The following is a 57,014-nucleotide window of genomic DNA, read 5'->3' on the forward strand; positions in this document are numbered from 1 at the left end:
TAGAAGATTCTTTAGAATCAGTGAGTGAATGTGGTGCAAATGGGAGACCCGTTCGGTGGGCCTTTAAGGCCGAGGCCGGTAACAAAGGCTTTCAGCCGCAGAGCAAACCACCAGTTCACACTGGTGGTTTTGATTATTCTAATTCTATTTTACACCATTATTTATTAGTGTTTGTCGTACGTATGTGATTAAAAAGTGAGGGGAGTAAATTAATAAAGTAATCCTATTTCTAAATATCCTTTGAAGGATTACCTCCGCCATTAACCAAAAGGACATTTTACAGTTCTGACCGACCTAGAGTGTGGGAAAACAAAGAGAAAATTGAACAAATTTGTTCCTTTTCATTTATAAATGATAGAATTACATTAATCAAATGTGTAGTCATTATGGAAAGGGGCTAAAGTCATGAGTTCGATTTATTCGGAGAATTTAATTAAGGAAGTTATTGATAACTCTGAAAGTGATTTTTGGAACAGCGCTGTACTAGAGTGGGACATAGATGATGTAATAGAAGATCAAGACAATGATTCTTCTTGTATATGCGGGAAAGAAAATATTAGATACTTATTCACAATAAAAAACTTCCAAAATGGTAATACTCTCTTCCCTATTGGAAGTTCATGTATCAAAAAATTTAATCGTGTTGATTTGAATGAAATTACTTCTATCAATGAAACGCTATTCAAATTATTTCATGCAGTTAAAGAGAATGAATTCATATCTTTAAATAGTAACTATTTTTCTAGAAAGTTATTAAAATATCTTCTTGAACAAGGTGGATTTAAACCTAATAAATATAATAATTATAATGCAGAAAATGATTACAGATTCATGTTGGACATGTTTAATAAAAGAAAAGAATCCAGTGATAAACAAAAAAGTAAGATTAGAGCCATTATAGTTACTTCAATAAGGCCATTTCTTGAGGGACAACTCAGTGATAAAGTAGTGGGTGAAAAGGATTGAAGGTAAAAACAAATTGAATAATATGTTCGATGTTTTTGACTGATACCTTCTTGAATATTAAATGATAGGCCATCAGTGGTTAATAATATTTATGTATTATTTTATTGTCTGATAAAAATTGATGGATTTAAGAGATAGTATTTTATCAAATTACAAAAAATATGATTTTTAAAAAAGATAATATATGTACAATTTCTGTATCTGATTAACTTCGATTTTCTCTATATAAAAGATAATTTTAAAATTCAATATTCATTTTGTTAGATACTGAAAATATAGAATGTATGATTTACACTTAATAACCATTAATATTGTAACAAAATATTAGGTAATTATATTATGGAATGGATGGGAAATAAGTGAAAATTTCAAATTTAATTATTAAGAACTTTCGTAATATCAAAGATATAAATATTAGATTAACTAATATTGTATCCCTTATTGGAGAAAATAATAGTGGAAAAAGCAATATATTGAGAGCGATTACACTCCCTTTTTTATCCAATGAACTAGGTTATAATAATAAAAATCTTTCTTGGTTTGATATAAACAACGAAGCTAAAGATCTATATTATCAATTCATATTAGAAAATCAAGAAGCTATAGTAAATGAAACTTTAGATATTGACAGATTTTCAGAAGTTATACCTAATGTTACGGTTGAAGTTTATTTTGAAGTGAAGGATATTGAGATTTATTTCGTAAAAGATTTAACAAGTAGAGTTGATCAAAATGGTAATATTAATTATGGAATGCGTTATGATTTTTCTCCCAAAAATGTAAAAGAAGTATTAAATAGGGTTAAAGAAATCCTTATTTCCTATGAAAAAGGTTCTAGAATCGATGAATATTCTATCGACACAATAAAGATGAATTTACTCCCTATCGATTTATATTCGCATACAATAAAAGTACCGGAGAAAAATCAAAGTATATCTTATGATTTATTAAAACTATTTAAGTATACCTCTCTTGTTGCTGAACGAGATGATTTTTCCAAAACATCAGAAAGATTAGGTTCTAGATCCTTAGTAAAACTGTTAGAAATGAAATTGGATACTTCTTCAAAAATTACCGTTGAAAAAGAGTACACTAAATTTTTTGAAAAGCTTAAAAGCTTAAGTGATATGGAAAGCATAATTAATTGGCAGGAAAATTCAAAAATTTCCAACGCAAAAGATTTTTTTGAAAAGATATCAATACTCCCTAATATGCCAAATATGAGCTCTTTGCTAAATAGTGTTAAATTAGGCTATTCAGGAGAACACTTAGCTTCTCAAGGGTTAGGATATAGAAATTTAATTTTACTTTTTGTTCTACTCAATTCGTTTATTGAAAAGAAATCAGATATTGCATTTTCAATAATTACTTTAGAGGAACCAGAAGCTCATTTATGCTCAAACAATCAAAAACTTATGGCAAGTTATATGAATTATTTCTCTACTAAAGACAATTCTGTACAATTATTTTATTCAACGCATAGTACCGAATTTGTTAATAAGTTGGATTTTGATAGTATAGTAATAGTGAATAATGGCAAGGCATTCTCTCTTTCTACTGAATTGAGCAAAGGTAATAAAGATTATCTATCTAAGAATCCCAACTTAGATTTGTATAAGTTGTTTTTTTCTAAAAAGTGTATTTTGGTTGAAGGATTGACAGAAGAACTATTTATACGTTCCTATTTTAATAGTAAAGAAGAGCTTAATGACATTGAAGTAATTTCGTTCCATAAAGGATTTAAAAATATAATGGACATATGGTTACAAATAAATCAAGGAACATCCAATAAATTGGGAATTGTTCGTGATTATGATAATCAACCAAATGCTAAAAAGGAACATCATGAATACAATGATTATAAAAACATTCTTGTCACAACTACAAAGGAATATACTCTTGAACCAGAAATTCTAGATACCGAAAATAACTTTGATTTATTACAAGTTTATTTTAATGAATTATATGACTGGAATTGCACAAATAAAAAGGAACTCTCTGATAAATGGGTAAATGCTAAATCATCAGTCATGCTTAGACTGTGTAAGGATATTTCAAATAAGGAACTTACAGAATTGAAAATGCCAAAACATATACAAGACATAATAGACTTTTTATATGAAAACAAAGGCGATGATAGTGCTAGTGAGCTTGAGGTAATCGCAAATGAAAATTAATATAGCAGGCGCGGGTTCAGGCAAAACAACAAAGATGGCAGAAAAAATTATTGATAGATATGAAAGACTTCCGGCTCATGAAAATATATATTGTATTACATTTACAAATAATGCTGTTGAGAGTATAGAAACTAAACTCATTGATTACTTTGGAAATATTCCCGACAACATTAGATTAAGTACTATTCATTCATTTTTATATCAAGAAGTTATTAAACCGTATTATTATATATTATATAATAAACAATACACACAAATATCAAGTATTCAGTTAAGTCCTGAGCCTAAGTATAAGAGAAGTAAAATCACTCAACTTGAAGAAGCAAATATTTTACATGTTAGTGTTTTTTCAGAGCGCGCAAAATGGGTTATTCACAAAAAGTCTAGTGATAGAAAAAAGGAAAAAGAGGTTCGTGCTTTAATATTAGAAAAATTTAAAAAATATTGTACTCATATATTTGTTGATGAGGCTCAAGACATTGATAAACATCTAGTGGAAATATTGAAGAAAATTGATGAAATATCTATTGAAATAGAGCTGATTGGAGATCCGAAACAAGACCTTAACGGTACTAATTCTTTAAGAATGTTACTGGAGGAATATGAAGAAAACGTGGAATATATTACAATATGTCATAGGTCTCCTCAAAACCATTTGGATATTTCAAATTCCTTATTTCCAAAGGATGAATGGCAACATTCTGAAAAGGAATATGGAACAATTTCTGTGCTTTTCGAAACAGATATCAATATTTTAATCTTTTTTAATTCAACTGCATTTGATTTAAAATACATTTCTGAAAAAAATGATAGGTACTCAACAGCACAGAATACTGATATAGATATAAGGTTTAGAACATTGTTTCATGAGATTACTGATATGCTTAATCAAAGTTTAGATGAAATCGATGAACTGAGAATAAAACAAATAGCGTACTATTTAGCCAGAAAATTAATATCGAAATATGAACAAACTAACAATGAAAGGGAAGCTATGAAAATAATTAATAAATACATTGGTTATGATAAAAAAACATATGCCAAAGTAATAAATGCATTAAAAATCAATACTAATGTGGATGTTAAACGAATACCGTTATCCTCTATAGATAGTATAAAAGGACAGGAAGGTGATAATTGTCTGTTTGTATTAACTACCGATTTAGCACCGTTTCTCTTTTTAGAGAAAACAATTAATAATAAAACTAAAAATAGGCTTTATGTTGCGCTAACAAGATCTTTAGATAAACTAACAATTCTTGTTACTAAAGAAGTAGAGGAAAAATACAGTAAGGAATTTATAAAAGATTTTTTAAAAAAGTACACCTTGTAATGCAAATATAAATATTACAGTTAAGAATACAACTTATAAATAGGAATTAAGAAATCACCGGAAGAAGTGTTGATGAAATGGAAACCATTTGTCCAACGTGGAGTGGGAATGAAACGAGCAACAAAGCTAGTAGAAGCCGGCAAAAAGAGTGTTAGCATAAAGATTGGAATTCAGTTTTCCAAGCGTGAATTGGATTATCTATTAGACCAATATGAGCTCTATAAAGGGCAATTAGAACAGTTAGACAAGGAACTAGAAGATCTTGTAGAGACACTTCCGGGATCCAAACAAATGATGAAGATATCAGGATTAGGATCTACTACCATCGCTCTATTCTTCTCGGAGGTAGGTGACATTACAACGTATAGTCACCCCCAGCAATTAGTTAATTTAGCTGGTCTCTCATTACGAGAACACAGCTCTGGTAAATTCAAGGGTCAAACACGGATTACAAAGAGAGGGCGAAGCCGATTACGACGAGCCTTATACTTGTCTATTCGTCCGCTAGTCGCCCATAACCCGACATTTAAGGCCTTGCATCAATACTATACAACGCGATCTAAAAAGCCATTGAAAAAGCAACAGTCACTCATTGCCTTGTGTTGTAAGTTACTACGTGTATTGTTTGTCATTGGACAAAAGCAATGTGAGTTTGATGGTTCAAAACTGTTAAGAGGATTACCTCAAATCCAGGCATTACAGGCTGCTTAAAGTTTTAGGAAAACACGCTAAATACCAATTGTTTCTTATACAAACACCAATAGTGTAGAGTTGGAGCTTATTTTCACCATTCGGGCTTTAGACCCAGCAAAGGAGCATTTCCAACCTCCACCTCATGGATACGCAGGACGAAGGAAAGTATGGATACGATCCGGAGAGATATGGGAGGGTTAGCGACCGTGATTTGTGTGGAGATTTCCTAGCACGGTTATACACTTATTTTCCAAACTCATCCAGTTTGGACGATAGGATGGCCCCTACCTTGTAAATCATTTATAGAAATTCAAATGATATCCAGTAATCTTAGTGAGTGAACTATATGATGTTTATGAAATATTGAGAATACATGAGTATTTGGTAGAAAAATTAACTTTATTGAGGGAGGTAAAAGAATGGGTCAACAAAAAGAAGAACTGCTAAACCAAGTTCAAGAGTTTAAGGACACATTTAATGAATACTTCGAAGCGTTCATGGAGTATTTAAACGGAGGTATAATTAAAGATAGTGAATATACATTTGGTCATCCTACATTATTCACACTTTCAAATAAACTTCAAGTAGCATATTTACAATTGCCAGAATATCTACAAAAGAGACTGCTGGACTTAGAGTTTAATGTATTTTTACATTGTAATAATATAGTCGATTTTTTTTCATTAAGGATTTTCTTAATAGAAAAGCAGCGTTTTCATGGAACATCTACTATTGCCGTAAGAGTAGATTCCGAACTTAATCTAGCAAAAATGCTTATTGAAAAAGATATTTGGGAGGAATATTCTAAGCTTCCTAAAAGGAATTTTCATTTTTATAGAGGGCAATTACAACCTAAGATAATGGATGAACTAAAATTGCAGTTTGAAAAAGACTTACAAAATAAACAACAAGAAGAAAAAGCTATTTCTGAATCTGAGAATAGTTCAGGTGAAAATAAAGAATTAACTAACGAAGGAAATGGTTTTTTTAATGATACAGTAGGAAAAATTGAGAAAACAGAAGCAATGATTGGTTCAGCAGATAGTATAGTTGGAAAAACACTTAACCTTATTAAAACATTAACTAGCATAGGGAAGTATCTATGATAATGAGGTAATTATTTTTACATACTTAAGTCCGTAAATTAGTGAAGTAGAATAAAGTTGTAAAACACCCATTCACCTGTATAGAGCATTCTAAGCAAGAATTGGAAAAATATATTCATTACTATAACCACAAAAGAATCAAAGCAAAACTAAAAGGTCTGAGCCCGGTACAACAGTAATTCAGACCTTAAAAACTGCTTAAAAGAATAATCTGTCTAACTTTATGGGTCTCCAACACTGGTGGTTTTGATTTAAAAATTATACATTCTAAAATTCATTAAAATATCAAAATATATTTTTTGGATTTACTGAATAAAGTAGTAAAATTTATAAATTGTGACAAAACGAGACTAAAATGTCCTATTTGATATAATAATTTTATTATTGTATGTAGATGATGAAAAATGCGGAATGAAGCTAGAACGAATTTATGGTATACGATTTACTAAAAGCCAATATTGATTTAGATCCATAAGGGAGTTCAAATAAATCAATAAATGAGCTTTTAAAGACTGCTTCTAAAAAAGCACAGGAAATGTAGGTTTTTCGTGAATAAATGAGCGTGGGTCAAAGACTTTGCTATCGTTACTAAAAATAATGCATGCACCTCAAACCACGAAAAAAGAACTGAAGAGCTACGGATCCTATTTTGATTACAAATTATGCTGCTAATGATGCGTTATTTTATGGTAAACATATTATAATGGAGATTATACCTTAACATGACAGGTTAGGTATTATATAAGATCAAAACAACTTAGGATTAGAGGTAATAATTAATGACCAGCTATAAAGATTACTTGGATTTACTATCGAAAACTTATGAAGGAGCAGTTGATTTTTTACTTCAGAAATACGGCCCTGCACAAGATGATTATTATAGAGAAAATCATATCATAGGTTTATGAACGGGAAAAATATCAAGAACAAATGAAGGTTTATATTGTCATCATATAGAAGAAATCAAGTGGTTAAAGATATCAGATAAGTATTTTGTGAAAAAATTTAATATTCCGTTTGATCACCAAAGATAGGTTAGTTTATTGTTATTTGATAGAGCACAGTATTTTACAACTTTTGATTACAATAGAAACTTCCTTTAACTTTGGTTACCAGGATACGATTCATTTTTAAAATCAATTATTAAAGATTGGTATCTTAAAAAAAAATACCTGAACCAGTGTGGATGGAAAATTGTTACAATAAATCATTTTTAGGGCCTCAAGAAGTATTCAATATAATAAAAGATATGCAAAAAAATAGGGAAAAGTTATTTTAGTTCTTTGTTGGTTTATAATGAAGAAATGGAGAAAAATGAAAATAGAGTCATAATTTGAAGAATACGATAGTAAAATGAAGAATTATACGAAAGAAAAAATATTGAGAGAACTTTTGATATAATAGAAAGTTTATCAGAACTCACTGATGAAGAAGTAACAAAAAAATAAGTTGTTAGAAGTTGTTCAATTTTTATTTTATAGATAGAATGAGAGGTTATTACTGATAAAGAAACAATAAAATTAAGTATACTCTACTATTTAATTGAGGGGTGCTATAACACAACAAGGATTTTGACAATCGAGAGTTTGAAGTTATTATTTTTAAATTAATGGAAACAGCAAATCGAGTATCAAGTCATTGCGTAATTAAACTTCATTCATATTAACGGTTTCTGCAGCATTTACTGTTGAATGGGAAATAGTCGTAGGAGAGCTAGAAACCTTTGTCTAACAAGGGTTTTTGGCTCTTTATATTTTATGGCACATTTTGAAAAGTGGTATTTATCTATTGGTTGCTGCTGGAATGTTCAATTTATGTATCGTTGCTTGTCTTTAGATTAATAATGTTGCTTAGTTTGAGTATAGGCCTTTATGCAATTTCTTAGTTAGGGTAATATTTATGAATCTTTTTTTGCTGTGTCATTTAAGAAACCTTTTTAGTTGGAAAAGCAATGGATACATGGGTACTTATTTTATTGCAGTGTAATTTGCTGTAAGACTTCCACCTCAAGAAATAAGGAAACACTACATTTCTAAGTGAGAGATTTAACAGCCGGTAACAGCCCGATTGGTTCACAGACCTTTAGGTCATGCCCTTGTGATCCTAACATACAGTGGGGGATGGAAAAACTCACTGAATGAAGTTTCATTTTATACTTAAACACCTATAGCAATTAAGGGAGTCATGAAAATTTCATCAGTTCCCGAATGGTTTATTGAAATTAGTCCAAAGTCCTGCTATTCGATATTTGCTCGAACCTACCCAGCTACTTAAAATGGTCATTTCCAGTACTTCTTATTTAGGATTAGGTATGCATGTTATATTAGAACATTTCCATAATGTGGAAAAAGGAAGCATAAAATTATGCTTCCTTGAATTACTAATTAGCAACAATTATTATTATTTTTCTCTTTTTTAGCTTCTGATTCATGCTCGTTTTCTTTACTGTCTTCAATTTGCACAGAGCAACATTCTTGTTGTTTCGGCTTTAATTTAGAGATTGCTTTTTTAAAGCTGCTTTTTTCCAATCTTATCACCTCCTTCTAAAGAGATTAACAATTACAAGTGGATGCACAACATTCATCATCATTGCTGATGTGGTGTTCATCTCCCTCTATAAAATCAAAAAGTTGTGAGTATGGTTCCTTTTTCAATATATTAAAAGCTTTTTCACATACATAAGTTCTTTCACCTCTTTGATAAATGTGATCATCGTCATCTTCGATATGTTTAAATGGCCCTTTATAAATGACAGATTGCCCCTTATCAAGACAAGCTCCGTCTTTTCCTTTGTATGCTGTAACTGTCATGCTTCTAAAATCTATGTCTTTAATTGTTGTCCATGTTTCCATGCGTTTATCAATGGTAATACCATAAAACCCTGCATTTTCGAATGCAGTTATAAATTTCTTTTCTTCCATTGCTCCCGAATAGCAAGCACTCCATAGATTTTCATCATCTCTCAATTCCTGTGGAACTTCCGTATTTGAAACAATATCCGATATGACAGCTTTGCCACCTTTCTTTAAAACTCTATATATTTCATTAAATAATTGCTCTTTTTCTTTAGTTGAAACAAGGTTTAACACACAATTGGAAATAACAACATCTATGCTATTATCTTTAATCATTGGAAAGCTTTCTTCTAAATGAAAGATGTAATCGTTAATTGAATTAAAACCAGTTAGACTAGCTACTGGATTTTCTTTTATATACTCATCTACCTTATTTAAGTCTAATTTCAAGTTTTGAATCTTCCCTTTATGAAAAATGACATTGTCATAACCTAGAGTATCAATTATTTCCCGTTGATATTTTTTAGCAAGGGAAAGCATATCATCATTCATATCTACACCAATGACTTTTCCAGTTTCCCCAACAATTTGAGATACGATATAAGGAACTTTTCCACCTCCACTACCTAAATCTAAAACGGTGTCTCCTTCTTTAATTTTCCCTAAAGGATCTCCACAACCATAATCTTTTTCTATAATTTCCTCTGGTATAATCTTGAGGTACTTCGTATCGTATTCTACAGGACAACAAAGATTTTGTTCATGATTAATAGCAGCATTACCATAGCGCTTTATAACTGAAAATTCCATACTCATATACTGATCACCTCTCCTTTAAAAAATTAGATTTACGATGAGACCAGTTGCCATAGCTACAATTAAAATAGCTGCTATAAATGCAACTAATAGTTTCTTTTTAAATAACTTAGATAATAAGGCAACTTCTGGGATGCTAGCCCCTGCTCCTCCAATAACTAAAGCAATAACTGTACCCATTGACATTCCTTTTGAAACAAGAGCTTCTGCTATAGGTAACATCGTTTCTGGTCTGATATACATTGGTATGCCAATAAGCGAGGCGATGAAAACAGAGAAAATGCCGTCACCACTTGCATACTTCGTAATGAACTCAGTTGGTATGAACCCATAAATAAAGGCACCTATGAAAACACCAATGAATAGATAAGGAAGCATTGGGTAAAGAAATGCCCATGCGTCATTTAATGCTTGCTTTATTCTAGATCCTTGTTTATTACTAAAGAACCCATCACCTTTTACTGTTACTCCTTTATATGAATCTAATAAATGTAATTTTGAAAATATAAATCCAGTTAATATGCTAAAAATACTTAGAACAACAATATACACAATTGTGATTTGCCATCCTATAAGACCCCATAACATAAATACAACTACTGGATTCATTAAAGGGGACGCGATAAGGAAACTCATAGCAGGCCCAAATGGAACGCTTGCATTTAATAATCCTGCCAAAATAGGTATCGTTGAACATGAACAAAATGGTGTTATTGCACCAAAGAATGTTCCTAACACATAATTAACGGCATTGTTTGGACGATTTAATAATCTTTTTATTTTTTCTTCTGATACTACTTGTTGGATTAAACTAACAATAAAACTGACAGCTATAAACAACGCAAGCAATTCAAAGAATAGCATGAAAAATGTTTGGATAAACTCTAAAATTGTATCTGACATTCGTATAACTCCTCACTTTTATAAATCAAATAATTTTGATTAATAAATCAATAAAATTTGATTTATTGAGTAGATAAGTAAGACACTTGTTAAAAGATCTTACAACAAGTATCTTCGGTTAAAACAAGCTGTATTTGTTCTTCATTAATTCTATAATAATTCCATGTTCCATGCTTTTCTGAAATCAGTATATTGGCATTTACTAATTTTTTTAGGTGATAAGAAAGTTTAGATTGTTTTAAATCTAATTTTTCTTCTAAATCACAAACACATAAGTTTTTATGAGGACTTTTATTAATTTCGTTTAAAATCTTAAGTCTTATTCGATCAGCTAAGGCGTTAAACATATTCTCATAAAAGTCGAGAGCTTCATCATTGCTTAATTCTTTTACATTTTTAATTCGTTCCATAATTTTCACCTCGCTTATAAATCAATTTTTTTTGATGTATAAAATGTAAATCAAACTTACAAATTTGTCAATACTTAATCCTTAAAGTATTCCTAAAGCTAGTACAAGATTAGCTTTAGGAGGGGAGATTAGAGATGAAAAGACAAGAGTTAACGAAAATCATAGATTATAAATTATACTTTACATCCAACAGCAAGTAAGTCAGACATGGAGAGCTTTTTGCAACCAAACGGTTAATGGGACATCAGTTGTAATTTGGAGAGCAGCATTTCCATGGAAGCTTTAAATGTATACGGTACGTTATTGAGGATTTACGCTATGAGAATATACCAAGGCCTGTAATTGAGAAAGATGATGAAGTCATCATTCAAGTAAGTTAACGGGGAAGAGCTAGGGAGTGAAAAAGGGCTATAAACCTTTGTTTTATAAAGATTTATAGCCTTTTATTAGTAAATGTATAGAGCAATAATATATCTTTCTAAATTCTCTTGTTACTTAAATATGCGTTTTTTTGTCCAATTTAATAGGAGGTAGGTTAATATACTTAGTTAATAAGGATTTGTATTTCATTAACAGTTTTGTTGTGTATGTAACGTTTTTTGATAATAATAAAACAATGCGGCGGCTATAAGTGAAGCTATCGAAATACTTATTAAGCACATTAAAAATGCAGTGCTCGGTAACATAAAGCTTGAAAATAAAATACTGATAAAAGCTACCGCAAAAGAATTAGCTAAGTACATAGCAGTATTAAAAATACCAGAAGCAACGCCAACAATTTTGAGAGGTAAGCCATTTAAAATAATACTTGCTAAAGGTGTAGTAGCTAAACCAAGACTTAAACCATAAATAAAGAGTATTACAATAACTAATGCATCTTGCAGTGTCCAAGCAAAATACAAGAGTATCGCTAAGCTCGCAATACAAATGCTCATGATTAATGCTCCATAGCACAAAATTAAATCACGTAAAAATTGTGTAATTCGAGCAGCTAATAATGAACTAATGAAAAATCCTAGTCCAATCGGTAAATAAATGATGCTAGTTGCTTTAGCATCATAGCCTAAAAAGTTTTGTGCATAGTAGCTTAAAATAAAGAACAATGCAAACATACTTAAATAAATATTAACTAACGAAATAATCCCCAAGCTAAAGCGTTTATTTGTGAATATGTTTAAATCTATTAAAGGGTGTTTTTGTTTTTTCTCTACTTTAATAAATAATAGTGTACTCATAATAGTTAAAATTAAGATGGAAATCGTAAGAATACTAAAACCATGGTTTTGACTATTTGTTAAGGTTGCAATTGCTAATAAAATACTGCTCATTAATAAAGCTGTTCCTATCCAATCAATTTTAACCTTTAACATATGCGAATCTTTAGGAATTAAAGGTAGAAGTACTAACACTAAAATACCAAAAGGGATATTCAGAAAGAAAACATTACGCCAAGTTAATCCCCATAAATTCCAGTCAATAATTAATCCACCTAAAATTAGACCAAAAGCAAATGCGATACCTATAACAGCACCATACAAACTAAAGGCTACTTTTTGTTCGTGTGATGGAAATATCACTTGTATAATCGCTAGTATTTGTGGCTGAATAATGGCAGCGGCAATGCCTTGAACTAAACGCATACCAATTAAAAGAGTAGTAATGGATGTAAGCCCACCAATTAATGATGAAAGGATAAATAAAGCCACTCCAAACCATAAGGTTTTTCGTCTGCCATACATATCCCCGAGCTTACCACCGACAATTAACAGCACAGCTAAGCCAATGGCATAGCAAGAAAATAAAATCTGTGCAGTTGTAAAAGATAAATGTAAATCGATTTGGATACTCGGTAATGCAATTTGCAGCATGTAATTGTTCAATGAAATTAATAAGGTTGGTAATAATACGATACCCAGTGCCCACCAGCGATATTTATAATATGTTTCTTGCGTTGCAGACATCAAAAAACTCCTTTATTCGTCACCTAACATCGGAAAATATGAAATTATAAGTTGGTTTGTGACGGAATTTGTGGAAATATGACAATTTACGCCATACACTTCTTTAATTAATGTAGTTGTTAAAATATCTTTGGGTTTTCCTTGTGCATAAATGCGTCCATCTTTTAAAACATAAAGATAATCGCAATACATTGAAGCGATTGACAAATCATGTAATGCAGCTAAAGTACCTACTTTTAAAGACTTTACTACACTTAAAATTTGAATTTGATATTTAATATCTAAATGGTTTGTTGGTTCATCTAATACTAAGAAGTTTGGCTCTTGTACTAACGCGCGTGCTAATACGACACGTTGTTGTTCACCTCCTGATAAAAGCGTGAACATTTGCTCTTGTTTATGAAGCAAGTTTACTTTTTCTAATGCAGCATTAATGTTCTGTCGTGTGCATTGTCATTCTCCATAAATTTTTTATGAGGTGTACGCCCCATTGCTACCATTTCATAAACAGTAAAATCAAAAGAAGTAGTATTAAATTGCCCAACAACCGCCAGATGTGTAGCGAGTTTTTTTGGTGTGATTTCTAAAACATTAAGGTCATCTAACATGACAGTTCCAGCTTGTGGCTTATTTACTTTATAAATACTTTTTAATAAAGTTGATTTTCCACAGCCATTCGGTCCTAAAATACCGACAAATTGTCCTTCATTTACCTGTAGTGAAATATCTTCAATAATTTTTATTTTATCTACCATAAAAGAAATGTTTTCGGCATGTAATTTCACTTTAATCTCCCCCAAAACCATATTTCTTTTTTATTAACATGTGCATAAATACAGGTGCACCTAAAATCGCTGTTACAATACCTATTGGCAATTCGCTGTTTGTGATAATAATACGTGCTAGTAAATCAGCCCACATTAAAAATATGCCGCCAACGAGTAAAACCATAGGTACTAAAAAGCGATGATTTGCGCCTGAAAAAATTCGTACTAAGTGAGGAATAATTAAACCAACAAATCCGATAATGCCGCATTTTGCCACAATAATTGCGGTTAAAATGGCAGAGATAACTAGGTACACTTTGCGCAAAACATGAAGGTTGATTCCTAAAGTCATTGCAGCTTCTTCGCCCATAAGCATGGCGTTCATTACACGCCATTGTGAGATGAAGAAAATAGAAATTACCACAATAAAAATTGTGATGAGTGGTAGGTCAGCCCATTTAGCTGAAGTAAGACTACCCATTGTCCAAAAAGTAATGGAACGAACCCCTTCTGCATCTTTTGCAAAATAGATAAATAGATTAGAAATTGCTGTGAATAGTGCATTGACAATTGTACCTGCCAAAATTAATTTCACTACCGACATTTTTTGTCCGATATTAGCTAGAAATAAACCGACAACAGTAGCTAGTAGTGCGCCGAGAAACGCCCAAACAAGTAAACTAATGGAATCAAAGAAATTGCCCAGCGTGTGACTAATTACAATTGAAAAAGTAGCACCTAATAACGCACCAGATGAAATACCTAAAATATAAGGGTCAGCTAAAGGGTTTTGCACAGAGGCTTGCATAACAGTACCACACAATGCTAAGCCAGCCCCGACTAATAAAGCTAATAATGTTCGAGGAATACGAATATCCCAAATGATGTCATAAAATAAATTTTTTTCTTGAGTTGTAAATGAAGAAAAAATGGTTTCAATTGTTGTGCTTACTGGAATCGTAACCTGTCCAATTGCAATGGACAGAACGATGGTACAAAAAGTAGTCAACAATAAAAGAAAAATTGTTAAAGTGAAATGTTTTTGTATCATAATTCAGCACCCGAAAATTGCGTAGGTTGAATAAATTTAGCCACATCTTCATATAATTTTGCGATTTCAGGACTTCCATTTACTGCATTAGTATAGTCCACAACTAAAACATCATTGTTTTTGATAGCATTTACATTTTTCAATTGTTTATCTCCTAAAAGGGCATGCAATGTTTTTTCTTCATTTTGCTTTTGGAATTGTGTCAAGATAATTTTGTCTGGGTTTTCCGCAATAATAGCTTCAGCAGACAACTCGATATACGGTTGATCGGACATATTTACAAACTCACCATTCGCAAGCTCAATCATTTCATCTACCATGCACCAATCGGGTGAGTAGTAAAAATATTTATTACGTACATGACTGATAAAAAGCACTTTAGGTTTTTCTTGTGAGTGGTCGATCGTACCAGCTATTTTTTGAATACGTGATTCCTGTTTATTGATATATTCATTTGTTTGATCTTCAATATTAAAAACACGTCCAAAATTTTTAATTTCATCAAAATAAGTTTCTTTACTACGTCCCACATTGAAATTAACTGCCGTTAAAGTAGGAATGTCTCGCTCATTCCAAGAAGGAATTGAACCAATCATATCCTCACGAAAAGCAGAAGCAACAGAAAGAATTAAATCCGGCTTTAAGGCAATAATCGATTCCTTTGATGGCCACATCTCACTTAATAAAGGCATCCTTTTAATTTCTTCTTGGTAACTTGTATTTGTTTGATCGTCATACCCAAAGCCAACAACTTTATCTTGTAAGCCAAATTTCACCATTAACTCCGCCATTGCAGAGCCAATAACTAAAACACGTTCAGGCTCATTTTTGATTGTTTGCTGTAGCACATCACCTTCATAATTAAAAACATCATAATTCAATGGGTAATGTGAATTCATTGCTTGAGGCTTTTCTTCCTTCGTTTCATTTGAGGTGTTACAGCCTAGAAGTAAAAATAATAAACTGATGAATAAACTACTTATTATGATATTTTTCATTTTATTTGCCTCCTATTGAAATAACTCTAGGTGAATAAATTTCGCTACATCTTCATATAAATCTCCTAATTCTAAGCCATCATTAATAGCACTTGTATATTCCTCCACTAAAATTTCTTTATCTTTAATCGCATCGATTTTCGCTAAGCGTTTATCAGCCAAAAATTCGTTTTTCGTGATCTCTCAGTTTGGTTGCTGAAATTCTTTTGTCTGGGTTTGCTGCTCAAATAGCTTCTGTTGATAGTTCCATATAATCTTCATCAGACATTTCCATAAAGGTTGCATTGAAACCTTCTATCATTCGTCAATAATGGCCCATTTGGGGGCATAGTAAAAATAGGTGCCTTTTGATACGCCAATAACTAAAACAGATGGCTTATGTTCTGCTTTTTTGGTTATAACTTGTACCTTTTGCATACGCTGTTGTTGCTCAAGAATAAAGGCATCTGTCTTACTTGCTTTGTTAAATACAATTTTGTGGTGTCTTTTTGATTGCTTGTTCAATATTTTCTCCTTCGTATGTGTAGCTATCTACGTTGATCGGATCATTATTTTGACTTTGTGTAACAGCTTCTTTATCTAAAACCTGTTTTGTAGTATCAGTTGCATTACAACCTGTTAATACGAATAAAATTTTTTAGTATATTAAAACCTTTATTGACTGACAACCAGTCGAATTCATTTTTACAAGCGTTTGACTACCTTTATACTGAGTGTTTAAATAAAGGAATGGGGGTGATGCTCTTGGCAAGAATCACAAAGAGTACAATAGAGCGCCGCAACGAAATATTAGATATGGCTGAAAAATTATTTAGTGAAAAAGGCTATGATAAAACATCAACTACAGATATAACGAAAGGTTTAGGAGTTGCTCAAGGAACACTTTATTACCACTTTGCATCAAAAGAAATATTAGCCCAAGAATTAGTGAATCGACAGTTACAGATTTTACATAAACATTTTCGTGATGTGTTGTTACGCACAGATTTAACTGCTTATGAAAAATTAGCGTGGATTTTCATTTATGAATTAGACGATCCACTTAACCATGTTGAAATCTTTAGCTATCTACGTAATGACCATAACTCGCTGTTGCGTCAAATCGTGTATGTACAAACAATATGCCAATTCTCTCCAATGGTTACTGAAATGATTTTACAAGGTAATCAAGAAGGGATTTTCAAAGTCGAAACTCCCGCACTTATAGCAGAATTCTTCCTATCTACTATTCATCACTGGGTTGATTCATCCTTATTTAGTTGGACAAATAAGGAGAAGATTGCTCGTATTACGGCGTTGCAATCTACTTTTGAACATTTATTCGGATTGGAGAAAAATCAACTCGATTTAAACATGATGCGTAAAGTTGTAGCTGAAAAAATACTGTAGACAACACAGCTTAAATGATAATCATTATCAATTAAGCTGTGTTTATTATATTTCATGACTGACAACCTGTCAAATCTATTTTTTATAGTACCAACTTAATAACAATGGCATATAGTTGCTAAATTGCTTACATTCCGTTACTATAAATTACCTTGTAAAAGGAACTATCACATGTTTTTAGATGAATTTTTCAATTATAGTTGGCGTGAACTTCGTAAAATATAATCTATCTATCATGTTCATAGCAATAAAATAGGATTAGCTTAGTGTATTCTAAACTAATCCAATCACGAATCTTCTTAGCCTTCTAATTCCAACACATAAAAAGCATCATCTATTTCTTTAGCAAGGTTCTTTGTCTGCCATTCGCTATTGTTTCCAACGCAAGCACAAATCATAGTAGTTTTATCCGTTTGTTCTACTTTTCGGTAATGGACATGTCCCATGATGCCATAGCGCACATCATACTTATCGTACAATGTGCTGTATAATTCACTTCCTAGAAAGGCATTAAAATACGCCCATTTTTTATTTGGCATTGGAACCGTGAAGCTGGCATGCGATAGCATATGGGTCATCATGATAATTTTTTTGTCTTTATATGCTTCTAAGTCCTCACTTATTTTTTGATAAAAATGCTCGTGCATGTCAATGTTTGACCTGCCCCAACTTGTATAAATAAAGTCCTGCCAGGTTCGATTCATATAATGTCCTTTATCAAATTCTGTTACAGAAAAGGAGGAATCTCCGAATGAGTAATCATACCATCCAGAATCGCCAATGACGACCCACTCTTCATTCAATACATAAGGTTCGTTCGAAAGGCAACCATGCCATGCCTTGTAAGCCTTGTAAATCTCCCATGTATCAGTTACCTGATTCTCTTTAGACCAATAATCATGATTACCTGGCACGAAAAGTACTTTAATATTGCTCCATGCTTCTAAATCATTTAAAAAGGGAATACTTATCTGATAATCGTTGGAGATATCACCTGCTATCAATAAAATATCAATTGCTTCCTTTTGTATCTTTTTATACAAAATTTCTATATAGCTCGTATTAGCAGGAACCATCTCACGATTAACATCAATATGTAAATCAGATATGATGCCTAGTCTCATATTTAATTCCTCCTTATTAGCTTGTTTGGTGTTCAGGCTCTTGGGTATATAAATGACATGTTACTTGGTAGCCCGCACGCATTGTATGGACTACTGGTTTCACGCTTTTACAACTATCCATCGCTTTGGCACATCTCGTATGAAAAGGACATCCAGTAGGTGGGTTACTCGGGTCCGGGAGCTCACCTGCTAGTGGAATGCGTTCCTCATCTACATCAAGGTGCGGAATGGCGGAAAATAAGGCTTCCGCATATGGATGTTTCGGATTTGTCCCTATATCCTCGGTGCTACCCAACTCCACGATTTCTCCCAAGTACATGATAGCAATACGATCACAGAAATATTGCACCACATTTAAATCATGCGAAATAAACAGATACGTAAGATTATATTTTTTCTGCAATTTAGTTAACAGATTCAAAATTTGAGCTTGAACGGAGACATCGAGCGCTGATACTCCTTCATCAATGACAATAAATTCAGGATCCAAAACTAATGCGGAGGCAATAGCAACACGCTGTCTTTGCCCTCCGCTGAGCTCATGTGGAAAACGGTCTAAGAAAGATGTATCTAAGCCAACGTCATGGATGGTTTCAAGAATTTTTTCCTCGCGTGAAGCTTTATCTCCGATATGATGAATTTCTAAGGGCTCATGCAAGATCCATTCAATCGTTTTCTTTGGATTGAGGGAGGCGTAAGGGTCTTGAAAGACAATTTGAACTTTTTTTCGCCAACTCTTTAATTGTTGCTTTGTAAATGTGGTAACATCTGTACCTTGGTAATAAATCGATCCGCTAGTTTGCTTTAATAATTGTAAAATGACCTGCCCCGTCGTGGATTTACCAGAGCCACTTTCACCAACTAACCCGAAGGATTCCCCTTCGTACAAGGAAAAGGAGACACCATTCATTGCTTTTACCACAGAAGGCTGATCATCAAAGATGGAACGTCTATTTTGTTTGTAATGCTTATGCACATTGTGTAATTCAATGAATGGTGCTGACATGTTTGACTTCCTCCTTCGTATACAGATGGCAGGATACTGCTTGATTTTCTACATAAACTTCGTCTGGAAAATGGGTATGACAGATATCCATACGATGAGCACAACGATCGGCGAAAGGACAGCCTCTTTTACGCTCCTTTAAGCCAGGTACATTTCCTGGGATGGTGTACAATTCTTGCCCTCGTTTCGTATGATCAGGAATCGACTGAATAAGTCCTTTCGTATATGGATGCTTAGGCTCATACAAAATGTCTGCTACTTTACCTTGTTCCACCACACGGCCTGCATACATTACGACGACACGGTCACACACCTGACGTATGACGCCTAAATCGTGTGAGATAAAAATAAGGGAGCTGTTTCTCGTGTTTTTAATATTTTTAAATAGATCTAATATCTGAGCCTGAATCGTGACATCTAATGCTGTGGTTGGTTCATCCGCAATGATTAATTGCGGGGAAGCAATTAGTGCAATCGCTATAACGATACGTTGCCTCATTCCTCCTGAAAGTTGATGAGGGTATGACTTATAAAGTGCTTCTGCTCGAGGAAGGCCAACTTCCTTCATAAGTGCAATAGTCTTTTCCTTCATTTCCTTCTTGGAATAGGATCGATGTTGTTTTAATACCTCTGCAATTTGTTTCCCTACTGTTAGTAAGGGATTCAAGGATGTCATTGGTTCTTGAGAAATCATGGAAATCGCATCACCACGGATTTTTTGCCATTGTTTTTCCTTCATTGTTACTAAATTTGTTTCACGGAAGGTGATACTTCCTTGTTTAACACTTGCATTTTCGGGTAAGATTCCCATAATTGCTTTTGAAGTTAAGCTTTTACCACAGCCAGATTCTCCAACAATACCTAGTACTTCATTTGGATAAACGTTAAAGGAAACATGATTAATGGCGTTATAGTCTCCATCTTGAAAATGAAACGCAACATCTAGATTTTCTATGGATAATAAAGGAGTACTCACTCTTTCAACCTCCTAGGCTTTTGTATCTTGCTTATCTCGGATGCCGTCCCCTAGTAAATTAAATCCTAGCACCATCATGGTGATGATGACACCGACGATAATCACATACCAAGGTGCTGTTACAATAAATGGCTGTGCTTCTTTTAACATACGCCCCCAGCTAGGATCTGGCGGTTGTACACCTAACCCGAGATAACTAAGGCCAGACTCTCCTAAAATAGCTCCGGAAAAACTTAACGTAGCTGCCACTAGAATAGGAGAGAAGGCATTAGGTAAAATATGATGATAAATAATGCGTAATGCTCCAGCACCTTTGGCAACACTTGCTTTGACAAAATCATATGTCTTGTATTGAATAAAACTACTCCGAATAATTCTTGTAAAACCAGGTACACTCATAATCCCGATCGCAATAATGGTGTTTTTTAACCCAGGCTCAAATACTGAAATAAGCATGATGGCTAGTAAAATACCAGGGAAGGCAAGCATCGCATCAATGAATCGCATAATGATTTCATCCACCCAACCACCAAAATATCCAGCACTTGCTCCTAAAATAAATCCGAACATAAGTCCGATAAATACAGAAGATGTTCCGATAAGAAAAGCTGTTTGCGCTCCTTGCATTACTCTACTTAGAATATCTCTTCCGAAATTATCGGTTCCGAATGGGTGAGAGAAGGAAGGAGCTTCTAAGCGGCTACCTGTATTCATTTCATTCGGACCAAAAGGTGTATAGAAAAAACTGATGATCATCATCGTCATTAAACAAATGACAAGGACAATGCCAATTCTCCACGGAATGCTCTGTGACTTTTTCATGGCTTCACCCCTTCGCTCTTATTCGTGGATCAATCACTTTGTATAATAGGTCCACGATAAAGTTAATCGTAATAACGAGCACTGCAATATATAAAACCATCGATTGCACCAGTGGGAAATCCCTTGAAGAAATGGATTCAATCAACAGATTACCAAGTCCAGGTAATGCAAATACATTTTCAATAATAATACTGCCGCCCAATGTATCGGCGATGGTTAAGCCTAAGATCGTAATAACAGGGATAAGGGCGTTACGTAATATATGCCCATACATAATTTTTCTTTCGGTTAATCCTTTGCATCTAGCGGTTCGAACGTATTCCATGTTGGCTTGGTCTAGTATGGTGTTTCGCAAATATCGAATGATCACCGCAATATTGGAGATGGCAATAACCAAGGATGGCAAAAACAATGCCCGTAAAGCTCCAAAGAAGTCTTCCGACCATGGGACATACCCATAGGTCGGAAACAAACTTAGGATCACTCCGAAGACCAAAATCAAGATAAATCCAAACCAAAAGGATGGTATAGCAATACCAAGCTGCGTCATGATCGACAATACGACGGAGATCCACTTACCTTTTGTGCGTGCAATCAAGATACCTAAAGGAATACCAATGATAATCGTTAACAGAATAGACAGGATACCTAATGAAAAAGTGACAGGTATTCGATCCACTAAAATGTCGCTGACGGGCAACTGATACTTTAATGATTCACCTAAATCCGCCTGAAAAAGACCAGTTACCCAATCTACATATCGCTCAGTAGCTTGTTTGTCTAAACCTAGCTCTTGTTCTAATTGTTGAATCTGAGCTTGTTCTGCTTCGATCCCTAGAATAATATGTGCTGGATTACCAGGTAATAATTGAAAGACAAAGAAAATAATGATTGAGACTAATGTCATCGTTGCAACAAAGGTAGCTAATTTGTAAAGAATATATCTCAATGTTTAGCCTCCTAAATGACTATTCCGTATAGTGTAGGTCCTCTAAGTTGAACTTTTGAATAGGATACATGTTTAATCCTTCTAAATGATTACTCATAGCAATGGTACGATCTGGATCACTAATGAATACAGAGACCGCATCTTCTGTTAGCAAGCGTTGTGCTTCTTTATAATGAGCAGCAATATCTTTTTCATCTGTTGCACGTAAGGCTTGATCAATCAGTTCATCATATGCTTCATTGTCATAATTCACAAAGTTACGCTCGTAATCATTAACATACCTTCTTAAAATTTTGTACGGATCTAATTTACCAGTAAAACCGATAATGGTCGTATCGTATTGTTCGTTTTGGTAAACATCTTCTAACCATGTACTGAATTCGATCATTTTAATTTCTACATCAATGCCTACTTGGCTTAATTGCTCGGCGATAACTTGAGCAGTATCGACGTGAAATTGATAATCAGATGGGACGGTTAATTCCATTTGAAAACCGTCGTTATAGCCAGCTTCTGCTAAAAGGGATTTTGCTTTTTCGATATTAGTAGCATAATAGTCTTCTAAACCTGGCTCATAATAAAATTCCATGGCAGGACTGAAGTTAGATCCTAGCTTTGTACCATTACCTTCAGAAACCGTATCAATAATCGTGTCTTTATCGATTGCTAGGTTAATCGCTTGACGTACTTTTAGATCACTGTAGGGCTCTACATCATTATTTAAAGCGAGTAATTGCACCATGTTTTGTGGGCCAGAAACCGTATTGATGGAATCGCCTAATTGGGTAAGACCTTGCTGTGTGACACCAGGGAGGACGTCAATTTCACCTGCCTGCATGGCTAATACAGAAGACTCTTGGTCTGGCATGATTTTGAATTGTACCTCATCTATTTGCGGTATTTTTTCATGATTATAGTAGTTTTCATTTTTCACTAGACGTAATTCTTGACCAACTTTGTATGCTTCAAACTTAAATGGACCAGCACCAATAGGCTTTGAACTTTGTTCTTCATAATCAGAAGGAACAATTGCGACAATATTTGCTGCTAAAAAGGCAGAATTCTTCTCTTTTAAATGAAAAATCACTTCATAATCTGATGGAGCTTCGATGGAATCAATGACTGCAAATTCAGCAACAATTGGCTCGCCTCCATTCATGCCTGCAAGTGTTTCATAGGAAGCAACGACATCCTCTGACGTTAATTCAGACCCATCATGGAATTGGACACCTTCATTTAAGGTGAACGTATAAGTAAGACCATCTTCTGAGATATCGTAGGATTTAGCAATCGCTCCGACTAACTCTCCTTTTGGATTTGTATCTAATAATCCGTCAAATACATTGTCCATCATAGAACCAGTATCGGTTGCGGCAGATTTATAAGGATCTAGGTTGTCGATTTCGGTACTCATGGCAATACGGACAACGCTTGATCCAGTTGCTTCCTTCGTTTCAGGCTTTGCAGCATTCGCATCTTTGCCTTCTTCATTCTGTGAATTCGAACACCCAACTAAAACAAAAGCAATTACAAAAACAAGTAAAAAAGCAATGAACAACTTTTTTTTCATAAGTAGTACCTCCAATTAAATGGTGATGGTTAAATGTTCATGTGCTGTTTGCACATTTTTCTGAGATAAAGCTTCAATTTCCTCGGCCAGTTTACGGATCTGCCCAAAATGGGGTAAGTGTGTGATGACCACCTTTCTTGCTTTAGATTTTGTAATAATAGTACTTACATCTGTTGTATTAAGATGTCCTTTGATTTTGCGATATTGTGCTTCGTAAAAGCTACATTCAATGATTAAGAGATCTGCGCTTTGGGAGAACTCAATAATGGCATCACAATATCCGGTATCAGCGGAGTAAACCAAGCTAGACCCTTGTGGATTGGTGACTTTCATAGCACAGCAAGGAATTTCATGTTTGTTCTCCGAAAACGTGACGTGAAGATCACCAACGAAGATATGATCGGTTAATTGAAGCTGATGAACGCTGACTATTCCTGGATATTCGAATGACAAAGAAGCAATATCTTCAGCATAGATATAAATATCTAGTGGTCTAGTACGGTTTCCTAACTGAGTTTGAATTAACATTGCGTATTCCAAGCTATAAATATCAGCCATGTGATCAGTATGAGTATGACTAATAAATACTGCATCTAAGTCTTCTAAGCTGATGTGATTTTGTAGTTTGGCAAGAGCGCCACTTCCGCAATCTAGTAAAATATTGGTGTCATTCTCTTGAACTAAATAGCAAGAGGTAGCCTCATTTACCTCAGGGTAGGCGCCCCAGTATCCTATTGTTGTAACTTGCACCTTCTCACTCCAGACACTTGTCAATATGATTACTTATTTTTTGGATTAAACATCGCATAATAATCTTCCATATCTGCTATGTTGGTTTTGATGCGTTCACCTCCTATATAAGCTATTTCGTTGATAATGGCATTGCAAATGGAGACCGCAGCGGTATAGGAATCTAAGAAGCTTTTAGATTTATTTTTGGCAAAAAGGGTTAGGTCTGCGTGTTGGCAGATAGGTGCTAGAGAAGAGTCCGTTAATGCGATAACGTACATCCCTTTTCTCTTTGCCACCTCTACGATCTTTAGAATCTGATAATCATAACGCGGAAAGGCACATACAAAAAGAACATCTTTCTGCTGAAAGTTTGCCGTGTATTCCGCAATCTCCCCTGGAGGAATAAACTGGCTAGTGCCAAGCATATATTTCAGTACAAATTGCATATATGAAGTAACCGTCAAACTCATTCGCCATCCACCAATCCAGATATGCTTCGCCTCAAGCAATTTTCTAGCTGCTTGATTGATCTCTTGTTTATAGATGGAGCGGCTAGTAAGAATGATATTGTCTACCTCTTGGACGAAATGTTGCTCTAACCATGTCTCTTCCTGCATGGTCGTAGTTGCCATTAGGTTTTTCACAGCTCGATTGTCGGCACAATTATAGTTGTGAATTTCTTGCTTCATTTCTAAAAAGCTTTTGCAGCCAATTGTTTGTGCCAGACGATGTACCGTTGCTTCACTTACCGCCGAAATTTCTGCAATTTTAGCAGCGGATAGTACAACCATTTCTTCCATATTTTCAAGGATATAATGTGCTACTTTTTGTTGAGAATGACTAAGGGAATGAAACTGCTCTTGTAATTGCTCGTATATCGTTGTCATACAGGCATATGAACCTTTTGGAAAAGATCCTTAATATTGGCGATAGGGTCCACGTTTTTTAATTCCTCTATCCCTTTTCTTTCATACGGATTAATCAAAACACAATCCATTCCCACCTTGTGACTGCCGATGACATCATCATAATAGTTGTCCCCAACATATAGAGATTCTTCAGGAGAAACTCCAGCTTGTTGGCAAGCATGTTGGAAAATACGTTCGTCAGGTTTCTCTATTCCAACTTCAGAAGAGATGACGACATGGTCTAAATAATGAATGATACCCGTCTGTTGCAAGACTTCTCGAGCGGTGTTATTCCAATTAGAAATTAACCCTACTTGATAGCCAGTATTTTTTAGTTGTTTTAGGATGCTGAGTGTTTCTGGAAAAACACGCCATTCCGGTTTTTTATTGGTGATTGGCTGCGTTTCTTCCATAGGAGCTATTCCTAAATAGCTATGTAAGATGTGGTGATAGTCGTGCATAAACAATTCGCGTTTTTTTCCAAGTAACCCAGGATGTTCTCTCATAAAATATTTATCAGCTAAATGATAGGCTAATGCTATATCTTCAAGAGGAAGCGTGATCCCATGGTTCTTTAGCAGTTGTTGATACAGCTCTTCTCGATTTAAATACACAAGTGTGTAGCCTAAATCGAACCATATATACTTCTTTTTAATAGTGCAACACTCCTTTAATGGTAAAAGTTGGATTTCCTTCATAAAATGAATTTACGAATTATTTCCTTCACATTGGCTAGTATAACGGATAAATATTTTGTCGAAATAAAGCTGGTGTAAAGGTTCTGTAAATGATTTGGATGGTTGCTAAGGGTTATGTAAGTGCTTTGTGATGGTGCTAAGAGGTTGTAACGAATTCATTCCGCATATACCACTGATTGAAGTTTCGCTTTATTTTGTGGTGCTTTGGGTCTGTCGAATTTTATTTTACGTGAGGAAACCGTCATCTTTTAGTGAAGTGCCACTCGCTATTGTTATGGATTTGAGAAAATAATGCAGTAATGGAAGGTAAGGTTGCTTTTCTAATGCATTTTTTGTTGAACTTGTTTACACGGATTAGGAGATACAAGCCTTCGTTTTATTGATATTGCTAAATATGAAAGAATACATTTATAATAGAGTGTATTAGAAGAATAAGGAATAATTAGGAAATAATGTTCGTGATAGGAGGGAAGTATGTTTAAATACAACATTGGATTTCCAATACTTTTGTTTGTTACTATAACATTAAAGCAATTCTTCTTTAATAATTATATTAATTGGATAGATAATATTGGCCTTTCCATTTTAGTATTTTTATTTTATAACTTTTGGGAATGGTCAAAAAAATCATATCAATGGCATAAAGATAAAAACTAGAATAGTAGCTTGGCTTTTAGCAAATACGTACTGGTGCAAACAGAATTGTGTCTGTATTATTTAAACTGCCCATAACACTTAATAAGTAGTATCAATGAGGTGGTAATATGAAAAATAATAGGTTAAAGAAGTTTATCTTTTTAGGTTCATTTTTAGGGATTATTGGGTTATTATTAATTTTTTTTAGTAATAGTATGGGAATGGCTTTCGGGGATGGTTGGCTGGTAAAGTCTGATTATGCTGACTCCTCTATATATAATTTTCAAGTAAAAGCAAATACAAATAAGTTTTTAGTAATAGGTGGTATCCTTTTTGGAATTGGCCTTACTACAGTTCTACGTGGTTATTACAAGGAATTACATAATAAAGAATAGAAGAAATGCTGTTTTTTTAGTACCACTATGCAGCGATCGGGCGCTTTTCAGAACACGGAAGGCGTTTTTTTATAGTCTTGGAAATTATAAAATTTGCCCGTGTAGATAAATATGGGCGTGTTGAGCCGCGTTCAGCTCCAGCGAATCGCCCTAACCTAAGTCATCATCGGCTCGCAAGCTACCGAGATTCCTTTATTTCCGTTGACTCGCCCTAGTCACTACGTTTCTAATGAGCGCTTACGCTTTTGTTCCTTTTTTGGTTATTTTATCGAAACATGAAACATGGATCCAAGTTAATACGTATTGTATGATGCATGCAAAAATATAAATAGCAAGGATTGATTTTATGTTATGGATAATTACACAAAATAAACAAAGCTTGATGAATGTAAAAGAAGTTACTGTCAATGGAAAAAAGATAGAAGGGATCATTGGCAGTGCGAGTTTGGATGAATGGAGTAAAGTTTTGGGGAAATATGAATCAAACGAAAGAGCTGTAGAAGTTCTTGATCAAATAGTTAGGAAACTAGAAGAAAGTAATGGTATATCAGTGACATTTACGATGCCTAAAAATTAAACACGTATTCAAATAAAAGAGCGTAATTCTTGAAGTGAGAATAGTGCTCTTTGTGTTATGAGGACCATATTGTTAATCAAGCTTGTTAAATACTATTGGTTTTCATAATCGAATAATTAGCTGAATGCGTATTCTCTAGTTAAATGTCTGATTGGTTTAAGGGCCTTGGGTCATACCCTTGTGGTACTAACAATCAGTGGGGAAAACAAAACCCCCACTGATTGAAGTTTCACTCTATATTTTAGGAGAAACTACCCTTTATACGCATTGCGATATACTTCAGTTAACTCCTTAACAAGTGGCAATTTAGGGTTAGTTATTGTACATTGATCTTCGAAAGCACGGTCTGCAAGATAGTTTACTTTTGCTTCGAAAGCATTTTTATCTACGCCATTTTCTGCGATACTCATTGGAATGTCCAATTCTTTTGCCAATTTATAAATAGCTTGAACTAGGCTTTCAACGCCTTCTTCTGTTGTGCTTGCAGGCAATCCTAATATTTTAGCAATTTCGGCATAACGTTTGTCAGCAATAAAGTATTCGTATTTAGGAAATGACACAAACTTCGTTGGTTTTTTCGCATTATAGCGAATAACATGCGGCAAAAGTATCGCATTGGCACGACCATGCGCAATATGGAATTCTGCCCCTAGTTTGTGTGCAAGACTATGGTTAATACCTAAGAATGCATTTGCAAATGCCATTCCAGCAATGGTAGAAGCGTTGTGCACTTTTTCTCTTGCTAATGCATTGTTACCATCTCGATAAGCTTGTGGTAAATAATCAAAGACAAGCTGAATGGCTTTAATTGCGAGCCCATCTGTGTAGTCATTTGCCATATTAGAAACGTAAGCTTCGATCGCGTGTGTTAAAACGTCCATCCCAGTGTCAGCTGTTACTGTTTTAGGAACAGTCATCACAAATTGTGGATCAACAATGGCTACGTCTGGTGTTAATTCATAATCTGCTAACGGATATTTTACATTGTTTTCTTTATCTGTAATAACAGAGAAAGAGGTGACTTCAGATCCAGTACCAGAAGTGGTAGGAATTGCAACAAATTGTGCACGTTGACCTAGTTCTGGATATTTGTATGCACGTTTACGGATATCTAAGAACTTTTGTTTTAAACCATTAAAGTCTGTTTCTGGATATTCATGGAATAACCACATTCCTTTGGCCGCATCCATTGCTGATCCACCACCAAGCGCAATAATTACATCTGGTTGGAAGTTATCCATTGCAGTAGCACCACGTATAACCGTGTCTTTTGATGGATCTGGTTCTACATCAGAGAAAATTTCGCAGTGTACATAATCTGAACGTTTACGTAAGTGATATAGGACTTTATCAACATATCCTAATTTAACCATCATGGGATCTGTTACGATAAATGCTTTAGAGATCCCAGGCATTTTTGCTAAATACTGTACTGCATTCTTTTCAAAATAAACTTTTGGTGGAATTTTGAACCATTGCATATTAACATTCCTTCTCGCCATTTTTTTTATGTTAATTAAATGCGTTGCCCCTACGTTTGTAGATACAGAGTTTCCGCCATAAGAACCACATCCAAGTGTTAAAGATGGCAAATAAGCATTGTAGATGTCACCAATTGCCCCTTGAGAAGAAGGAGCATTGACAATAATACGTCCTGCTTTCATTCTTCTCCCAAACGCATCTATGGTTTCTTTATTTTCAGAATGAATAACTGCAGAGTGTCCTAAACCACCAAATTCAAGCATTTCTTCTGCACGTTTAAATCCTTCTTCGTTATTGTTTACTTTATAAGCTGCGAGCACTGGACTTAATTTTTCATGAGAAAGTGGATGGTCCTGTCCAACACCTGTTAATTCAGCTACAAGAATTTTTGTATCTTCAGGTACTTTAACGCCTGCCATTTCAGCAATTTTTACAGGCTCCATACCAACAATGGAAGGGTTAACGGTGCATGTGTCGTTAATAACAAGTTTTTCTACTTTTGCTTTTTCGGTAGGGCTTAAAAAGTAAACCTTGTTATCAATCATTTCTTGTTTTACTTGATTGTAGATTTCTTTATCAACAATAATTGCTTGTTCTGATGCACAAATCATACCATTGTCAAATGTTTTGGAAAGAATAACATCATTTACAGCACGTTTAACGTTAACTGACTTTTCGATATAGCAAGGAACGTTACCAGGACCTACACCTAAAGCAGGTTTACCAGAGCTGTATGCTGATTTAACCATTCCAGGCCCACCTGTTGCCAAAATAGTTGCTATACCATCATGCTTCATTAATGTTTGTGTCCCCTCAATAGATGGATTTTCAACCCATTGAATACAATTTTGGGGTGCACCAGCTTTTACTGCTGCATCATACACAACCTTAGCTGCAGTGGAGCTGCATTTTTGTGCAGATGGGTGGAAAGCAAAAATAATAGGATTTCCTGTTTTAATAGAAATAATGGATTTAAATAATGTTGTGGAAGTTGGGTTAGTTACTGGTGTTATCCCAGCAATAACACCAATTGGTTCAGCGATTTCTACTATACCTTCATGGTCGTTCTCGCTAATTACACCAACTGTTTTATCATATTTTATATTATGATACACATATTCGGTTGCGAAAATATTTTTAATGATTTTATCTTCATATATACCACGTCCAGTTTCTTCAACGGCTAATTTCGCAAGTTGCATATGTTGGTCTAATCCTGCAAGCGCCATTTCCTTAACGATGTTATCAATTCGTTTTTGATCTAGATTTTTCATTTCTGTTAGTGCTTCTTGTGCATTTTTTACTAATTTGTCAATGCTCTCTGTAACAGTTGTTGCTTGTTTTTCTTCTAATGTTGTAACCATTAGAATACCTCCTAATTTTATTTGTGAAATACTGAGCATGTTATCTCAAAAAAAATTATTGCATTACTGACGGATTACGGGGTACTTTGACAAAAGAAATATCTTTAAAAATACGCGTGTTTGGCTTGATTACCACAACATAATGCTTCGTCCAAATATAATTTGGTGTGTCTTGATTTTCTTCAAAACACATAGCTTCAAATGCATCACCGACTTGTTGTTCAAAGCGTTCTTGTGTGTAAGATTCAGCGTCTGTGCTAAACTCTTTCCACTCGTTTAGAATCATATTTTATCCCCCCTTCGCATTTTCTGATTTCATCATAACATCTATTTAGGATTACAAAATAACGGATTTGTGATAAAAATGTGAAAAAATCACATATAGACAGAAGGATTCTTTTTGGAAGAGGAATACAAACATGATTATGTGACATCTTTAATCGCTTCCCAGTAAAAGAATCAGTTATATTGATCCCGCATGTAACTGGCAGTAAGTCCCCACCTCAAGCAATGAGGAGAAACCAAGTATGGATAAGTGGTGGGTCCAGCTGTCAGTAAATGTCCGATTGATTCGGGCCTACACGGAAGTAGGTCACAAAGGCGTTGCTACAGGACGTGGTGAATCAAGCCTTTGTACGTATATATTTCAGTAAAAACCGGATGGAAGTTTCACTCTATCTGTATTAGTTTTAAAGTGAGAAATATTTAAACAGTGTATTTCAGTCAAGCTGCACATTAATATAAATCCTTTTGTAATTAGATTGAATCATTACTATATCAATATTTTATAGGTGTACTTATCATGTATTTTATTGGCATATTTGCTTATGTTAGAATTTGAACATTTTTAGAACTTTGATTATAACAGGTCAAAAATGTGATGTTTTTCACTTTTTTTTATGTACGAAAAGGTATAAACTTAAATTAAGATATATTTGTGAAATATTTCACAAATAGAATCAATGAGGAGGTATAGGAAATGAAAGTAGCAGAAGAAGTTACACAAAGAGTTCCTTGGGATGGCTTCCGTGAAGGTAGATGGCAAAAGGAAATTGATGTCAGAGATTTTATTTTGAAGAATTTTACGTTGTATGAAGGAAATGAAGCATTTTTAGCAGCTCCTACTGATGCTACAAAAGCATTATGGGACAAAGTAATGGAATTAACCAAAAAAGAACGCGAAAACGGGGGAGTATATGATTTAGATACGAAGATCGTATCTACCATTATTTCACATGGCGCAGGGTATCTGGACAGAGACCAAGAAAAAATAGTTGGTGTCCAAACAGATGAACCCTTCAAACGTTCTTTACAACCCTTTGGTGGTATTCGTATGGCAGTAGCTGCTGCAGAATCGTATGGATATAAAATTGATGATGAAGTAGTAAAAACATTTACCGATTACCGAAAAACGCATAATCAAGGTGTATTCGATGCATATACACCAGAAATTAGAACAGCAAGAAAAGCTGGAATTGTAACTGGTTTGCCTGATGCATATGGACGTGGACGTATCATCGGTGACTATCGTCGTGTTGCATTATATGGTGTGGATCACTTAATTGCGGAGAAGAAAAAAGAACTTGATTTAATTGGTAATGGAACCATGACAGATGATGTTATCCGTGATCGTGAAGAAACTTCAGAGCAAATTCGCGCCTTACAGGAATTAAAACAACTTGGTAAAGCATACGGTTTTGATATTGCAAAACCGGCAATAACTGCACAAGAAGCTTTCCAATGGTTATATTTTGGTTATCTTGCTGCTATTAAAGAACAGAATGGTGCTGCTATGAGTCTTGGTCGTGTATCTACATTCCTAGATATTTATATAGAGAGAGATATTAAAAATGGTGTTATAACAGAAGAAGAAGCTCAAGAATTGGTAGATCATTTTGTTATGAAGCTACGCCTGGTGAAATTTGCAAGAACACCTGAATATAATGAATTGTTCAGTGGAGATCCAACTTGGGTCACAGAGTCATTAGCAGGTATCGCGGAAGACGGTCGCCCGCTAGTTACAAAGAACTCTTATCGATTCTTACACACATTAGATAATTTAGGACCAGCACCAGAACCAAATTTAACTGTACTATGGTCTACTAAATTACCTGATAACTACAAAAAATACTGTGCTAATATGTCTATCAAAACGAGTTCCATTCAGTATGAAAATGATGATTTAATGCGCGAACATTATGGTGATGATTATGGTATAGCATGCTGTGTATCTGCTATGCGTATCGGTAAGCAAATGCAGTTTTTTGGTGCACGTGCAAATCTTGCAAAAGCACTGCTTTATGCCATTAACGGCGGAGTGGATGAAAAATTAAAAATACAAGTAGCTCCAAACTATGCACCAATCACTTCAGATTATCTTGACTATGAGGAAGTAAGAGAAAAATATGATACCATCTTAGATTGGTTATCAGGGCTATATGTAAATGCGTTAAATATCATTCACTATATGCACGATAGATATAGCTATGAACGAATTGAGATGGCACTACATGATCGCGAGGTATTACGTACGATGGCATGTGGTATTGCCGGACTTTCAGTTGTTGCTGATTCATTAAGTGCGATTAAATATGCACAAGTGAGAGCGATTCGCGATCAAGATGGTATTGTCGTTGATTACGAAATCGAAGGAGACTTCCCTAAATATGGTAACAATGATGATCGCGTAGACGAAATTGCGGTAGATGTAGTGAAAACATTTATGAACAAAATCAAAAAACATCATACCTATCGAAATTCTGTTCATACGCAGTCTATTCTTACGATTACTTCTAATGTTGTATATGGTAAGAAAACTGGAAATACACCAGATGGACGTAAAGCAGGTGAACCATTTGCGCCAGGTGCTAACCCACTTCACGGTCGCGATAAAAACGGGTCTCTTGCTTCTTTAAGCTCAGTCGCTAAAATGCCATATGAATATTCCATGGATGGAATTTCTAATACATTCTCGATCGTGCCAAAAGCATTAGGTAAAGATGAAGAAACTAGAAAAGCAAACTTAGTTGGTATGTTAGATGGTTATGCTGTAAAGCATGGTCACCACTTAAATGTTAACGTGTTTGATCGAGAAACATTACTGGCAGCAATGGAACATCCAGAAGAATATCCACAGTTAACTATCCGTGTATCTGGATACGCAGTTAACTTCATTAAATTAACAAGAGAACAACAAATGGATGTAATTCATCGTACGTTCCATGAAAGTATGTAAAATAAAGTGAGGCTTCCATTATTGTAGGATTATGGATGATGGGGCTGTGGTAAAGAGGTTGGGACATAGCTGAAATGGTTCCTTAAAAGACGATCATCCAGAATATACGTAGACATCTCCGTTTGGTGAACCACTCCGTGTGATTTGCCGCCCACGGAAAGTGGTGTATATTTCTGGAGCAGTGTCGTTGCATCGAGCATCATTTCTAATTGTTCGTTCCCCCCTTCATGCGAACTTTTTGTCCCAGCCCCTTTAAAATCTAGCAAGGAGGGCGAGTAAGATGAACGGACGAATTCATTCAATAGAAACGTGTGGTACCGTTGATGGACCTGGTCTACGATATGTAATATTTACACAAGGGTGCTTATTACGTTGTAAATTTTGTCATAACCCTGACACGTGGAAAATGGGAGATGGAAAAGAAATGTCAGTAGAAGAATTAGTAAAAGACATTAAAGATTATCTCCCATTCTTCCAAGCTACTAATGGCGGAGTAACTGTAAGTGGTGGAGAGCCGTTAATTCAAGCTGACTTTTTAGTTGAATTATTTACGGAGCTAAAAAAGCTAGGAATACACACTACTATTGATAGTTCCGCTGGCTGCTTTAGTCGCTCTCCACGCTTTATAGAGACTTTAAATAAATTATTAGAGGTAACAGACTTAATTTTATTAGATTTAAAGCATATTGATCCAGTCGAGCATAAAGAATTGACTGGCATGTCAAATGAACACATTATTGATATGGCCAGATATTTAGATCAAAAGAATATTCCTGTCTGGATTCGTCATGTTTTGGTACCTGGTGGTAGTGATAATGATGAATATTTGCAGCGGTTGTCTGATTTTATTGCCACTTTAAATAATGTGGAAAAAATTGAAGTATTGCCTTACCATAAGTTAGGTGTATACAAATGGGAAAACCTTGGTCTTGCTTATCCGCTTGAAGGTGTCGAACCACCGACAGCAGAGCGGGTGAAGCATGCAGAAGATATATTAAATCGATCTTATTTAATGGTAACCAAGCAATAAAAAATAAGTTCTATCAATCTAATAGTAATAGTAGATGAGAAAATTGACATGATAGTGTTTTAACATCATCTGCATGCTTGAATTTGAATAATCGAACGAAAGATGTCTGGAATTTATTAACGTTCGCATTTTGTTGACATTTATTGAAATTGATCGTATGATTATCCTAGGTTTTAATGATAAATGCGTATAATTTCGGGGATATGGCCCAGAGTTTCTACCAGACCGCCGTAAATGGTCTGACTACGCAAAATGTTTATGAATGAAGAACTTATTCTATGATTATTTTTGTTATTTTACGAAAAACATTCATCTCATTTTGCATAGTAAAAGAGCGCTCATTTGGTCATATGACGATAGAGCGCTCTTTTGTTGTCTTCACCTTTTCATGAAACGTGTATGGTGATTGCAGGAGTGGTCTTCCCCGAATAATGTGTCAGTATATGAAGGGGGAAGAATTGTGAAGAAGTTTTTTCGTTTTGAGGAGTTACGTACGAATTATCGTACAGAATTTATGGCAGGACTAACGACTTTCTTGGCCATGGCATATATCCTCTTTGTAAATCCCTCTACGTTAGCTCTTGTTGGGATTGAAGAATTACCTGATGGCGTAACACGTATGGATCAGGATGCTGTGTTTGCTGCTACTGCAATTGCAGCAGCAGTAGGATCGTTGTTTATGGGAATTATAGCTAAATATCCAATAGCATTAGCGCCTGGAATGGGCTTAAATGCATTCTTTGCGTATACAGTTGTTCTTGGTTATGGGGTTCCATGGGAAACTGCACTTGCGGGAGTGCTGGCATCTGGACTTATTTTTATTGTACTTACGTTAACAGGACTCCGCGAAAAAATTATTAATGCCATCCCGGCGAACTTAAAATTAGCTGTTGGAGCTGGTATAGGTTTTTTCATTGCTTTTATCGGTTTTCAAAACTCAGGTATTATAGTTGGTAATGAGGCAACCTTACTAGCATTAGGTGATTTAACTTCTCCAACCGTCTTACTGGCTGTATTTGGGATTGTCGTATCTGTAATCCTAATGGCTATTGGTATAAGAGGTGGGATCTTCTATGGAATGATTATTACAGCTATTGCTGGGATGGTTGTTGGACTGATTGCACCTCCGACGGGAATTGATGGTATCGTTGGTCATGTGCCAAGCCTTGCCCCAACGTTTGGTCAAGCCTTTGCACATTTCGGGGATATTTTTACACTACAGATGCTAGTTGTGATTTTAACGTTTCTATTTGTTGACTTTTTTGATACTGCTGGAACTTTAGTTGCTGTAGCAAATCAAGCTGGATTAATGAAGGATAATAAATTGCCACGTGCTGGTAAGGCGTTATTTGCAGATTCAGCAGCGACGGTTGTAGGAGCCACAGTTGGTACTTCAACGACTACATCTTATGTTGAGTCAACAGCAGGAGTAGGAGCTGGGGGTCGCTCTGGTTTCACAGCTGTTGTGACGGCATTATTTTTCCTATTGGCATTGTTTTTCTCGCCTTTACTAAGTGTCGTTACATCAGAGGTTACAGCACCAGCATTAATCATCGTTGGTGTGCTCATGTCTTCTGCGTTAAAGGATATTGAATGGGATCAATTTGAAATTGCAGTACCGGCATTCCTCATTGTGATTGCAATGCCGCTAACGTATAGTATCGCAACTGGTATAGCTATTGGCTTTATTTTCTATCCGATTACGATGCTTCTTAAAGGGCGTGCCAAAGAAATACATCCAGTTATGTACTTCCTATTTATTATTTTTATTCTGTATTTTATTTTCTTAAGCTAATTTATAATAAGGATAGGATTATTCAAATAAAAAATTGGAATACAAGTGAATGCTGTGGGAAGTGTAATAGCGTGAATTCGGTGTTTCTGTACGTATTTGTACAGACGGATTTTTCCACGAGGAGCGCGGGTGTATTCCAGATGTAGCTAAGGAGCTGTTCGTTTGGGACAGCTCCTTAGCTTGTAGAGAAACTCTTGTGTTTACAAGCATTACTCACTACTCACGGGTAGGCTGAGCCTGAGACAAAAGAATGAAGAAATGATAAAAAACGAATGCTAATTAGTTGTAATTAATTATCGTTCGTTTTTTGGTCGAAATCATTCGTTTAGCACCTGAAATAAGCGAGATTCCGGCGGGAACAGCACGTGTCCGAAGATCCACTTGGTAACGTGTTTTTCTTTACCAAGTTAGCTGAGGTGTGCCCGCGGAAAGTGCGTATAGTTTCACGGTGCGGCGATATTACTCCTATTGATAACATGATTATTCGTATTTTGAGTAAAGAAGTTGTGTTTTGTCCCAGTCTCAGTCTTTGTGATGAAAGATGGCGAATGATTCCTGTTGGAAAAATGGGCGATCCGATTCTCATAAGCTGTTAGTACTTTCTGTATGAACGTAAAACTATGTGTTTTTTTGCATAGAAAAGCTCCTCTTAAGACAGATTATATTTTTTATACTGTCTAAAGGGGAGCGTATCATTTCTCCAAAGCTTCTTTTTTGATTTTCAGCACAGTTCATGTAAACGTAGCATTGTGTAATGCTAACGATCTTGTTGATGAACATAGGCTTCTTTTCCAAATGGCATGATATGATAAAGCGTAATGAGAATAGTACCTATTAATGCTAGACAGCCCATTCCGAAATATAATGTTCCACCGCCTGAAGAATCGATGATGGCACCCCCAAGTAGTGAACCGATAATTCCTGATAACCCAAAGAAAGTTGCAAAAAAGACAAGGTGACCTGTAGATTGTAATAATTTTGGTATGAGCCTAGAGATATAATTAAAGGATGCTAAGTAAAAGGTACCGAACGTTAATCCATGCAAAAATTGTAGGCTGATAATCTGGATCGGACTGTCAGCAGCACCGTAAATAAACCAACGAATGCTATATAAGATTCCTGCAATGATAACAAATACAAGTGGATGATACTTTCGGAACCAGAAGCCAGCAGTTGCGAAGACAATGGCTTCTGTCACTACTCCAACAAACCATGCTACACCAACTAATCCTTCACTACCGCCTAGCTGTTCTATATATAACCCAATGAAGCTATCATTGGCACGGTGTGTAATGCTCAAAAACATAATAAATAGAAGGAAGATAACAAAAGGCTTACTTTTGACTATTTCGCTAACATCCTTCAGTTGGATTGGATCAGATTCAACCTTTACATCAGTTAGTTTAAACGTAACGATTAATGCAACCATTCCAAAAAATAAATAAGGAATAATCATGTATTGAATTCCAACTCTAGTGAGAATTTCTCCAATAATAAGAGAAGAAGTAGCAAAACCAACTGAGCCCCACCAGCGGATCGTACCAAAGGACACTCCGAGTTCATCTGCTCTGCGCTGGGCTAAGCTATCGCCGAGCGCACCAATTGGTGTAACGAAAAAATAAAAGATTGCACCCATTAATAGAATGGCTAGTAACGTATCCATTTGAAAGAATAGAATACTGGTAACGAGCAGGCCAATAATGCAAATCTGGATAATTCGTTTAACGGTTTTGTGTTTATCACTCATATATCCCCAAAATGGCTGAGCAAAGATAGATGCTAGTGGTCCAACAGCCAATACATAACCAATTTCAGTACCGTTTAATCCCTTGTATTTTAGATATAAAGGTAAGTAACTCAAAATAATTGTATTTGTCGCATGAAAGGCAAACAATAACATTTTTAATGGTGTTAACGAATGTGAATTAGACAACGATCTCTCTCCTGACTTGAATAAAGCATAATGAATCATTTACAACGTGGACGAATTTGTTGGGGAATAAAACAATTACTTTCTCCAAACATGCTCTATAAATTCATCTCTTCCTGATTTTAAACGGTCTTCCTTATATGCAGTCTCATTTTTTCGGTAATAATCTTGGTGGTAATCTTCCGCTGCGTAAAAGCTAGATGCAGGAAGTAATTTGGTTACAATCGGTTTATTAAATTTCCCACTTTTAGATAGCTTTTGTTTCGACGCCTCCGCAGCCTTCTTTTGTTCTTCATTATGATAAAAGATAGCTGTACGATAGGAATCTCCACGATCATGAAATTGTCCTCCATCATCAGTGGGGTCAATTTGCTGCCAGTATACATCTAAAATGGTTTGATAGCTAATAATAGATGGGTCAAACGTTATTTGTACTGCTTCATAATGACCGGAATCTCCTGCCTTTACATCTTCGTATGTAGGATTAGGAAGATGACCACCTGTATAACCGGAAATTACTTGGTCAACACCTTTCCATTGATCGAATGGCTTTACCATACACCAGAAGCATCCTCCTGCAAAAGTCGCCTGTTGTTTGTTTGACATCTATATCCCTCTTTCATCATTTCTATTCCCAAGTGGACGTATTTTAAGTAGAATAAAATTACTATACCATATTTAACAAGTGGGTGATAGAATGGAAGAACCATATATTCATAAACTTTTTACTGGAAAAGTAAGGGGGCTTGGTACCGCTGATGCTAGTAATTGGGCGGAACGATCTTGGCAGAGCGGTATGTTTAAGGAACCCATCGATCAGAAGGTTTGGTTAGGAAAGACGGGATTAGCAGGAGATGAAGTCGCTGATAAGAAAAATCATGGAGGACCTGAAAAAGCTGTTTTTGCTTATCCAATTAAACATTACCAATTTTGGCAAGAGGATTTACAAATAAATACAATCGAAGCAGGTGCGATGGGAGAGAATTTTTCGGTATTGGAAATGGATGAATTTTCCGTATTTATTGGCGATACATATAAAGTAGGAGATGTTATTCTGCAAGTATCACAGCCACGTCAACCTTGCTGGAAGCCGGCGCGTCGCTTTCAAGTTAAAGATTTTGCCTTGCGAATTCAACATAGTGGGCGAACAGGCTGGTACTTTCGAGTATTGCAAGAGGGCTTTATCCAGGCTGGTAGTGATATGGAATTGATAGAACGACCATATCCACAATGGTCTATTGCAGCTTGTAATGAAATTATGCATGTATATAAAGAAGATCTACGAGCTGCGGATGATCTTGCTCAATGTGATTTACTTGCGGAAAATTGGAAGAAAACATTATATAAGCGATTAAGGGGGATACCTTCTTCCGTTGATAAACGAGTATTTGGTCCGAATCAGTAATTCATGTTGAAATGCCACACTTTTATCGGTGACTTTAATGATAAAAGTGTGGCATTTTCATGCTAAATTAGTAGAGGTAATCTTTCATTATGTGATCTAATTATCTTCCAGCACATGGACATTTACTCTGTTTTTCCTACTTGTCTCGGAAATAAGCCGATGTAGTTGGATGAATACGAGACCGTTTTTATACGTTGCTTTTATTTTATCTGAACGAACTGGAAAAGGAAGAGAGATTCTTCTTTCGAAAACGCCCTGCAGTATTTCCTCTTTTATTTTAATACTAAAGGAATTATCAATATCAATTGTTCCTCGAAGCTCCAATGTGGAATAATCAACATAAACATCAAGCTTATCTAAGTCAACTAGCCCTGGGATGTTAGCAACACAAAATAATTCATGATCCGTTTGATAAAGGTTAATTTGTGGAATAGTAGGTTTTATAATACCTTCAAATTCATTCCAAAAGTTTTCGCCAAAAAAGTGATCCATGTTCTTTTTCCAATCCGTCATTTGTTGAAAAGGATCCATTACTTCACCTCGCTTCATGTTTAAAAAGTATGTGTAATGAAATGTCTAGCTACGTCCCAAATTACTATGCAGACGCAGCGCCCATGTTCTTACATTAGCCTATGCGGAATAATATAAATGAGTGAAACAAACATGAATGATATAGAATGTCATATGATAAGAAAATAAGGTATGCTTAGGATATAGGTTTAGGAGGGTTTTATTTGATTAGCAATGCACTCGTAATGGTTGGAATTATATTAGTTATCAATATTGTGTATGTATCGCTTTCCACAATACGAATGATTCTAACGTTAAAAGGCAGAAGGTATATTGCTGCATTTGTAAGCATGTTTGAAGTGGTTATTTATGTATTTGGCTTGGGTCTTGTTTTAGATAATTTAAACGAAATTCAAAATCTGTTAGCCTATGCCATTGGTTTTGGGATTGGTGTAGTCTGCGGGTCAAGAATTGAAGAAAAACTAGCACTTGGATATATTACAGTCAATGTGATATCCTCCGATCCAGATATTCAATTTACGAAGCAATTAAGAGATAAAGGCTATGGGGTAACAAGCTGGTATGCTTATGGTATGGATGGAGACAGATTATCAATGCAAATCTTAACACCAAGAAAATATGAATTAAGATTGTATGAAACCATTAAACAAATAGATCCGAAAGCTTTTATCATTGCATATGAACCAAAGCAAATCTATGGTGGATTCTGGGTGAAACAGGTGCGTAAAGGTAGACTTATGAATCCGAAGAAAAAAGCAGAGAGTAGCAATGGTACTACGAAGCAAGCTACGGAAACATCCAAACCAACAGAATCAATGAGGAAAGAGTAGATCTTAAGAATAACGTATGATGTATCGTGGCGCACACATAGCATTTTTCCTTTTGGGTTGGATCGTCTATTAATAAGTCGCATAGAATAGTTGATGACAGAAGTAAAACCTCAATAACTAAGCTCACATGTCCATGTTTGAGTATAAATGAATCGTATTGTTTTAGGGAATATACTAAAAACCGAACATTAATTTAAATTATTTAATAATCGTTCGTTATTTTGTTGACATTTCCGTTTTTCCTTGTTATTCTTAAACCGACAAATCAATATCGGTTCCTCATATATACCTGAGAATAAGGCTCAGAAGTTTCTACCCAGCACCGTAAATGACTGGACTATGAGGGAAGTTGAATCGTTGTGTAAGCAATGATCTGTTTGAATGGTTGAAATTACAGGTCTATTCTTCTTCTCTCATTGGCTTGAGATGAAGATGAATAGACTTTTTTCGTAGTCAAGGAAGTTATAAAAGTTGAGCCTGTGGGTAAATCTTGGTGTGTTGAGTCGCGTCCAGCTCCAACTTCCAGAAACGAGGCGACTTTACGAATCGTCCTACGGATAAGCTGTCATCGGCTCGCGAGCTCACCTGTTCCTTTATCACCGTTGACTCGCTTCAGTCGCTTTGTTTCTAATTGGGCGCTTGCGCTTTTGTTCTAAGTTAAGAAAGTATAAAATCAGTGTAATGACTGCGTTAAGCCAAGTAGTTATTTTGAAATGTTTGATGTATATTGGCAATGCTCCGACTAATTGCTTCGCTTTCCGCGGGCACGGCCTCAACTAACTTTGCAAAGAAGAACACGTTGCAAAGTTAGCTGAAGGACAAACCCCACGGAAAGGGAAGTGGGCAGCCGGAGTGGTGGTCAAGCAGTTGCTATTATTCCATAATAGCTACTAGAGGAAGCGTAAATCTGAGCATGTAGTGATAAGGACTGAGCGAATTTTGCTCAATTTTTCTTATTAATTAGCAAAGGGTAAACTTAAACTAGGAGATAATTTGATAAACGAGGGGGATTTCACAGTAATGGTTGGCGTAATCATGGGCAGTATATCGGATTGGGAAACAATGAAGCATGCTTGTGCTATTCTAGATGAACTACAAATTCCGTATAGCAAAGATATTATTTCTGCACATCGTACACCTGATGAAATGTTTGCATATGCAAAATCAGCCAGAGAACGTGGACTAAAAGTTATTATTGCCGGCGCAGGAGGAGCAGCCCATTTACCTGGAATGGTGGCAGCTCAGACGACACTTCCTGTAATTGGTGTTCCTGTTCAAAGTAAAGCGTTGAACGGATTGGATTCACTTCTTTCGATCGTACAAATGCCAGGCGGAGTGCCTACTGCAACTGTAGCGATTGGGAAGGCAGGAGCAAAAAATGCCGGGATTCTTGCAGCACAAATCTTAGGTACATTCGATGCATACGTTGCAGCGAAGTTAGAAACGTACCGTGACCAAATGAAGGATAACGTTGGAGAAATGAGGGAAGACCTTGCGAAAAAATAACAGCATTGTGTTACCCGGACAAACAATTGGGATTATTGGTGGAGGTCAGCTAGGACGTATGATGGCAATTGCAGCAAAGTATATGGGTTATCGTGTGAATGTATTAGATCCTACCGTAGACTGTCCGGCTGCACAGGTCGCAGACCATCAAATTATTGCACCATATGAGGATATGAATGCTATCCAACAATTGACAGCTCTTAGCGATGTGGTCACATATGAATTTGAAAATGTTGATTTACAAGCTGCAGCTTACATAGAGAAAGAAGGAAAGCTGCCACAGGGTGCGTTTGCTCTCGAAATTACTCAAAATCGGGAGAAAGAGAAAAAGCTAATAAAGGCAGCTGATTTACCTGTTCCCGAATTTGCTATTGTAAACAGTGGAGCTGAATGTGAAGAAATACTAAGAGATTTTCCATTACCCGCTGTAATCAAGACGTGTCGTGGTGGTTATGACGGAAAAGGCCAACTTAAAATAGATGCTCGTTCAGACATAGCTACAGCCGTTCAATTTGCCCAGGATCATTCCCATTGCATCGTAGAAGAATGGATTACCTTTGATAAAGAAGTATCGGTTATCTTTACACGTGCACAATCTGGCGAAATTACATTTTTCCCAGTTGCTGAGAATGAACATAAAGACCATGTATTATTCAAAACAATGGTTCCAGCGAGCATTAATGAACTACTGGAAAAAGAAGCTTTTCGGGCAGTAGAGAAGCTTGCTGAACATATGAAGATAGTAGGTACCTTTGCGGTGGAACTGTTTGTGAAAGGAGATCGTATCTATCTAAATGAAATGGCTCCTCGTCCTCATAATTCTGGGCATTATACGATTGAGGCTTGTAATGTTTCACAATTTACACAGCATATTCGTGCCATATGTGGCCTTCCTTTAATGGAAGTAAATTTACTAGAGCCAGCGGTCATGATCAATGTATTAGGTGAAGACTTGGAATCTGTTTTACAAGCGATGGCAAAAAATACCTCTGGTTTTGTTCATTTATATGGAAAAGCGGAAGCTAAAACGAAACGAAAAATGGGACATATTACATTTATTGGGGCTACAATGGATAAAGTAAACAAACATATTCAGACATTTGAGGAGGCCAAACAATGATTGAGCGTTATACAAGGGAAGAAATGGGATCGATTTGGACAGAGGAAAATAAATTTAAAGCATGGCTTGAAGTTGAAATCCTAGCATGTGAGGCATGGAGTGAGCTAGGTGTTATTCCTAAAGAAGATGTGAAAAAGCTACGGGACAATGCATCCTTTGATATCCATCGAATTTATGAAATTGAAAAGGATACAAGACACGATGTTGTCGCTTTTACACGTGCTGTATCGGAAACGCTGGGTGAGGAAAGAAAATGGGTGCATTATGGACTGACATCAACGGATGTTGTTGATACAGCACTTTCGTATATCGTAAAACAGGCCAATGAAATTATTCGGAAGGACTTGCATCGGTTTATTGAGATCTTGAAAAATAAGGCTATGGAACATAAGCATACGGTGATGATGGGAAGAACCCATGGCGTACATGCAGAACCAACAACATTTGGTTTGAAGCTTGCGCTTTGGTACGAAGAAATGAAACGTAATTTAGAACGTTTCGAAGCAGCCGCTCACAATATTGAATTTGGAAAGCTATCAGGAGCAGTAGGAACATATGCAAATATTGATCCATTTGTGGAGCGATATGTTTGTGAGAAGTTAGGAATTACGCCAGCACCCGTTTCTACTCAAACATTGCAACGTGACCGTCATGCAGCTTATTTATCTGCACTTGCGCTTATCGCGACATCGGTAGAGAAATTCGCAACCGAAATTCGTGGATTGCAAAAAACAGAAACACGAGAAGTAGAAGAATTCTTCGCGAAAGGGCAAAAGGGATCATCGGCTATGCCGCATAAACGTAATCCAATCGGGTCAGAGAATATGACAGGAATGGCAAGAGTCGTACGTGGCTACATGATGACAGCCTATGAAAATGTATCATTATGGCATGAGCGAGATATTTCTCATTCTTCAGCAGAACGTGTCATTCTACCAGATGCAACAATTGCGTTAAACTATATGCTTAATCGTTTTGCAAACATCGTTAAGAATCTAACGGTGTTCCCTGAAAATATGAAACGAAACATCGATAAAACCTATGGCGTTATTTTCTCTCAACGGGTTCTCCTAGCTCTAATTGACAAAGGAATGGCGCGCGAAACTGCTTATGATATAGTACAGCCGAAGGCGATGCAGGCTTGGGAAACAGCGACTCACTTTAAACAGTTAGTAGAGGCAGATGAACAAATTACGGACGCATTATCACAAGCAGAAATTGATGATTGCTTTGACTATACGTACCATTTAAAAAATGTCGATGTTATCTTTGACCGAATCGGCTTAGCGTGAGGTGGAATTTATATGAAGGAAGCATTGTTATATGAAGGTAAGGCGAAGAAGGTTTATCAAGCAAAAGATAGAACTGGCAAGTTAGTTTTAGCCTACAAGAATGATGCTACAGCGTTTAATGGTGAAAAAAAATCGAGTTTTTCTGGTAAGGGAAGACTAAATAATGAAATTTCCTCACGAATATTTTCTTTACTTCATGATAAGGGTGTGGAGACGCACTTTATTGAACGGTTAACGGAGACAGAACAGTTGGTTCATCAAACAGAAATTATCCCATTAGAAGTAGTTGTTCGTAATGTTGCTGCAGGCAGCATTACGAAACGACTAGGGATAGAGGAAAAAACGACATTTGCTCGACCTCTTGTTGAATTGTTTTATAAGAACGACGAATTAAATGATCCATTAATCAATGATGAGCATGCCTTTATTTTATCAGATGTAACACGGACAGAGCTGCAAGAAATAAAAGAGAAGGTATTGAAAATTAATGAGGAACTAAGAAAGATATTTCGTGATATTCATATTACATTAGTGGATTTTAAAGTTGAGTTTGGAAGATTAGCGAGTGGCTGTATCGTCCTAGCTGATGAGATTTCTCCAGATACATGTCGCCTATGGGATATTACAACGCAGGAAAAGCTTGATAAGGATGTTTTTCGCCAAGGAACAGGCGATTTAATTGAGGTCTATGAAGAGATTTTACGACGACTGGAGGATAAACAATGAAAAACGTAAAGGTCCATATTACATTAAAGTCAGGGGTATTAGATCCTCAAGGAAAGGCTATACAGGAATCATTACATGCACTAGGATATCAAGAAATAGAAGAAGCTCGTGTTGGTAAAGTAATTGAATTACAGGTTCAAGATGAAGCAGATATCGAGGCACGCGTTACAGAAATGTGCGAAAAGTTGCTAGCTAATCCAGTTATTGAAGACTACCGATTTGAAGTGGAGGGGGCTGTTCAGTCGTGAATTTCGCTGTAATTATGTTTCCGGGTTCTAACTGTGATCATGATATGTATCATGCCGTTAAAGATGTACTTCAAGAAGAGGCAGATCTCGTTTGGTATGAAAATAGTGATCTAACAAACTATGATGCTATTCTACTTCCTGGTGGTTTTTCGTATGGCGATTATTTACGCTCAGGAGCTGTAGCTTCTACTTCCAATGTAATGAAGCAAATCAAAGAGCATGCTGCAAAAGGAAAACCTGTATTAGGAGTCTGTAATGGATTTCAAATATTAACAGAAGCTGGGTTATTACCAGGAGCATTACTTCGTAACAAAAAACTTTCCTTTATGTGCCATCAGGAGGAGTTACAGGTTGTTAACAATCGGACGCTATTCACTACAGAATATACGTCAGGGGAAGTAGTGCGCTTTCCGATTGCGCATGGAGAAGGAAATTACTTTTGTGATGACGCTACATTACAAGCAATGAAGGCGAATGGTCAAATTGTATTTACCTATCAAGATAATCCAAATGGTTCCGTCGCCGATATTGCTGGGATTAGTAACAAAGAAGGTAATGTATTAGGAATGATGCCACATCCGGAACGAGCTGTAGAAGCATTATTGGGTAGTGATGACGGCTTACGTTTATTCAAATCAATGGTGCTGAATTGGAGGGAATCCTATGTTGCAAACGCATGAAATTAGTCCAGAAGTGATTGAAAGCGACAAACTGTATAAAGAAATGGGATTAAGTGATGAAGAGTTCCAATTGGTTAAAACCATTTTAGGTCGACGCCCAAATTTTACAGAAACGGGCATATTTTCAGTAATGTGGTCAGAGCACTGTAGCTATAAAACATCGAAGCCATTACTAAAAAAGTTCCCGACAAAATCACCGCATGTATTACAAGGACCAGGTGAGGGGGCTGGAATCATCGATATTGGTGATAATCAGGCAGTCGTGTTTAAGATCGAAAGCCATAACCACCCTTCTGCAGTTGAACCATATCAAGGAGCTGCGACAGGTGTCGGTGGAATTATTCGTGATGTTTTTTCCATGGGAGCACGTCCAATTGCTTTATTAAATTCATTACGTTTTGGGAATCTGACTTCGGAACGCGTAAAGTATTTATTCTCCGAAGTAGTGAATGGCATCGCTGGGTATGGGAATTGTGTCGGTGTTCCAACGGTTGGTGGAGAAGTTCAATTTGATACAAGCTATGAGGACAATCCGCTCGTTAATGCAATGTGTGTAGGATTAATTAATCATGATGATATCCAAAAGGGAATAGCAAAAGGGATTGGTAATACAGTATTGTACGCCGGCGCTCCAACAGGTCGAGATGGTATTCACGGTGCCACTTTTGCTTCAGACGATTTAGGAGAAGATGCAGCAAAGGATCGTACTGCGGTACAAGTTGGGGATCCATTTATGGAAAAATTATTAATAGAAGCTTGCTTAGAAGTCATTCATTCAGATGCACTTATTGGAATGCAGGACATGGGCGCAGCTGGTTTAACTTCTTCTGCGAGTGAAATGGCAAGTAAGGCTGGAACAGGATTAGAAATGAACTTGGATTTAGTTCCGCAGCGAGAACAGCATATGTCAGCATATGAGTTAATGCTATCTGAATCACAGGAGCGTATGCTACTAGTGGTTAAACAGGGACGTGAACAGGAAATTATCGAAGTATTCCAAAAATACGGATTGCAGGCAGTGGCTGTTGGAAAGGTAATAGAGGAAAAAATATTTCGTATTAAGCAGCACGGAGAAGTGATGGCAGACATTCCAGTGGATGCGCTTGCAGAGGAAGCCCCGGTCTACCATTTACCAGCAAAAGAAGCTAGCTACTATCAAGCATTTCAACAAATGGAAAATGCGATACCATCGATAGAAAACCATGCAGAAGTGCTGAGAAAACTATTACAGCAGCCAACAATTGCATCAAAAGAATGGGTATATGACCAGTATGATTCCATGGTTCAAACAAATACGGTTGTCACTCCAGGATCAGATGCTGCTGTTATTCGGATCAAAGGAACAAAAAAAGCATTGGCGATGACGACAGACTGTAATTCCCGTTATATTTATTTAGACCCAGAAGTGGGTGGGAAGATTGCAGTAGCAGAAGCTGCTCGAAATATTGTTTGTTCTGGTGCCAAACCCTTAGGTCTTACAGATGGGTTGAATTTTGGCAACCCAACAAACCCGGAAGTATTCTGGCAAATGGAGAAGAGTGTGGAAGGTATGAGCGAGGCTTGTCGTATCTTGAATACCCCAGTAATTAGTGGAAATGTATCGCTATATAATCAGTCCAAAGGAAAGGCTGTTTTTCCAACGCCGGTTGTCGGTATGGTCGGCTTACACGAATCTTTAGAGGATATTACGCCAAGTCATTTCCAGTCACCTGGGGACACGATTTATATGATTGGCGAAACGGATATTGCCTTCGGAGGTAGTGAACTTCAACAGCTTGTTAAAGGAACATATGAAGGAAAAGCTCCAGCCATTGACTTACAGGTGGAGGCAAGAAGACAGGAGCAATTATTAACAGCAATTCAAGAAGGGGTCATTGTATCCGCACACGATTTGACAGAAGGTGGTTTAGCTGTCGGTTTAGCTGAAAGTCTATTTAATAATACCTTTTTAGGTGCTGATATTGAGTTGACAGGGGATGCCACCGTTGCATTATTTAGTGAAACACAGTCACGCTTTATCGTGACGGTCAAGGAAGAAAATAAAGCAAGATTTCTAGACTTGGTTGAGGATGCACGAGCCATCGGTACGGTAACAGATAAGCAAACATTATCTATTTCTGTGAATGAAAAGAACGTTATAGAAGAGGAAATTCATCAATTACGAGATTTATGGAAGGGAGCTATTCCATGCTTGCTGAAATCAAAGGCATAAATGAGGAATGTGGTGTATTCGGAATTTGGGGTCATGAAAAAGCAGCAGAGCTTACCTATTATGGTTTGCATTCGATGCAGCATCGTGGTCAGGAAGGTGCTGGCGTAGTAGTAAGTGATGGCAAGAACCTTAAGGCTCATAAAGAGATGGGGCTCGTAAACGATGTATTTAAACATGCTGATTTTTCCGCTTTATCTGGAAGCGTAGCAGTAGGACATGTTCGTTATTCCACGCAAGGTGGAAAAGTCCTTGAAAATGTGCAGCCCCTATTATTTCGTTCACAAACAGAAAGTATGGCGTTAGCACATAATGGGAATATCATGAATGCCTATAAGTTACGAGGAGAGCTGGAGGCAGAGGGAAGTATTTTGCAAACCTCTTCGGATTCCGAGGTTCTTGCTCATTTAATTAAACGAAGCGGCAATAAAATAACCGAGGAAACAATCTCGAAAGCACTTAATCAAGTAGTTGGTGCATATGCCTATATTATTTTAAAGGAAGACAAAATGTTTGTAGCTTTAGATCCGACAGGTATTCGCCCGTTATCTATCGGAAGATTAGGTGATGCCTATGTTGTTGCTTCTGAAACCTGTGCATTTGGGCAAATAGGGGCTACATTTGAGCGGGAAGTGTTACCTGGCGAATTAATAACCATTAGCAATGATGGGTTATCATCTATAAGATTTGCTATGCGTCAGCAACGTAAGATGTGTGCAATGGAGTATGTTTATCTTTCCAGACCAGATAGTGATGTTAATCATGTCAATGTCCATGCTTCTCGTAAAAACATGGGAATGGAACTGGCTAAAGAGTCGCCGGTAGAAGCAGATATTGTCGTAGGTGTGCCGGACTCTAGTATTTCTGCCGCAATTGGTTATGCAGAGGAGAGCGGGCTGCCCTATGAAATGGGGATTATTAAGAATCGCTATGTTGGTAGAACATTTATTCAACCATCACAGGAACTGAGAGAGCAAGGGGTAAAAATGAAGCTTTCTCCGGTTCGCAGCATTATTGAAGGAAAGCGGGTAATTATGATTGATGATTCGATAGTTAGGGGGACCACTAGTAAACGAATTGTGCAAATGTTGAAACAAGCTGGTGCTAAAGAAGTTCATGTACGAATCGCTTCCCCGTCGATTCAAAACCCTTGCTATTACGGTATTGATATGTCGACGAGAGCTGAGCTAATTGCAGCCAATCATTCTGTTCCTGAAATTAGCAATATAATCGGCGCAGATAGTGTTGCTTATTTATCAGAAGCGGGATTAGAAAAGGCAGTTCTTAAGGATAAAACGATCCATCAAGGAATTTGTACCGCATGTATGACAGGAAAATACCCAGTTAAAGAAGAAGGGGAAAAAGAAATTGCCTATACCAGTTGTTAACTTAAACTATAGAGGAAGTGGCGTTCATGTCAGAAGTATATAAAGATGCAGGGGTAGATGTAGAAAAGGGCTATGAAGCCGTAGAAAGAATGAAAAAACATATTCAACGTACGACTCGCCCCGAGGTACTTGGTGGTATTGGTTCGTTTGGGGGTTTGTTTGACCTTACTTCTTTTGCTTACGAGGAGCCAGTTTTAGTATCAGGTACAGATGGTGTTGGAACAAAGCTAAAGCTAGCATTTGAATTAAATAAGCATGATTCTGTAGGAATAGATCTTGTCGCTATGTGTGTAAATGATATTATTGCTCAGGGTGCAAAGCCGTTATTTTTTCTTGACTATATTGCTTGTGGCAAAAACGAACCAGTTCAGATGGAACAAATAGTATCGGGGATTGCCGAAGGCTGTGTTCAGGCGAATGCTTCCTTAATTGGCGGTGAGACTGCTGAAATGCCTGGGATGTATCAAGATGGTGAGTATGACTTGGCGGGATTTGCTGTTGGTATTGCTGAAAAGTCCAAGCTCGTAACTGGAGAAGCAATTCAAGCAGATGATGTCATCATAGGTCTTCCCTCTAGCGGCATTCATTCGAATGGCTACTCATTAGTCCGTAAGCTTGTAGCCGATCTTGATTTTCATAACACCTACGGGTTGAGTTGCTCCCTAGGAGAAGCATTACTGACACCAACGAGGATTTATGCTACATCAATGAAAAACGTGCTAGATTCTGGAAGGATAAAGGGTATTTCTCATATAACGGGCGGTGGTTTCTATGAAAACCTCCCACGTATGCTACCGACTGGTTTAGGTGCAGAGATAGACCGTAACGCTTGGGAGCCGCCAGAAATCTTCCCATTTTTACAAGCGCAAGGGAAGATCAACGAAGAAGACATGTACGGGATATTTAATATGGGAATAGGTATGGCTATTGTTGTTGCAGCAGAGAATGTCCGTGATGTGCTCCGTTTATTGGAAATACAAGGAGAACTACCAACAGTGATTGGAAAAGTTATTCCGGAAGAAGGAGTGCATTTTTGTTCATGAGCCGTATTAAAGTAGCTGTATTTGCATCAGGTACAGGTAGTAATTTTCAAGCATTGATGGAGACAAAAAGCTTAGCCTGTGACATTGTACTTCTCGTTTGCGATAAGCATGATGCTCCAGTCATACAGAAGGCAAAGGCGAATGGAGTTGCGACATTCATTTTTGACCCAAAATCCTATTCTTCGAAGCAGGCATATGAGCAAGAAATTACGGATAGGCTAAAGGCGGCTTCTGTTAGTTGGGTATTTCTAGCTGGCTATATGCGAATTGTTGGTTCTGAGCTGCTCACTGCTTATCGTGACAAAATCGTTAATATACATCCATCGTTATTGCCGGCTTTTCCAGGTAAGGATGCTATCAAGCAAGCATTTGAAGCTGGCGTAACAAAAACAGGGGTAACGATTCATTTTGTTGATGAAGGCATTGATACAGGACCAATGATTCAACAGCAGGAAGTATATATCGATGCTACCGCTACATTAGAGGAGTTAGAAGAACGTATTCATCAGGTGGAACATCAATTATATCCACAGGTCATTAATCAACTTTTACAGAATGAGGGGTAATTATGAAAAAACGTGCATTAATCAGTGTATCGAATAAAGAAGGCATTATTGAATTTGCTAAAGGACTTCATGAAGCTGGAGTAGAAACCGTTTCTACAGGTGGGACACTTCGAGCTTTACAAGAGGCAGGCGTGCCAACAATTGCTGTAGAGCAGATTACTGGCTTCCCTGAAATATTAAATGGACGTGTTAAAACATTGCATCCGTTTATCCATGGAGGATTACTGGCAAAACGAGATAATGAAGAGCATCAAAACCAGCTGGAAGAAAACAAGATTTCTCCAATAGATTACGTCATTGTTAATCTGTATCCATTTAAACAAACATTAGAAAAACAAGGCGTAACCAAGGAAGAGATCATTGAAAATATCGATATCGGTGGTCCTACCATGCTAAGATCCGCTGCTAAAAATTATAAGGATGTGGCGGTAGTTGTTGATCCAAGTGATTATAATCAAGTATTACAGGCCATTAAACAGGATACGTTGACGGTTGACCAAAGGCAACAATTGGCTGCAAAGGTTTTCCGACACACAGCAAATTATGATGCACTTATTGCGCGTTATTTTACAGAAGAAACAGGTGAGGATTTTCCAGAAACCTATACGATTACGTATGAAAAGGCTCAGACGCTTCGTTATGGGGAAAATCCACATCAATCCGCTGCATTTTATAAACGATCGATTCCTGTTAAGGGAAGTTTAGCAACCGCAGAACAGCTTCATGGCAAGGAATTATCTTATAATAATATTCAAGATGCGAATGCCGCATTAGAAATACTTGCAGAATATACGGAACCAGCGGCAGTAGCTGTAAAACATATGAACCCCTGTGGAATAGGAGTAGCTCATACGATTGATACTGCCTTTCAACGTGCATACGACGCAGACCCAATCTCCATTTTTGGAGGAATCGTGGCATGTAACCAAGTCATCGATCAACTTACAGCAGAAAAGCTAAGCAAAATTTTCTTAGAAATTGTAATTGCTCCAGGATATACAGAGGAAGCACTTGCTTTATTAACCGTGAAAAAAAATATCCGATTGCTAAAACTCCATGTGGAGCCAGCGGAGGAAGTAGGTCATACATTTACATCTGTAAACGGTGGCATGCTTATCCAAACGAAGGATAACGGTCGTATTAATCCGGATGAACTAACGATTGCTACTACTCGTGAACCGACAGAGAAGGAGCTGGCAGACTTATTATTTGCTTGGAAGGCTGTTAAGCATGTGAAATCGAATGCGATTGTTTTAGCGAAGGAAAAACGAACAGTGGGAGTTGGAGCTGGTCAAATGAATCGAATTGGTGCAGCCAGCATTGCTATCGAACAGGCTGCTGAACATGCGCAAGGTGCAGTGATGGCTTCAGATGCATTCTTTCCAATGCCGGATACGGTGGAGGCTGCAGCAAAAGCTGGAATAACTGCAATTATTCAACCTGGTGGTTCTAAGCGTGATCAGGACTCCATTGATGTGTGTAATGAGTACGGTATTGCAATGGTATATACAGGGATGCGCCATTTTAAACATTAAATGGAAGGGGATATTTCATGAAGATTTTAGTAGTTGGTCGAGGTGGACGTGAACATAGCATCATTATGAAAGTGGCTGAAAGTGAACGTGTTTCCGCGATTTATGCAGCCCCTGGAAACGGTGGGATTGCTGAGCAAGCAACGTGTATACCAATTGATGAGTTAGATATAGATGGACTTCTAGCATTTGCAAAAGAGGAAGCGATTGATTTAACAATCATTGGACCAGAAAATCCATTGAATGCGGGAATTGCTAACAAATTTAATGAAGCTGGTTTAGCTATTTTTGCACCGACGAAAGAAGCGGCATTATTAGAGGGAAGTAAGCAATTTGCAAAACAATTTATGCAAGCATACGACATACCAACTGCTGCCTATCAGTCCTTTACATCTGTTGAACAAGCAAAAGCCTATATCGCAGAAAAGGGAGCGCCAATTGTTATAAAGGCAGACGGCTTGGCTGCAGGGAAAGGCGTTATTGTTGCCGAAACAAAGGAGCAAGCGTTTACTGCTGTAGAAGAGATGCTTGTAGAAAAAACCTTTGATGAGGCGGGATCTACCATTGTGATAGAGGAGTTTCTTCAAGGGGAAGAATTTTCCCTAATGGCGTTTGTCCATGAAAATCAGGTATATCCAATGGTACCTGCAAGAGATCATAAGCGGGCATATGATCAGGATCACGGCCCAAATACAGGGGGGATGGGGGCTTTTTCACCAGTACCAGACCTCACTCAAGCAGATATTGATTTTTCATATACGCATATTTTACAGAAAACAGTGGACGGTTTAATAGAAGAAGGTAGAGCCTTTACGGGAATTCTTTATGCGGGTTTAATGAATACAGAAGATGGACCTAAAGTAATTGAGTTTAATACCCGGTTTGGTGATCCGGAAACACAGGTTGTACTACCATTATTAAAAAATGATCTTGTTCAAGTAGTTCTCGATGTCCTAGCAGGTAGAAACCCAGAGCTTCAATGGGATAACAAAGCTTGCGTTGGAGTTGTTTTAGCCTCTGAAGGATATCCAGGTGCTTACCAAAAAGGGGTTGAATTACCTACGCTGCATACAGAACGTGCTTTTATCGCTCATGCAGGGACAAAACAAGCAGACGGCGTGTTTGTCTCGGATGGAGGGCGTGTGCTGTTGGCTGGATCAACTGCAGCCTCGATAGAAGAAGCAGCGAGAAATGCATATACCGCATTTGCTAGCGTAAAGAAGGATGGTGGATTCTTTTATCGAACCGATATTGCAAAAATTGAAATGAAGCAAGCATAAAAACGGTACTTCCCTATATTTTTGGAGAGTATTCAGCTAGTGGATAGAAATATTGTTTGTTAAACAGCTACTCAATTGTTAGATCAAACAATAGAGGAAACCAATATGGGTAAAGTGTGGGATTGTCTGCCAGTAAATGTCCGATAGGTTTAAAGGCCTTTAGGTCATATCCGTGGTACTAAATTGGGGGATAAACAACCCCCAAACGGATTGAAGTTTCATTTTATATGACAGATGATAATATTAGGAAAACCAGCTACTCTCCTTATAGGATGGTAGCTGTTTTTTTATAGTCCGGGAAATTAAGGAAATTATAAAATTTGCCCATCTGGATAAATCTGGACGTGTGGACCCACCGTCCAGCGCCCAGAAACAAGGCGACTTCACGAATCGCCCTAATCGAAGCCATTATGGCTCCGAACCACATCGAGATTCCTTTATCTCCGTTGACTCGATCCAGTCGCTACGCTTCTAATCGGGCGCTTGCACTTTTGCTCTTGAATCCCCTTTTATCTTGTAAGGGCATGCAAGGATGCTTTTATATATGACTTACCATGAAATATTTAGTGATTATAAAAAGGTGGAACAACGAGCAATCTGAAGCAAATTAATAGTAATTGTGTTTTATGATAGCACGTGTAAAATATAAAGAAAGATAAATTGGTTTAAGGGTAATGCTAGAAGGAAAGTGGTGAATCTGACATGAACGATGCCTCAATTGTCGTTGCAGACGACGAAAAAGAGATAGCTGATTTATTAGCTATTCATTTAGAGAAGGAAGGATATAAAGTCCATAAAGTTTATAACGGAAAAGAAGTTATGAAAGTGATTGATCAGCAATCTATCGATTTAGTGATTCTAGATATTATGATGCCAGAAATGGATGGGTATGAAGTAACAAGGCAGATAAGAGAGAAACATAATATGCCTATTATTTTTTTGAGTGCCAAGACCTCTGAATTCGATAAAGTGCAGGGGCTTGTTATTGGTGGTGACGACTATATGATTAAACCATTCTCCCCAATGGAGCTTATGGCACGCGTTCAAGCACAGTTAAGAAGATACAAAAAATTAAATGAAGCCAAATTAATGTCAACAGCCAATATGGAGTTTGGTGAACTAACTGTTTCTAAGGAAGAGCATGTAGTTTATCTATTAAATGAAAAAGTTGAATTAACCCGTAAAGAATTTGAGATTCTATATTTATTAGCAAAGCATCCGAGAAAGGTTTATAGTGTTGACAAGATTATGCAAATCGTTTGGGGAGATACCTATTATGATGGTGCGAATACAGTGATGGTTCATATAAGAACATTACGAAAAAAGTTAAAAGAAGATAAAAGAAAGAATAAGTTTATAAAAACGGTATGGGGGGTTGGCTACACATTTGATGGTTAAATGGTTGAGAAGTTTTCGCGCAAAAATAATTGGTATGTTTGCTTTAAGTAGTTTATTATCAGGTCTTTTAACATATCTCATTATCATGCTTGCGAAGCAGTATTATTCTACAGTTGATTATGGTAGCACTGGGCATGCTATTCGTGAATTTATTCGAACGATTGGTGATGTATATGTCTTTCTTTTCATATTCATTGTGTTTTCCTTTTTGTTTTTCTATATGTTAATGAAGCCATATACAACGTATTTCAATAAAATCTCAAAAGGTATTCGGCAATTAGCTCAAGGTGATTTTGATTACCAGGTCAAGCTATCGTCTAAAGATGAATTTAATGATATAGCAAACGATATTAATCGGACTAGTGCTAGACTGAAAGAAGCAATTGAAAAGGGGGAGTTCTTAGAAAGTAGTAAGGATCATTTAATTGTGAATTTAGCACATGATCTACGAACACCGCTCACCTCTGTTTTAGGATATATAGAAATTATCTTAAAGGATAAAACACTTGGTGAAGAAGAAAAGATGCATTTCTTAAAAATTGCATTTAATAAATCGCAACGCTTAGAGAGACTGTTAGATGAATTATTTGAGATAACAAAAATGAATGACCATATGTATTCTATTGAAAAAACAAAAATTAATATTTCTGCTTTACTTTATCAATT

Annotated in this window: 54 protein-coding genes, 3 pseudogenes and 2 riboswitches; of the genes and pseudogenes, 32 read left to right on the forward strand and 25 right to left on the reverse strand. The window is 36.4% G+C overall.

Annotated features, from left to right (window positions below):
* The 8 genes and pseudogenes from JUJ52_RS09870 to JUJ52_RS23840 form a co-directional block, all read left to right on the forward strand.
* The coding region (locus JUJ52_RS09870; protein ID WP_483887870.1) for a hypothetical protein at positions 1 to 188 on the forward strand (188 nt) is incomplete at its 5' end.
* Positions 189 to 405: 217 nt separating this feature from the next.
* Positions 406 to 966, forward strand: coding sequence for a hypothetical protein (locus tag JUJ52_RS09875; RefSeq protein ID WP_228088886.1), 561 nt, complete (start codon positions 406 to 408; stop codon positions 964 to 966).
* Positions 967 to 1,325: 359 nt separating this feature from the next.
* Positions 1,326 to 3,143, forward strand: a complete 1,818-nt coding sequence (locus JUJ52_RS09880; protein ID WP_228088887.1) for an ATP-dependent nuclease — start codon at positions 1,326 to 1,328, stop codon at positions 3,141 to 3,143.
* A complete protein-coding gene (locus JUJ52_RS09885) occupies positions 3,133 to 4,476 on the forward strand; it encodes a UvrD-helicase domain-containing protein (RefSeq protein WP_228088888.1) in 1,344 nt (447 codons plus the stop codon). The genes JUJ52_RS09880 and JUJ52_RS09885 overlap by 11 nt, the downstream gene beginning before the upstream one ends.
* A 48-nt stretch (positions 4,477 to 4,524) precedes the next feature.
* A pseudogene (locus JUJ52_RS09890) lies at positions 4,525 to 5,187 on the forward strand (transposase); the annotation flags it as partial.
* Between the two features lie 401 nt (positions 5,188 to 5,588).
* Complete coding sequence (locus JUJ52_RS09895; RefSeq protein ID WP_228088889.1) at positions 5,589 to 6,275, forward strand: hypothetical protein; 687 nt, start codon at positions 5,589 to 5,591, stop codon at positions 6,273 to 6,275.
* Positions 6,276 to 6,346: 71 nt separating this feature from the next.
* Positions 6,347 to 6,454, forward strand: a pseudogene (locus JUJ52_RS09900) (IS3 family transposase); the annotation flags it as partial.
* A gap of 600 nt (positions 6,455 to 7,054) precedes the next feature.
* Positions 7,055 to 7,594 (forward strand): annotated as a pseudogene (locus tag JUJ52_RS23840) (SAV1803-related protein); the annotation flags it as partial.
* Between the two features lie 1,065 nt (positions 7,595 to 8,659).
* Here JUJ52_RS23840 and JUJ52_RS09905 read toward each other — a convergent pair.
* The 11 genes from JUJ52_RS09905 to JUJ52_RS09950 all read right to left on the reverse strand — a co-directional run bounded on the left by JUJ52_RS09905 (position 8,660) and on the right by JUJ52_RS09950 (position 16,480).
* On the reverse strand, positions 8,660 to 8,803 hold the full coding sequence (locus JUJ52_RS09905) for a hypothetical protein (RefSeq protein WP_162986365.1): 144 nt from the start codon (positions 8,801 to 8,803) through the stop codon (positions 8,660 to 8,662).
* A gap of 24 nt (positions 8,804 to 8,827) precedes the next feature.
* Positions 8,828 to 9,886, reverse strand: coding sequence for a methyltransferase domain-containing protein (locus tag JUJ52_RS09910; RefSeq protein WP_205389606.1), 1,059 nt, complete (start codon positions 9,884 to 9,886; stop codon positions 8,828 to 8,830).
* Positions 9,887 to 9,904: 18 nt separating this feature from the next.
* Positions 9,905 to 10,789, reverse strand: coding sequence for a permease (locus tag JUJ52_RS09915; protein WP_205389607.1), 885 nt, complete (start codon positions 10,787 to 10,789; stop codon positions 9,905 to 9,907).
* A gap of 89 nt (positions 10,790 to 10,878) precedes the next feature.
* The gene (locus JUJ52_RS09920) at positions 10,879 to 11,199 is read right to left on the reverse strand and encodes an ArsR/SmtB family transcription factor (RefSeq protein ID WP_026679872.1); all 321 of its coding nucleotides are present in this window, start codon (positions 11,197 to 11,199) and stop codon (positions 10,879 to 10,881) included.
* A gap of 569 nt (positions 11,200 to 11,768) precedes the next feature.
* Positions 11,769 to 13,160: an MFS transporter gene (locus JUJ52_RS09925; protein WP_228088890.1), complete on the reverse strand. Its 1,392-nt coding sequence runs from the start codon at positions 13,158 to 13,160 to the stop codon at positions 11,769 to 11,771.
* Positions 13,161 to 13,172: 12 nt separating this feature from the next.
* Positions 13,173 to 13,568, reverse strand: coding sequence for an ABC transporter ATP-binding protein (locus JUJ52_RS23845; RefSeq protein WP_483887871.1), 396 nt, complete (start codon positions 13,566 to 13,568; stop codon positions 13,173 to 13,175).
* A gap of 11 nt (positions 13,569 to 13,579) precedes the next feature.
* Positions 13,580 to 13,945: an ABC transporter ATP-binding protein gene (locus JUJ52_RS23850; protein WP_483887872.1), complete on the reverse strand. Its 366-nt coding sequence runs from the start codon at positions 13,943 to 13,945 to the stop codon at positions 13,580 to 13,582.
* A 1-nt stretch (position 13,946) separates the two neighbouring features.
* Positions 13,947 to 14,978 carry a FecCD family ABC transporter permease gene (locus JUJ52_RS09935; RefSeq protein WP_228088891.1) on the reverse strand — a complete coding sequence of 344 codons (1,032 nt, stop codon included), beginning with the start codon at positions 14,976 to 14,978 and terminating at the stop codon, positions 13,947 to 13,949.
* Positions 14,975 to 15,976, reverse strand: coding sequence for an ABC transporter substrate-binding protein (locus tag JUJ52_RS09940; protein WP_228088892.1), 1,002 nt, complete (start codon positions 15,974 to 15,976; stop codon positions 14,975 to 14,977). The genes JUJ52_RS09935 and JUJ52_RS09940 overlap by 4 nt, the downstream gene beginning before the upstream one ends.
* A gap of 12 nt (positions 15,977 to 15,988) precedes the next feature.
* Entirely contained in the window at positions 15,989 to 16,138 is a 150-nt protein-coding gene (locus tag JUJ52_RS09945; RefSeq protein WP_228088893.1) for a hypothetical protein, read from the reverse strand.
* 135 nt (positions 16,139 to 16,273) lie between these two features.
* Positions 16,274 to 16,480: a hypothetical protein gene (locus tag JUJ52_RS09950; RefSeq protein WP_228088894.1), complete on the reverse strand. Its 207-nt coding sequence runs from the start codon at positions 16,478 to 16,480 to the stop codon at positions 16,274 to 16,276.
* A gap of 240 nt (positions 16,481 to 16,720) precedes the next feature.
* Here JUJ52_RS09950 and JUJ52_RS09955 point away from each other — a divergent pair, with 240 nt between their 5' ends.
* The gene (locus JUJ52_RS09955; RefSeq protein ID WP_228088895.1) at positions 16,721 to 17,365 is read left to right on the forward strand and encodes a TetR/AcrR family transcriptional regulator; all 645 of its coding nucleotides are present in this window, start codon (positions 16,721 to 16,723) and stop codon (positions 17,363 to 17,365) included.
* A 299-nt stretch (positions 17,366 to 17,664) separates the two neighbouring features.
* Here JUJ52_RS09955 and JUJ52_RS09960 read toward each other — a convergent pair whose 3' ends face one another.
* Genes JUJ52_RS09960 through JUJ52_RS10000 form a run of 9 tightly spaced genes read right to left on the reverse strand, consistent with a single transcriptional unit; the run spans position 17,665 to position 26,150 of the window.
* Positions 17,665 to 18,489, reverse strand: coding sequence for a metallophosphoesterase (locus tag JUJ52_RS09960; RefSeq protein ID WP_228088896.1), 825 nt, complete (start codon positions 18,487 to 18,489; stop codon positions 17,665 to 17,667).
* A gap of 16 nt (positions 18,490 to 18,505) precedes the next feature.
* The gene (locus JUJ52_RS09965) at positions 18,506 to 19,495 is read right to left on the reverse strand and encodes an ABC transporter ATP-binding protein (protein ID WP_228088897.1); all 990 of its coding nucleotides are present in this window, start codon (positions 19,493 to 19,495) and stop codon (positions 18,506 to 18,508) included.
* A complete protein-coding gene (locus tag JUJ52_RS23590) occupies positions 19,476 to 20,471 on the reverse strand; it encodes an ABC transporter ATP-binding protein (RefSeq protein ID WP_228088898.1) in 996 nt (331 codons plus the stop codon). Before JUJ52_RS23590 ends, JUJ52_RS09965 begins: the two co-directional genes overlap by 20 nt.
* Positions 20,472 to 20,483: 12 nt before the next feature.
* Positions 20,484 to 21,293, reverse strand: a complete 810-nt coding sequence (locus JUJ52_RS09975; protein ID WP_228088899.1) for an ABC transporter permease — start codon at positions 21,291 to 21,293, stop codon at positions 20,484 to 20,486.
* Positions 21,294 to 21,297: 4 nt separating this feature from the next.
* Positions 21,298 to 22,242 carry an ABC transporter permease gene (locus JUJ52_RS09980; protein WP_228088900.1) on the reverse strand — a complete coding sequence of 315 codons (945 nt, stop codon included), beginning with the start codon at positions 22,240 to 22,242 and terminating at the stop codon, positions 21,298 to 21,300.
* Positions 22,243 to 22,261: 19 nt separating this feature from the next.
* Positions 22,262 to 23,812: an ABC transporter substrate-binding protein gene (locus JUJ52_RS09985; RefSeq protein ID WP_228088901.1), complete on the reverse strand. Its 1,551-nt coding sequence runs from the start codon at positions 23,810 to 23,812 to the stop codon at positions 22,262 to 22,264.
* A 15-nt stretch (positions 23,813 to 23,827) separates the two neighbouring features.
* Positions 23,828 to 24,562 carry an MBL fold metallo-hydrolase gene (locus JUJ52_RS09990; protein ID WP_228088902.1) on the reverse strand — a complete coding sequence of 245 codons (735 nt, stop codon included), beginning with the start codon at positions 24,560 to 24,562 and terminating at the stop codon, positions 23,828 to 23,830.
* A gap of 29 nt (positions 24,563 to 24,591) precedes the next feature.
* The gene (locus tag JUJ52_RS09995) at positions 24,592 to 25,431 is read right to left on the reverse strand and encodes a MurR/RpiR family transcriptional regulator (protein WP_228088903.1); all 840 of its coding nucleotides are present in this window, start codon (positions 25,429 to 25,431) and stop codon (positions 24,592 to 24,594) included.
* Positions 25,428 to 26,150 carry an HAD family hydrolase gene (locus JUJ52_RS10000; RefSeq protein WP_255637607.1) on the reverse strand — a complete coding sequence of 241 codons (723 nt, stop codon included), beginning with the start codon at positions 26,148 to 26,150 and terminating at the stop codon, positions 25,428 to 25,430. The genes JUJ52_RS09995 and JUJ52_RS10000 overlap by 4 nt, the downstream gene beginning before the upstream one ends.
* Positions 26,151 to 26,624: 474 nt before the next feature.
* Between JUJ52_RS10000 and JUJ52_RS10005 the strand changes: the two genes are divergently transcribed.
* The 3 genes from JUJ52_RS10005 (at position 26,625) to JUJ52_RS10015 (ending at position 27,758) form a co-directional block, all read left to right on the forward strand.
* On the forward strand, positions 26,625 to 26,807 hold the full coding sequence (locus JUJ52_RS10005; RefSeq protein WP_026682868.1) for a hypothetical protein: 183 nt from the start codon (positions 26,625 to 26,627) through the stop codon (positions 26,805 to 26,807).
* A gap of 107 nt (positions 26,808 to 26,914) precedes the next feature.
* Positions 26,915 to 27,181, forward strand: coding sequence for a hypothetical protein (locus JUJ52_RS10010; RefSeq protein WP_051388454.1), 267 nt, complete (start codon positions 26,915 to 26,917; stop codon positions 27,179 to 27,181).
* A 346-nt stretch (positions 27,182 to 27,527) separates the two neighbouring features.
* Positions 27,528 to 27,758, forward strand: a complete 231-nt coding sequence (locus JUJ52_RS10015) for a hypothetical protein (RefSeq protein ID WP_026682866.1) — start codon at positions 27,528 to 27,530, stop codon at positions 27,756 to 27,758.
* Between the two features lie 251 nt (positions 27,759 to 28,009).
* On the opposite strand, the gene adhE is transcribed toward JUJ52_RS10015, so the two are convergent.
* Positions 28,010 to 30,604, reverse strand: coding sequence for a bifunctional acetaldehyde-CoA/alcohol dehydrogenase (adhE, locus tag JUJ52_RS10020; RefSeq protein WP_205389608.1), 2,595 nt, complete (start codon positions 30,602 to 30,604; stop codon positions 28,010 to 28,012).
* A gap of 55 nt (positions 30,605 to 30,659) precedes the next feature.
* Positions 30,660 to 30,890, reverse strand: coding sequence for a hypothetical protein (locus JUJ52_RS10025; protein WP_166530077.1), 231 nt, complete (start codon positions 30,888 to 30,890; stop codon positions 30,660 to 30,662).
* Positions 30,891 to 31,131: 241 nt separating this feature from the next.
* On the opposite strand from JUJ52_RS10025, the gene JUJ52_RS23365 reads away from it, so the two are divergent.
* The 4 genes from JUJ52_RS23365 (at position 31,132) to JUJ52_RS10040 (ending at position 36,664) form a co-directional block, all read left to right on the forward strand.
* Positions 31,132 to 31,257, forward strand: coding sequence for a hypothetical protein (locus tag JUJ52_RS23365; protein ID WP_255637608.1), 126 nt, complete (start codon positions 31,132 to 31,134; stop codon positions 31,255 to 31,257).
* Between the two features lie 326 nt (positions 31,258 to 31,583).
* Positions 31,584 to 33,839 carry a formate C-acetyltransferase gene (gene pflB, locus JUJ52_RS10030; RefSeq protein WP_121604617.1) on the forward strand — a complete coding sequence of 752 codons (2,256 nt, stop codon included), beginning with the start codon at positions 31,584 to 31,586 and terminating at the stop codon, positions 33,837 to 33,839.
* A 280-nt stretch (positions 33,840 to 34,119) separates the two neighbouring features.
* Complete coding sequence (gene pflA, locus JUJ52_RS10035; RefSeq protein ID WP_166530076.1) at positions 34,120 to 34,869, forward strand: pyruvate formate-lyase-activating protein; 750 nt, start codon at positions 34,120 to 34,122, stop codon at positions 34,867 to 34,869.
* Between the two features lie 165 nt (positions 34,870 to 35,034).
* A riboswitch (purine riboswitch) is annotated at positions 35,035 to 35,135 on the forward strand.
* A gap of 194 nt (positions 35,136 to 35,329) precedes the next feature.
* Positions 35,330 to 36,664: an NCS2 family permease gene (locus tag JUJ52_RS10040; RefSeq protein WP_026682861.1), complete on the forward strand. Its 1,335-nt coding sequence runs from the start codon at positions 35,330 to 35,332 to the stop codon at positions 36,662 to 36,664.
* 757 nt (positions 36,665 to 37,421) lie between these two features.
* On the opposite strand, the gene JUJ52_RS10045 is transcribed toward JUJ52_RS10040, so the two are convergent.
* Positions 37,422 to 38,597 (reverse strand): MFS transporter, encoded by a 1,176-nt coding sequence (locus JUJ52_RS10045; RefSeq protein WP_026682860.1) that lies wholly within the window; start codon positions 38,595 to 38,597, stop codon positions 37,422 to 37,424.
* A gap of 75 nt (positions 38,598 to 38,672) precedes the next feature.
* Positions 38,673 to 39,200 (reverse strand): peptide-methionine (S)-S-oxide reductase MsrA, encoded by a 528-nt coding sequence (gene msrA, locus JUJ52_RS10050; RefSeq protein WP_026682859.1) that lies wholly within the window; start codon positions 39,198 to 39,200, stop codon positions 38,673 to 38,675.
* A 91-nt stretch (positions 39,201 to 39,291) separates the two neighbouring features.
* Between msrA and JUJ52_RS10055 the strand changes: the two genes are divergently transcribed.
* On the forward strand, positions 39,292 to 39,999 hold the full coding sequence (locus JUJ52_RS10055; protein WP_026682858.1) for an MOSC domain-containing protein: 708 nt from the start codon (positions 39,292 to 39,294) through the stop codon (positions 39,997 to 39,999).
* Between the two features lie 96 nt (positions 40,000 to 40,095).
* Here JUJ52_RS10055 and JUJ52_RS10060 read toward each other — a convergent pair whose 3' ends face one another.
* The gene (locus JUJ52_RS10060; protein ID WP_205389747.1) at positions 40,096 to 40,530 is read right to left on the reverse strand and encodes an Hsp20/alpha crystallin family protein; all 435 of its coding nucleotides are present in this window, start codon (positions 40,528 to 40,530) and stop codon (positions 40,096 to 40,098) included.
* 203 nt (positions 40,531 to 40,733) lie between these two features.
* On the opposite strand from JUJ52_RS10060, the gene JUJ52_RS10065 reads away from it, so the two are divergent.
* From JUJ52_RS10065 to JUJ52_RS10135, 15 genes are all read left to right on the forward strand, one after another.
* The gene (locus tag JUJ52_RS10065) at positions 40,734 to 41,360 is read left to right on the forward strand and encodes a DUF2179 domain-containing protein (RefSeq protein ID WP_026682856.1); all 627 of its coding nucleotides are present in this window, start codon (positions 40,734 to 40,736) and stop codon (positions 41,358 to 41,360) included.
* A 259-nt stretch (positions 41,361 to 41,619) separates the two neighbouring features.
* Positions 41,620 to 41,720: riboswitch (purine riboswitch) on the forward strand.
* A 660-nt stretch (positions 41,721 to 42,380) separates the two neighbouring features.
* Complete coding sequence (purE, locus tag JUJ52_RS10070; RefSeq protein ID WP_034679712.1) at positions 42,381 to 42,866, forward strand: 5-(carboxyamino)imidazole ribonucleotide mutase; 486 nt, start codon at positions 42,381 to 42,383, stop codon at positions 42,864 to 42,866.
* Positions 42,853 to 43,986, forward strand: a complete 1,134-nt coding sequence (gene purK, locus JUJ52_RS10075) for a 5-(carboxyamino)imidazole ribonucleotide synthase (RefSeq protein WP_166530073.1) — start codon at positions 42,853 to 42,855, stop codon at positions 43,984 to 43,986. The genes purE and purK overlap by 14 nt, the downstream gene beginning before the upstream one ends.
* Positions 43,983 to 45,278: an adenylosuccinate lyase gene (gene purB / locus JUJ52_RS10080; RefSeq protein ID WP_121604624.1), complete on the forward strand. Its 1,296-nt coding sequence runs from the start codon at positions 43,983 to 43,985 to the stop codon at positions 45,276 to 45,278. The genes purK and purB overlap by 4 nt, the downstream gene beginning before the upstream one ends.
* Positions 45,279 to 45,290: 12 nt before the next feature.
* Positions 45,291 to 46,004, forward strand: a complete 714-nt coding sequence (gene purC, locus JUJ52_RS10085) for a phosphoribosylaminoimidazolesuccinocarboxamide synthase (RefSeq protein ID WP_026682852.1) — start codon at positions 45,291 to 45,293, stop codon at positions 46,002 to 46,004.
* A complete protein-coding gene (gene purS / locus JUJ52_RS10090) occupies positions 46,001 to 46,252 on the forward strand; it encodes a phosphoribosylformylglycinamidine synthase subunit PurS (RefSeq protein WP_026682851.1) in 252 nt (83 codons plus the stop codon). The genes purC and purS overlap by 4 nt, the downstream gene beginning before the upstream one ends.
* Entirely contained in the window at positions 46,249 to 46,932 is a 684-nt protein-coding gene (purQ, locus tag JUJ52_RS10095; RefSeq protein WP_026682850.1) for a phosphoribosylformylglycinamidine synthase subunit PurQ, read from the forward strand. The genes purS and purQ overlap by 4 nt, the downstream gene beginning before the upstream one ends.
* Positions 46,916 to 49,144 carry a phosphoribosylformylglycinamidine synthase subunit PurL gene (gene purL / locus JUJ52_RS10100; protein WP_205389610.1) on the forward strand — a complete coding sequence of 743 codons (2,229 nt, stop codon included), beginning with the start codon at positions 46,916 to 46,918 and terminating at the stop codon, positions 49,142 to 49,144. The genes purQ and purL overlap by 17 nt, the downstream gene beginning before the upstream one ends.
* Entirely contained in the window at positions 49,120 to 50,529 is a 1,410-nt protein-coding gene (gene purF / locus JUJ52_RS10105) for an amidophosphoribosyltransferase (RefSeq protein ID WP_121604626.1), read from the forward strand. The genes purL and purF overlap by 25 nt, the downstream gene beginning before the upstream one ends.
* A gap of 26 nt (positions 50,530 to 50,555) precedes the next feature.
* Positions 50,556 to 51,572, forward strand: a complete 1,017-nt coding sequence (gene purM, locus JUJ52_RS10110) for a phosphoribosylformylglycinamidine cyclo-ligase (protein ID WP_205389611.1) — start codon at positions 50,556 to 50,558, stop codon at positions 51,570 to 51,572.
* Positions 51,569 to 52,138 carry a phosphoribosylglycinamide formyltransferase gene (gene purN, locus JUJ52_RS10115; RefSeq protein ID WP_121604628.1) on the forward strand — a complete coding sequence of 190 codons (570 nt, stop codon included), beginning with the start codon at positions 51,569 to 51,571 and terminating at the stop codon, positions 52,136 to 52,138. The genes purM and purN overlap by 4 nt, the downstream gene beginning before the upstream one ends.
* 2 nt (positions 52,139 to 52,140) lie before the next feature.
* Positions 52,141 to 53,673 (forward strand): bifunctional phosphoribosylaminoimidazolecarboxamide formyltransferase/IMP cyclohydrolase, encoded by a 1,533-nt coding sequence (purH, locus tag JUJ52_RS10120; RefSeq protein ID WP_121604629.1) that lies wholly within the window; start codon positions 52,141 to 52,143, stop codon positions 53,671 to 53,673.
* A 17-nt stretch (positions 53,674 to 53,690) separates the two neighbouring features.
* A complete protein-coding gene (gene purD, locus JUJ52_RS10125; RefSeq protein ID WP_205389612.1) occupies positions 53,691 to 54,950 on the forward strand; it encodes a phosphoribosylamine--glycine ligase in 1,260 nt (419 codons plus the stop codon).
* A gap of 702 nt (positions 54,951 to 55,652) precedes the next feature.
* The gene (locus tag JUJ52_RS10130) at positions 55,653 to 56,348 is read left to right on the forward strand and encodes a response regulator transcription factor (RefSeq protein ID WP_205389613.1); all 696 of its coding nucleotides are present in this window, start codon (positions 55,653 to 55,655) and stop codon (positions 56,346 to 56,348) included.
* A partial coding sequence (locus tag JUJ52_RS10135) for a sensor histidine kinase (protein WP_228088905.1) occupies positions 56,341 to 57,014 on the forward strand: 674 nt, incomplete at its 3' end. The genes JUJ52_RS10130 and JUJ52_RS10135, both read left to right, overlap by 8 nt.

Source organism: Virgibacillus sp. AGTR (genome assembly GCF_016919725.2).
In the GTDB taxonomy this organism is placed as follows: domain Bacteria; phylum Bacillota; class Bacilli; order Bacillales; family Amphibacillaceae; genus Virgibacillus; species Virgibacillus salarius.

Coding starts and splice junctions, on each gene's coding strand:
- purH (WP_121604629.1), top strand. CDS start 52,141: ATGAAAAAACGTGCATTAATCAGTGTATCGAATAAAGAAGGCATTATT.
- purD (WP_205389612.1), top strand. CDS start 53,691: ATGAAGATTTTAGTAGTTGGTCGAGGTGGACGTGAACATAGCATCATT.
- JUJ52_RS10000 (WP_255637607.1), bottom strand. CDS start 26,150: ATGAAGGAAATCCAACTTTTACCATTAAAGGAGTGTTGCACTATTAAA.
- JUJ52_RS09960 (WP_228088896.1), bottom strand. CDS start 18,489: ATGAGACTAGGCATCATATCTGATTTACATATTGATGTTAATCGTGAG.
- purE (WP_034679712.1), top strand. CDS start 42,381: ATGGTTGGCGTAATCATGGGCAGTATATCGGATTGGGAAACAATGAAG.
- JUJ52_RS09940 (WP_228088892.1), bottom strand. CDS start 15,976: ATGAAAAATATCATAATAAGTAGTTTATTCATCAGTTTATTATTTTTA.
- purN (WP_121604628.1), top strand. CDS start 51,569: ATGAGCCGTATTAAAGTAGCTGTATTTGCATCAGGTACAGGTAGTAAT.
- JUJ52_RS10130 (WP_205389613.1), top strand. CDS start 55,653: ATGAACGATGCCTCAATTGTCGTTGCAGACGACGAAAAAGAGATAGCT.
- JUJ52_RS09920 (WP_026679872.1), bottom strand. CDS start 11,199: ATGGAACGAATTAAAAATGTAAAAGAATTAAGCAATGATGAAGCTCTC.
- purS (WP_026682851.1), top strand. CDS start 46,001: ATGAAAAACGTAAAGGTCCATATTACATTAAAGTCAGGGGTATTAGAT.
- JUJ52_RS10060 (WP_205389747.1), bottom strand. CDS start 40,530: ATGGATCCTTTTCAACAAATGACGGATTGGAAAAAGAACATGGATCAC.
- pflA (WP_166530076.1), top strand. CDS start 34,120: ATGAACGGACGAATTCATTCAATAGAAACGTGTGGTACCGTTGATGGA.
- msrA (WP_026682859.1), bottom strand. CDS start 39,200: ATGTCAAACAAACAACAGGCGACTTTTGCAGGAGGATGCTTCTGGTGT.
- JUJ52_RS09885 (WP_228088888.1), top strand. CDS start 3,133: ATGAAAATTAATATAGCAGGCGCGGGTTCAGGCAAAACAACAAAGATG.
- purM (WP_205389611.1), top strand. CDS start 50,556: ATGTCAGAAGTATATAAAGATGCAGGGGTAGATGTAGAAAAGGGCTAT.
- JUJ52_RS10010 (WP_051388454.1), top strand. CDS start 26,915: ATGAAAAATAATAGGTTAAAGAAGTTTATCTTTTTAGGTTCATTTTTA.
- JUJ52_RS09965 (WP_228088897.1), bottom strand. CDS start 19,495: ATGTCAGCACCATTCATTGAATTACACAATGTGCATAAGCATTACAAA.
- JUJ52_RS09915 (WP_205389607.1), bottom strand. CDS start 10,789: ATGTCAGATACAATTTTAGAGTTTATCCAAACATTTTTCATGCTATTC.
- purC (WP_026682852.1), top strand. CDS start 45,291: ATGAAGGAAGCATTGTTATATGAAGGTAAGGCGAAGAAGGTTTATCAA.
- JUJ52_RS09975 (WP_228088899.1), bottom strand. CDS start 21,293: ATGAAAAAGTCACAGAGCATTCCGTGGAGAATTGGCATTGTCCTTGTC.
- pflB (WP_121604617.1), top strand. CDS start 31,584: ATGAAAGTAGCAGAAGAAGTTACACAAAGAGTTCCTTGGGATGGCTTC.
- JUJ52_RS09895 (WP_228088889.1), top strand. CDS start 5,589: ATGGGTCAACAAAAAGAAGAACTGCTAAACCAAGTTCAAGAGTTTAAG.
- JUJ52_RS10055 (WP_026682858.1), top strand. CDS start 39,292: ATGGAAGAACCATATATTCATAAACTTTTTACTGGAAAAGTAAGGGGG.
- JUJ52_RS09985 (WP_228088901.1), bottom strand. CDS start 23,812: ATGAAAAAAAAGTTGTTCATTGCTTTTTTACTTGTTTTTGTAATTGCT.
- JUJ52_RS10005 (WP_026682868.1), top strand. CDS start 26,625: ATGTTTAAATACAACATTGGATTTCCAATACTTTTGTTTGTTACTATA.
- purF (WP_121604626.1), top strand. CDS start 49,120: ATGCTTGCTGAAATCAAAGGCATAAATGAGGAATGTGGTGTATTCGGA.
- JUJ52_RS09925 (WP_228088890.1), bottom strand. CDS start 13,160: ATGTCTGCAACGCAAGAAACATATTATAAATATCGCTGGTGGGCACTG.
- JUJ52_RS10015 (WP_026682866.1), top strand. CDS start 27,528: ATGTTATGGATAATTACACAAAATAAACAAAGCTTGATGAATGTAAAA.
- adhE (WP_205389608.1), bottom strand. CDS start 30,604: ATGGTTACAACATTAGAAGAAAAACAAGCAACAACTGTTACAGAGAGC.
- JUJ52_RS10025 (WP_166530077.1), bottom strand. CDS start 30,890: ATGATTCTAAACGAGTGGAAAGAGTTTAGCACAGACGCTGAATCTTAC.
- purL (WP_205389610.1), top strand. CDS start 46,916: ATGTTGCAAACGCATGAAATTAGTCCAGAAGTGATTGAAAGCGACAAA.
- JUJ52_RS09935 (WP_228088891.1), bottom strand. CDS start 14,978: ATGATACAAAAACATTTCACTTTAACAATTTTTCTTTTATTGTTGACT.
- JUJ52_RS09995 (WP_228088903.1), bottom strand. CDS start 25,431: ATGACAACGATATACGAGCAATTACAAGAGCAGTTTCATTCCCTTAGT.
- JUJ52_RS09910 (WP_205389606.1), bottom strand. CDS start 9,886: ATGAGTATGGAATTTTCAGTTATAAAGCGCTATGGTAATGCTGCTATT.
- JUJ52_RS23365 (WP_255637608.1), top strand. CDS start 31,132: ATGGATAAGTGGTGGGTCCAGCTGTCAGTAAATGTCCGATTGATTCGG.
- JUJ52_RS09875 (WP_228088886.1), top strand. CDS start 406: ATGAGTTCGATTTATTCGGAGAATTTAATTAAGGAAGTTATTGATAAC.
- purB (WP_121604624.1), top strand. CDS start 43,983: ATGATTGAGCGTTATACAAGGGAAGAAATGGGATCGATTTGGACAGAG.